The 57,671-nt window shown below is 74.3% G+C and carries 40 protein-coding genes (2 of these 40 only partly in view); 21 read left to right on the top strand and 19 right to left on the bottom strand.

The genetic code is table 11. From position 1 onward, the window contains the following. On the top strand, window positions 1-288 hold the 3' end of the coding sequence (locus BSL84_RS26665; RefSeq protein WP_030898811.1) for a precorrin-8X methylmutase. Its footprint begins 360 nt before the window's first position; 288 of the gene's 648 nt are visible here — the last part of the coding sequence; the start codon falls outside the window, past its left edge; the stop codon is at window positions 286-288. Continuing rightward, entirely contained in the window at window positions 285-1,787 is a 1,503-nt protein-coding gene (locus tag BSL84_RS26670; RefSeq protein ID WP_030032343.1) for a precorrin-2 C(20)-methyltransferase, read from the top strand. The genes BSL84_RS26665 and BSL84_RS26670 overlap by 4 nt, the downstream gene beginning before the upstream one ends. Before the next feature lie 57 nt (window positions 1,788-1,844). Here BSL84_RS26670 and BSL84_RS26675 read toward each other — a convergent pair whose 3' ends face one another. The 4 genes from BSL84_RS26675 to BSL84_RS26690 all read right to left on the bottom strand — a co-directional run bounded on the left by BSL84_RS26675 (window position 1,845) and on the right by BSL84_RS26690 (window position 5,840). Then, window positions 1,845-2,618 carry a cobalt-precorrin-6A reductase gene (locus tag BSL84_RS26675; RefSeq protein WP_045323367.1) on the bottom strand — a complete coding sequence of 258 codons (774 nt, stop codon included), beginning with the start codon at window positions 2,616-2,618 and terminating at the stop codon, window positions 1,845-1,847. Beyond that, entirely contained in the window at window positions 2,608-3,357 is a 750-nt protein-coding gene (gene cobM, locus BSL84_RS26680) for a precorrin-4 C(11)-methyltransferase (protein ID WP_075971293.1), read from the bottom strand. The genes BSL84_RS26675 and cobM overlap by 11 nt, the downstream gene beginning before the upstream one ends. After that, complete coding sequence (gene cbiE, locus BSL84_RS26685; protein ID WP_075971294.1) at window positions 3,354-4,640, bottom strand: precorrin-6y C5,15-methyltransferase (decarboxylating) subunit CbiE; 1,287 nt, start codon at window positions 4,638-4,640, stop codon at window positions 3,354-3,356. Before cbiE ends, cobM begins: the two co-directional genes overlap by 4 nt. Before the next feature lie 243 nt (window positions 4,641-4,883). After that, on the bottom strand, window positions 4,884-5,840 hold the full coding sequence (locus BSL84_RS26690) for a trypsin-like serine peptidase (RefSeq protein ID WP_075971295.1): 957 nt from the start codon (window positions 5,838-5,840) through the stop codon (window positions 4,884-4,886). 164 nt (window positions 5,841-6,004) lie between these two features. On the opposite strand from BSL84_RS26690, the gene BSL84_RS26695 reads away from it, so the two are divergent. From BSL84_RS26695 to BSL84_RS26715, 5 genes are all read left to right on the top strand, one after another. Beyond that, a complete protein-coding gene (locus BSL84_RS26695) occupies window positions 6,005-7,213 on the top strand; it encodes a GDSL-type esterase/lipase family protein (protein ID WP_079273302.1) in 1,209 nt (402 codons plus the stop codon). A gap of 83 nt (window positions 7,214-7,296) precedes the next feature. Next, complete coding sequence (locus BSL84_RS36225) at window positions 7,297-8,625, top strand: hypothetical protein (protein ID WP_075971296.1); 1,329 nt, start codon at window positions 7,297-7,299, stop codon at window positions 8,623-8,625. Then, a complete protein-coding gene (locus tag BSL84_RS36230; protein WP_045323372.1) occupies window positions 8,622-10,691 on the top strand; it encodes a caspase family protein in 2,070 nt (689 codons plus the stop codon). Before BSL84_RS36225 ends, BSL84_RS36230 begins: the two co-directional genes overlap by 4 nt. Window positions 10,692-10,720: 29 nt before the next feature. Then, complete coding sequence (locus tag BSL84_RS26710; RefSeq protein WP_030033445.1) at window positions 10,721-11,857, top strand: AAA family ATPase; 1,137 nt, start codon at window positions 10,721-10,723, stop codon at window positions 11,855-11,857. Then, entirely contained in the window at window positions 11,854-15,441 is a 3,588-nt protein-coding gene (locus tag BSL84_RS26715; protein WP_075971297.1) for an SAV_2336 N-terminal domain-related protein, read from the top strand. The genes BSL84_RS26710 and BSL84_RS26715 overlap by 4 nt, the downstream gene beginning before the upstream one ends. A gap of 19 nt (window positions 15,442-15,460) precedes the next feature. On the opposite strand, the gene BSL84_RS26720 is transcribed toward BSL84_RS26715, so the two are convergent. Beyond that, window positions 15,461-16,372 (bottom strand): ion transporter, encoded by a 912-nt coding sequence (locus BSL84_RS26720; RefSeq protein WP_045323373.1) that lies wholly within the window; start codon window positions 16,370-16,372, stop codon window positions 15,461-15,463. A 476-nt stretch (window positions 16,373-16,848) separates the two neighbouring features. On the opposite strand from BSL84_RS26720, the gene BSL84_RS26725 reads away from it, so the two are divergent. The 9 genes from BSL84_RS26725 to BSL84_RS26765 all read left to right on the top strand — a co-directional run bounded on the left by BSL84_RS26725 (window position 16,849) and on the right by BSL84_RS26765 (window position 26,310). Continuing rightward, window positions 16,849-17,448, top strand: coding sequence for an acyltransferase (locus BSL84_RS26725; protein ID WP_045323374.1), 600 nt, complete (start codon window positions 16,849-16,851; stop codon window positions 17,446-17,448). Between the two features lie 431 nt (window positions 17,449-17,879). Further along, on the top strand, window positions 17,880-19,049 hold the full coding sequence (locus BSL84_RS26730) for a hypothetical protein (RefSeq protein WP_045323375.1): 1,170 nt from the start codon (window positions 17,880-17,882) through the stop codon (window positions 19,047-19,049). Then, a complete protein-coding gene (locus BSL84_RS26735) occupies window positions 19,046-19,816 on the top strand; it encodes a WecB/TagA/CpsF family glycosyltransferase (protein WP_075971298.1) in 771 nt (256 codons plus the stop codon). Before BSL84_RS26730 ends, BSL84_RS26735 begins: the two co-directional genes overlap by 4 nt. Next, the gene (locus BSL84_RS26740) at window positions 19,816-21,072 is read left to right on the top strand and encodes a nucleotide sugar dehydrogenase (RefSeq protein WP_030031455.1); all 1,257 of its coding nucleotides are present in this window, start codon (window positions 19,816-19,818) and stop codon (window positions 21,070-21,072) included. The genes BSL84_RS26735 and BSL84_RS26740 overlap by 1 nt, the downstream gene beginning before the upstream one ends. 4 nt (window positions 21,073-21,076) lie before the next feature. Continuing rightward, window positions 21,077-22,207, top strand: coding sequence for a non-hydrolyzing UDP-N-acetylglucosamine 2-epimerase (wecB, locus tag BSL84_RS26745; protein ID WP_045323377.1), 1,131 nt, complete (start codon window positions 21,077-21,079; stop codon window positions 22,205-22,207). A 29-nt stretch (window positions 22,208-22,236) separates the two neighbouring features. Then, window positions 22,237-22,971, top strand: coding sequence for a hypothetical protein (locus BSL84_RS26750; RefSeq protein ID WP_052680670.1), 735 nt, complete (start codon window positions 22,237-22,239; stop codon window positions 22,969-22,971). Beyond that, the gene (locus BSL84_RS26755) at window positions 22,968-24,422 is read left to right on the top strand and encodes an oligosaccharide flippase family protein (RefSeq protein WP_075971299.1); all 1,455 of its coding nucleotides are present in this window, start codon (window positions 22,968-22,970) and stop codon (window positions 24,420-24,422) included. Before BSL84_RS26750 ends, BSL84_RS26755 begins: the two co-directional genes overlap by 4 nt. Before the next feature lie 10 nt (window positions 24,423-24,432). Further along, window positions 24,433-25,491, top strand: coding sequence for a hypothetical protein (locus BSL84_RS26760; RefSeq protein WP_051873312.1), 1,059 nt, complete (start codon window positions 24,433-24,435; stop codon window positions 25,489-25,491). Window positions 25,492-25,518: 27 nt separating this feature from the next. Further along, on the top strand, window positions 25,519-26,310 hold the full coding sequence (locus BSL84_RS26765) for a glycosyltransferase family 2 protein (RefSeq protein ID WP_030030684.1): 792 nt from the start codon (window positions 25,519-25,521) through the stop codon (window positions 26,308-26,310). Between the two features lie 21 nt (window positions 26,311-26,331). Here the strand turns inward: BSL84_RS26765 and BSL84_RS26770 are convergent, their stop codons facing one another. The 3 genes from BSL84_RS26770 to BSL84_RS26780 all read right to left on the bottom strand — a co-directional run bounded on the left by BSL84_RS26770 (window position 26,332) and on the right by BSL84_RS26780 (window position 30,274). Beyond that, window positions 26,332-27,237 carry an RNA polymerase sigma-70 factor gene (locus BSL84_RS26770; RefSeq protein WP_075971300.1) on the bottom strand — a complete coding sequence of 302 codons (906 nt, stop codon included), beginning with the start codon at window positions 27,235-27,237 and terminating at the stop codon, window positions 26,332-26,334. 89 nt (window positions 27,238-27,326) lie between these two features. Continuing rightward, a complete protein-coding gene (locus BSL84_RS26775; RefSeq protein ID WP_075971301.1) occupies window positions 27,327-28,304 on the bottom strand; it encodes a glycosyltransferase family 2 protein in 978 nt (325 codons plus the stop codon). After that, a complete protein-coding gene (locus BSL84_RS26780) occupies window positions 28,238-30,274 on the bottom strand; it encodes an O-antigen ligase family protein (RefSeq protein WP_079273486.1) in 2,037 nt (678 codons plus the stop codon). Before BSL84_RS26780 ends, BSL84_RS26775 begins: the two co-directional genes overlap by 67 nt. An 80-nt stretch (window positions 30,275-30,354) precedes the next feature. On the opposite strand from BSL84_RS26780, the gene BSL84_RS26785 reads away from it, so the two are divergent. After that, on the top strand, window positions 30,355-31,113 hold the full coding sequence (locus tag BSL84_RS26785) for a hypothetical protein (RefSeq protein WP_199816257.1): 759 nt from the start codon (window positions 30,355-30,357) through the stop codon (window positions 31,111-31,113). Here the strand turns inward: BSL84_RS26785 and BSL84_RS26790 are convergent. The 7 genes from BSL84_RS26790 to BSL84_RS26820 all read right to left on the bottom strand — a co-directional run bounded on the left by BSL84_RS26790 (window position 31,032) and on the right by BSL84_RS26820 (window position 40,690). Beyond that, entirely contained in the window at window positions 31,032-32,081 is a 1,050-nt protein-coding gene (locus BSL84_RS26790; protein WP_075971303.1) for a glycosyltransferase, read from the bottom strand. The genes BSL84_RS26785 and BSL84_RS26790 overlap by 82 nt on opposite strands. Further along, window positions 32,078-35,380, bottom strand: a complete 3,303-nt coding sequence (locus BSL84_RS26795) for a DUF4082 domain-containing protein (RefSeq protein ID WP_075971304.1) — start codon at window positions 35,378-35,380, stop codon at window positions 32,078-32,080. The genes BSL84_RS26790 and BSL84_RS26795 overlap by 4 nt, the downstream gene beginning before the upstream one ends. A 29-nt stretch (window positions 35,381-35,409) precedes the next feature. Further along, window positions 35,410-36,525: a DegT/DnrJ/EryC1/StrS family aminotransferase gene (locus tag BSL84_RS26800; RefSeq protein ID WP_075971305.1), complete on the bottom strand. Its 1,116-nt coding sequence runs from the start codon at window positions 36,523-36,525 to the stop codon at window positions 35,410-35,412. Then, the gene (locus BSL84_RS26805; RefSeq protein ID WP_234308489.1) at window positions 36,522-37,322 is read right to left on the bottom strand and encodes a NeuD/PglB/VioB family sugar acetyltransferase; all 801 of its coding nucleotides are present in this window, start codon (window positions 37,320-37,322) and stop codon (window positions 36,522-36,524) included. Before BSL84_RS26805 ends, BSL84_RS26800 begins: the two co-directional genes overlap by 4 nt. An 8-nt stretch (window positions 37,323-37,330) precedes the next feature. Next, window positions 37,331-38,497 carry a DegT/DnrJ/EryC1/StrS family aminotransferase gene (locus BSL84_RS26810; protein WP_234363523.1) on the bottom strand — a complete coding sequence of 389 codons (1,167 nt, stop codon included), beginning with the start codon at window positions 38,495-38,497 and terminating at the stop codon, window positions 37,331-37,333. Next, window positions 38,494-39,489: an NAD-dependent epimerase/dehydratase family protein gene (locus BSL84_RS26815; RefSeq protein WP_107484848.1), complete on the bottom strand. Its 996-nt coding sequence runs from the start codon at window positions 39,487-39,489 to the stop codon at window positions 38,494-38,496. Before BSL84_RS26815 ends, BSL84_RS26810 begins: the two co-directional genes overlap by 4 nt. A gap of 76 nt (window positions 39,490-39,565) precedes the next feature. Continuing rightward, window positions 39,566-40,690 (bottom strand): Gfo/Idh/MocA family protein, encoded by a 1,125-nt coding sequence (locus BSL84_RS26820; RefSeq protein ID WP_234308490.1) that lies wholly within the window; start codon window positions 40,688-40,690, stop codon window positions 39,566-39,568. Window positions 40,691-41,060: 370 nt separating this feature from the next. Between BSL84_RS26820 and BSL84_RS26825 the strand changes: the two genes are divergently transcribed. The 3 genes from BSL84_RS26825 (at window position 41,061) to BSL84_RS26835 (ending at window position 44,430) form a co-directional block, all read left to right on the top strand. Then, window positions 41,061-41,933 carry a glycosyltransferase gene (locus BSL84_RS26825; protein ID WP_075971306.1) on the top strand — a complete coding sequence of 291 codons (873 nt, stop codon included), beginning with the start codon at window positions 41,061-41,063 and terminating at the stop codon, window positions 41,931-41,933. A 113-nt stretch (window positions 41,934-42,046) separates the two neighbouring features. Beyond that, on the top strand, window positions 42,047-43,405 hold the full coding sequence (locus BSL84_RS26830) for an MFS transporter (RefSeq protein WP_075971307.1): 1,359 nt from the start codon (window positions 42,047-42,049) through the stop codon (window positions 43,403-43,405). An 8-nt stretch (window positions 43,406-43,413) separates the two neighbouring features. Further along, complete coding sequence (locus BSL84_RS26835) at window positions 43,414-44,430, top strand: TolB-like translocation protein (protein WP_075971308.1); 1,017 nt, start codon at window positions 43,414-43,416, stop codon at window positions 44,428-44,430. A 16-nt stretch (window positions 44,431-44,446) separates the two neighbouring features. Here BSL84_RS26835 and BSL84_RS26840 read toward each other — a convergent pair whose 3' ends face one another. From BSL84_RS26840 to BSL84_RS26855, 4 genes are read right to left on the bottom strand one after another with little or no spacing between them, the layout of a single operon-like run. After that, window positions 44,447-45,307, bottom strand: a complete 861-nt coding sequence (locus BSL84_RS26840; RefSeq protein WP_051873275.1) for an alpha/beta fold hydrolase — start codon at window positions 45,305-45,307, stop codon at window positions 44,447-44,449. After that, window positions 45,308-46,471, bottom strand: coding sequence for an acyl-CoA dehydrogenase family protein (locus BSL84_RS26845; RefSeq protein ID WP_075971309.1), 1,164 nt, complete (start codon window positions 46,469-46,471; stop codon window positions 45,308-45,310). A 1-nt stretch (window position 46,472) separates the two neighbouring features. Further along, window positions 46,473-52,808, bottom strand: coding sequence for a type I polyketide synthase (locus BSL84_RS26850; RefSeq protein WP_159393560.1), 6,336 nt, complete (start codon window positions 52,806-52,808; stop codon window positions 46,473-46,475). Window positions 52,809-52,855: 47 nt separating this feature from the next. After that, entirely contained in the window at window positions 52,856-54,613 is a 1,758-nt protein-coding gene (locus tag BSL84_RS26855) for a fatty acyl-AMP ligase (protein WP_075971311.1), read from the bottom strand. 1,615 nt (window positions 54,614-56,228) lie between these two features. Here BSL84_RS26855 and BSL84_RS26860 point away from each other — a divergent pair. Next, window positions 56,229-57,671, top strand: the 5' portion of a protein-coding gene (locus BSL84_RS26860; protein WP_075971312.1) for a hydrogenase maturation protein. 300 nt of this gene lie beyond the right edge of the window; only the first 1,443 of its 1,743 coding nucleotides appear in the window; its start codon is at window positions 56,229-56,231; its stop codon lies beyond the right edge, outside the window.

The raw sequence follows: 57,671 nt of genomic DNA on the forward strand, positions 1-57,671 counted from the left end.
GCCGCCGCGCTCGAAGTGTGGCGCGACCGCGGCCTGTTGGAAGGCTCCGTGGTCGCCGTCGGCAACGCGCCGACCGCACTGTTCCGGCTCCTGGAGATGATCGAGGAGGGTGCCCCGCGCCCCGCCGCCGTCATCGGCGTGCCCGTCGGCTTCATCGGCGCCGCCGAGTCCAAGGACGCCCTCGCTGCCCACCCCTCCGGCCTCGACCACCTCGTCGTACGCGGCCGCCGCGGCGGCAGCGCCATCGCCGCGGCCGCCCTCAACGCCATCGCGAGCGTGGCCGAATGAGCGACGCGACACAGCCCAAGGGCCGCCTGTACGGCGTCGGACTCGGCCCCGGCGACCCGAACCTGATGACCCTGCGGGCCGTCGAGGTGATCGGCGAGGCGGACGTCGTCGCCTACCACAGCGCCCGCCACGGCCGGTCCATCGCCCGCTCGATCGCCGCGAAGCACCTGCGCGACACCCACATCGAGGAGCCGCTGGTCTACCCGGTCACCACCGAGACCACCGACCACCCCGGCGGCTACCAGGGCGCCATGGAGGAGTTCTACGAGGCGGCCGCCGCCCGGCTGGCCGCCCACCTGGACGCCGGCCGCACCGTCGCCGTCCTCGCCGAGGGCGACCCGCTCTTCTACAGCTCCTACATGCACATGCACAAGCGGCTCGCGGACCGCTACGACACCGAGGTCGTGCCCGGAGTCACCTCGGTCAGCGCCGCCGCCGCCCGCCTGGGCACCCCGCTCGTGGAGGGCGAGGAGGTCCTGACCATCCTCCCCGGCACGCTGCCCGAGGAGGAGCTGACCGCCCGCCTCGCCGCCACCGACTCCGCGGTCGTGATGAAGCTCGGCCGGACCTTCCCCGCCGTGCTCGGCGCGATGGAGAACAGCGGCCGTCTCGCCGAGGCCCGCTATGTCGAGCGCGCCACGATGGAGGGCGAGCGCACCGGCGTACTCGCCGACACCGACCCCGGCAGCGTGCCGTACTTCGCCGTCGCCGTCGTACCCAGCCGGATCGGCAACCCGGGCAGCGTGCCGGCCGGCCCCGGCGAGGTCGTCGTGGTCGGCACCGGCCCGGCCGGCCCGCTGTGGCTCACCCCGCAGACCCGGCGCGCCCTCGCGGACGCCGAGGTGCTGGTCGGCTACACCACCTACCTGGACCGGGTGCCCGTCAAGCCGGGCCAGGTCCGGCACGGCTCCGACAACAAGGTCGAGTCGGAGCGCGCCGAGTTCGCCCTCGACCTCGCCCGCCGCGGCAAGCGGGTGGCCGTGGTCTCCGGCGGCGACCCGGGCGTGTTCGCCATGGCCACGGCGGTCCTGGAAGTCGCCGGGCAGACGGAGTACAAGGACGTGCCCGTACGGGTCCTGCCGGGGGTGACCGCGGCCAACGCGGCCGCCGCCGCCGCCGGTGCCCCGCTCGGCCACGACTACGCGACGATCTCGCTGTCCGACCGGCTCAAGCCGTGGGAGGTCATCGCGGAGCGGCTGCGCGCGGCCGCCGCGGCGGACCTGGTGCTCGCCCTCTACAACCCCGGCTCCCGCAGCCGGACCTGGCAGGTCGCCCAGGCCCGCGAGCTGCTGCTGGAGCTGCGCTCCCCGCAGACCCCGGTGGTCGTCGCCCGCGACGTGGGCGGCCCGCAGCAGTCGGTGCGGATCGTCACCCTCGCCGAACTGGAGCCGTCCGAGGTCGACATGCGCACGATCCTGCTGATCGGCTCCTCGCAGACGCGGGTCTCCGAGCGTGCCGACGGCTCGCGGATCACGTGGACGCCGCGCCGCTACCCGTGACCGGCGCGGCCTGACGGCGTCGGGCCGCCGGAGGTGAGAACCCCGGGCCCGGCGCCGTCAGGCCCGCCGCAGCCAGTCCAGGGCCGCGGCCACCGAACCCGCCTGCGCCACGCCCTGCGGCACCGGGGGTCGGCGTACGACCAGGACCGGGACGCCCGCCTCGCGGGCGGCCGTGAGCTTGGGGGCGGTGGCCGAGCCGCCGCTGTCCTTCGTCACCAGGACGTCGATCCGGTGTCGGGCGAGCAGCGCCCGCTCGCCGTCGAGGGTGAACGGGCCCCGGTCCAGCAGGACTTCAAGGCGCGGGGGCACCGGCGCGGCCGGCGGGTCCACCGAACGCACCAGGAACCAGGTGTCGGTGAGGTCCGCGAAGGTGTGCAGGCCCATCCGGCCGGTGGTCAGGAACGCACGGCTGCCGAGGCCCGGCAGCAGGGCTGCCGCCTCGGCGAGCGACTGCGCGAAGGTCCACGCGTCGCCCGGTCCGGGCGTCCAGCCGGGACGGCGCAGCGCCAGCAGCGGTACGCCCGAAAGCGCCGCCGCCGCCGCGGCGTTGAAGCTCATGCGCTCCGCGAAGGGATGGGTGGCGTCGACCACGCGGGTGACCCCGTGCGCCCCGGTCCACGCCGCCAGTCCGGCCGGCCCACCGAAGCCGCCGATGCGGGTCTCGCCCGGGGGAAGCACGGGCGAGGCGACCCGCCCCGCCAGCGAGGTGGTCACCCGGTACGAGGGGTCGTGCGCCAGCGCCTCCGCCAGGCGGCGGGCCTCCGTGGTACCGCCCAGGATCAGGACGTGCTCACCGCCGCCCGCGACCGCGGAGGCCGGTTCAGCAGACATGCCGGTCGCGCTCGGGGGAGTACAGGTGGCTGTCGCGGAACTGCTCCGCGCCCAGGGTGCGGCCCACCACGATGACGGCGGTGCGGACCAGGCCCGCCTCCTTCACCTGGCCGGCGATGTCGGCCAGGGTGCCGCGCAGGATCAGCTCGTCGGGACGGCTGGCCATCGCCACGACCGCCACCGGGCACTGCGCCCCGTAGTGCGGCAACAGCTCCGCGACCACCCGGTCCACGTAGCGGGTGGCCAGGTGCAGGACGAGCAGCGCCCCGCTGCGGCCCAGCGTGGCCAGGTCCTCGCCGGGCGGCATCGGGGTCGCCTGCTGGGCGACCCGGGTGAGGATCACGGTCTGCCCGACGGTGGGCACCGTCAGCTCCCGCTTGAGGGCGGCGGCCGCGGCGGCGAAGGCCGGCACGCCCGGCACGACCTCGTAGGGGATGCCGGCCGCGTCCAGCCGCCGCATCTGCTCGGCGACCGCGCTGAAGATCGACGGATCACCCGAGTGCAGCCGCGCCACGTCCTGGCCCGCCTCGTGGGCCCGTGCGCACTCGGCGACGATCTCGTCCAGGTTCAGCTGCGAGGTGTCGACGAGGCGGGCGTCCACCGGGCACTCGGCGAGCAGTTCGCGCGGCACGAGGCTGCCCGCGTACAGGCAGACCGGGGCGGCGGCGAGGGTCCGGGCACCGCGCACCGTGATCAGGTCGGCGGCGCCGGGGCCCGCACCGATGAAGTACACGGTCATGTTCGATCCTTCTCCTTGGTGTGCGTGTCCGCGTCCGTGTCCCTGTCCGCCGGCTTCGTCACCGACCACTGGGTGACCGGCATGGCCTGCCGCCAGCCCGTGAAACCGCCGACCGGCACGGCGTGCGCGACGGCCAGCTTCACCAGGTCGCCGCCGTGGCGCCGGTAGCGGTCGGCGAGGACCGACTCCGACTCCAGGGTGACGGTGTTGACCACCAGCCGGCCGCCGGGGGCCAGCGCGGCCCAGGCCGCGTCCAGCAGGCCCGGCGCGGTCAGCCCGCCGCCGACGAACACCGCGTCGGGGGCGGGGAGTCCGGCCAACGCCTCCGGCGCCGCCCCCACGACCACGCGCAGGCCGGGCACGCCGAGCGCCACCGCGTTACGGGTGATCCGCGCGGCCCGCTCCGGGACGCGCTCCACGGCCACCGCCCGGCACGAGGGGTGCGTACGCATCCACTCGATGCCGATGGAGCCGGAGCCGCCGCCGATGTCCCACAGCAGCTCGCCGGGGGCCGGGGCGAGCGCGCACAGGGTCGCGGCGCGGACATGGCGCTTGGTGAGCTGGCCGTCGTGCTCGTAGGCGGCGTCCGGCAGGCCCGGGGTGGCGCCCAGGCGCGGCCCGGCGTGGGCCGGGTCCCGGCGGCAGTCGACGGCCACCACGTTCAGCGGGTCGCCCGGCGCGTGGTGCCAGGCGTCGGCCGTGCCCTCGTACGCGTCCTCGTGCTCGGAGCCGAGCTGTTCCAGGACCCGCATCCGGCTCGGCCCGAAGCCGCGCTCACACAGCAGAGCGGCGATCTCGCCCGGGGATGCGGCGCCCGCGCTGAGCACGAGGACCCGCCGCCCGTCGTGCAGTGCGGCGGCGAGCCGGGCGACCGGGCGGCCCACCACGGTGACCACCTCGGTGTCCTCCACCGGCCAGCCCAGGCGGGCGCAGGCGTAGGAGACGGACGAGGGGTGCGGGCGGACCAGCAGGGACCGCGGCCCGAGCTCCTCGGCGAGAGCGCGGCCGATCCCGTAGAACATCGGGTCGCCGCTGGCGAGGACCGCGATCCGGCGTCCGGCGTGCTCGGCCATCAGCTTCGGCACGGCCGGCCGCAGCGGGCTCGGCCACGCCACCCGCTGCCCGGGGCACTCGGCGGCGGGCAGCAGGTCCAGCTGGCGCGGCCCGCCGATCAGCACCTCGGCGCAGGAGAGCGAGGACCGCGCGGCGGCGGTGAGCCCGGCCCACCCGTCGGCGCCGAGGCCGACGACCGTCACGGGTATGGGGGGCGGTGCGGGGCTCACTGCGCTGTACCTCGGGGCGGGAAGGGGAAAGAGGACGGACCCGCAGCCTACTGGCCTGCGGCTGCGGCGCACCGCCCGCCCTCGGGAACCCGGCGGGGACCCTTCGGGCCCGCCCTCGGCGACGTCGATCCGGGGCGCGCACCGGCGCCGGGCGGGTCGGCGGACCGGCACCGGGCGGGGTCGGCCGACCGGTCGGCGGACCGGTCGGGACAGCCGCCGTGTCCGTCCGGCGCGGACGCCGGGTCAGGCGCGGGTGGCGCGCTCGTAGAGGGCGCGGACGCCGTCGCCGAAGTAGACGCTGTAGGAGGTCTTCTCGTCGCCGCCGCCGTCGCGGCCGCCGATCACACCGATGAGGGTGTGCCCGTCGGTGAGCACGGGTCCGCCGCTGGTGCCGTTGGGCACGTCCGCGCAGTCCAGCCGCACCTGTGTCGGTCCGGCCGGCTGTGCGGTGGTCCGGCAGTCCAGGGGCTGCTCGGAGGAGTTCGGATAGCCCACCAGCCGTGCGGGAGCGGGCAGATCGCGTCCGAAGGCGATGGTTCCGGCCCCCGTGACGTCCTCCAGCCGCTGACCCGGGTATCCGGGCCGGCGCAGCCTGAGGAACGCGACGTCGTGGTCGGGGTCCTGGTCCCCGGTCCAGCGCGGGTCCACGTCGATCCGGGTGGGCACCCAGACGCCGTACGGGGCGATCCCGTCCCGGTAGCCGGGCGCGAAGGCGAGGTTGGTGCGGAAGCCTCCGGCGTACACGCAGTGGGCGGCCGTGGCGACGAGGTCGCCGGCGGGGGAGTGGACCACGACGGCCGAGCAGTGGTGGTCGGGGTCGCCGTCGTTGCCGGGGGAGAAGAGCGCGCCGATCGCCGGTTCGGCGGCGGCGGGCGCCGCCACCAGCGGATCGGACGCGGCCCATCCGCCCGAGCGCCAGTTCACCGCGTCTGCGCCGGCGAAGGCCTTGCCGTCCTTCGGCGGGTCCGGGTCCTCGCGGACGATCCCGAGCACGGCGGACGCCGTCCGGTCGGCACGCTCGGGGTCCTGCTGGTAGACGCCCTGGGCGGGATCGCCGTCCGCGCGGGTGGCGGCGATGCCGCGCAACTCCCAGGCCACGTACCCGGCCCCGGCGAGGACCAGGGTGCCCAGGAGGCCGACGGCCGCGGAGCCCCGCACCGCGGCCCGTCCCCGCTGCCGTCCCCGCACGCTGCCGGACATGTGGCCCCTCCCGCCCCGTACGCGTCCCACTCTCGGTTCGATGGAAGGAGGACGGCGCCGGTTCCGCCGCCGGGACGTGTCCGTTCTCACAGCCGGAACAGCCCTCGGGGCGCCGCACCCCGAAACCGGATGCGCGAACCGTGCCCGGTTGAAAGGGTGACGCAATGGACGACCCCGAACCCCACACGGACCACGACGCGGCCCACGCACCGGCCCACGACACCGCGCCCGGCTGGACCACCACCCCCGTCGGCCCCGAACTCCTGCGCGGCGCACTGGAAGTGGAGCACACCGCCCGAGGCGTCCTGCCCCACCGGCTGCCCGCCCGGGCCCGCCTCCAGGCCCCCGCCGAGGTCGCGGAGGTCGAGGCCCAGCCCGCCGGCGTGCGGCTGGCCTTCCGCACCCGCGCCACCACCGTCGAACTGGACGTCCTCGCCACGACGACCGTCTACCGGGGCGCGCCGGCGCCCCCGGACGCCGTGTACGACCTCCTGGTCGACGGCCTCCCGGCCGGCCGGGCCACCGCCGGCGGCGGGAACGTCCGTACCGTCGACACCGCCACCTGGGCCGCGGTCCTCACCCCGGGCCCACCCGGCACCGTCCGGTTCGCCGGACTGCCCGAAGGGACCAAGGACGTCGAGATCTGGCTGCCGTACCGGGGCGTCCACGAACTCATCGCCCTGCGCACCGACGCGCCCGTGCAGCCGGCGCCCGACCGCGGCCGGCGCGTCTGGCTGCACCACGGCAGTTCGATCAGCCACGGCTCGAACGCCGACGGCCCGACCGGGACCTGGCCCGCGCTCGCGGCCGCCCGCGCCGGCGTGGAACTGGTCAACCTCGGCTTCAGCGGCAACGCCCTGCTCGACCCCTTCACCGCACGGACCATGCGCGACACCCCCGCCGACCTGATCAGCCTCAAGGTCGGCATCAACCTCGTCAACCACGACCTGATGCGCCTGCGCGCCTTCACCGCCGCGGTCCACGGCTTCCTCGACACCCTCCGCGACGGCCACCCCACCACACCCCTCCTGGTCGTCTCCCCCCTCCACTGCCCGATCCACGAGGACACCCCGGGCCCGGCCGCGGCCGACCTCAGCGACGGCCGGCTGCGCTTCCGCGCCCTCGGCGACCCGGCGGAGGCCGCCCAGGGGCGGCTGACCCTGCGCGTCGTCCGCGACGAACTCGCCCGCATCACCGCGGCACGCGCCACCGACGACCCCCACCTGCACCACCTCGACGGCCGCGCCCTCTACGGGCAGGCCGACTTCGACGAGTTCCCGCTGCCCGACGACCTGCACCCGGACGCCGCCGGCCACCGCCGCATCGCCGACCGCTTCGCCGGGCACGCCTTCGGCTCCGCCTGGGCGCGGTGACGCCGAACCGGGCGTTCCCCACACCCCGCCGAGCGCCCGGCGCTATCGTGCCCAGGGGCGACAGCACGAGGGGGCGGGGCGCGGTGCGATTTCTCTTTGTCCACGGCACGGGAGTACGGCGCGAGCGGCACGACCGGCTCTTCGCCCTGGTCCGCGAGCGGCTGACGGCCAGATTCCCCGAAGCCCGCGTCGAGTCCTGCTACTGGGGCGACCGGTTCGGCGCGACCCTGGGCGCCGACGGCCGGTCCGTGCCCGGCCTGCGGCCCGCGTCCGCACCCGGGCCGGTCGACCCCGCCGAAGCGGAGACGGCCGAGTGGACCCTGCTCCTCGCCGACCCGCTGTGCGAACTCCGGGTCCTCGCCGAGGCCGGCTGGGCGGACGGCGGGCAGGCCCCGGACGGACCACGGGGCGAGGACACCGACCCGTACGCCGACCCCTACGCCACCCCGTACGCCGACGCCCACGACGCCGACACGGCCGACCCCTTCGCGATGCCCGGCGTACACGCCGCCGGCGTCCGCGTGCTCACGCTGCTCGCCGGCTTACCCCCCGCACCGCCCCACCCCGGGGACGAACTCGGCGCGCTCCTGCACGGCACCGGCCTCGCCGCCGCCTTCCCCGCCGCCCTGGCCGCCGCCGCCGACTCCGCCGAAGCTGCCCGCGCCGCCGAGCGCGCCACCGGTGAACCCCAGGCGAGGGAGCTGGCCACCGCCCTCGCCCGGGCCGTGACCGCCGGCGCACTCGCCGCCGCCGGAGCCGACGCCGACTGCACCGGCGCCGAACGGGACCGCCTCGTCGAACTGCTCACCACCCGTCTCGGCGGCGACGCCCGCGTACCCGGCGCCCGCGCGGCCGCCGTCCTCGGCCGGCTCGCCATGAGGGTCACCACCCAGCCGCTGCTCAACGCCTGGCGCGGCTCCCTCACCGTCGGCGCCACCCCCGCGCTCGGCGACATCCTGCGCTACCAGGCCCGCGGCCACGACCTGCGGGAATTCCTGCACGCGCGGATCGCCGGCGACCCCGCGCCGACCGTACTGATCGGCCACAGCCTCGGCGGGATCGCCCTCGTGGACCTCCTCGCCCTCGCCGCCGCCCGCGGCGAGGCCGTCCCCGGCGCGGAACTGCTCGTCACCGTCGGCTCCCAGGCCCCCTTCCTCCACGAGCTCGGCGCCCTGACCGCGCTCGAACCGGGAGCGAAGCTGCCGTACGGCTTCCCGCGCTGGCTCAACGTCTACGACCGCCACGACGTGCTGTCCTACCTCGCCGGACCCGTCTTCCCCGGCGACCCCCGCATCACCGACCACGAGATCGCCAGCCGCCAGCCCTTCCCCGCCTGCCACAGCGCCTACTGGAAACAGGACGCCCTCTACGAACGCATCGAACAGGCGGTGGCCGAAGCGGAGATCGGGTGACCCCCACCGACTTCCTGCCCCCGGCCCTCGGCCCGCAGCGCACCTTCGCGCTCGTCGCCGGCGTCGAGCGCTACGACATCAGCCACCGCTGGAACCTGCGCGGCCCGGCCCGCGACGCCCTGCGCTTCGCACACTGGCTGACCGGCCCCGCCCAGGTCCCGCCCGGCAACCTCAGGCTGCTGCTGTCCCCGCTCGACGAACCCGAAGCGCTGCCCTGGCCGGACTCGCCGGCCATGGCCGCCCTGCGCACCGCGTACCGGCCGGCGACCGAGGAGAACGTGAAGGCCGCGCTGCTCGACGAACTCCCGCAGTGCGACGGCGACCTGCTGTGGATCTTCTGGGCCGGACACGGCTACCTCGGACCCCGCCACGAGCTCATGCTGCCCTGCGCCGACGCCCGCCCCAGCCAGATCCGCCACCTCAACCTCGACTCGGCACTCCGCTGGTGGCGCACCGACCTGGTCAAACACCGCAGCTTCCCGCTCCAGGCGGCACTCGTCGACGCCTGCCGCGTCGACGCGCCCCGCGACACGCGCTGGAACTTCGGCAGCACCGACTACGGCGGCGGCAGCTCGGTGCCGGGACGCCGCCAGTTCCGCCTCTACGCCTCCCGCGAGGGCGAAGCCGCGCAGAACGACGCAGAACGCGGCGCAGGCCGCTTCACCGAAGCCCTCCTGGCGGAACTCGGCGGTGCCTCCGTACGCGAGAGCGTCAGCGGACTCCCCGTCGCCGCCCGCAGCATCCACCGCACCTTCCGGGAACTGCGCGAACGCGGCGAGGGCTGGCAGCTCCCGCAGTTCCTCGTGGACCGCGACTGGGACGCCTGCTCCTTCCTCGACGACGACCTGGCCGCGGCCGCACCGCCCCCGGCCGCCCGCCTCGACCAGCAGGCCTGGGACGGCCTCGGCACCCTCTTCGACGGCCGCGAACTGCCGCGCTGCGCCCACGAGGCCTACGCCTGGGCGTTCAGGACGGCCGGCTGCACCACCCCGGTCGGCGGCGGACTGCCGGGCGACAACCTCCTGGACGTCGTCCAGGACCTCGACGAACGCCAGGGCGGACGCGCCGGGATGCCGCTCGCCGTGCCCTTCGTACGGTTCCTCGCCGACCGGGCCGCCACCGCGGGCGACACGGCGTGGGCGGGGCGGCTGAAGGACTGGGTGGACACCACCCGCGAGCGGCTCGCCCTGCCGGTGCTGCCCCCGCCGCCGCCCCCCGCGCGCACGACCGTCGTCCACGTCGGGCTGGAGCCGCCGCCGGACGGAGGGCCGGGCTTCCGGGCACGCATGTGGCTGCGCGGCGAACGCACCGAGCACATATGGGAATCACGGGGCGCGCCCGTCCGGCTGGACACCGTACGGGAGGAACTCCTGCGGCAGCTCGCCCTCGTCGGGGCGGCGGACGGCGGCGGAGCCGGACCACAGGCCCCGGACGGCGTCGACCGCATCGAGTTCCACGTGCCGTACGAACTGCTCGACACCGACTTCGACCAGTGGCCGGTGCCCCGCGGCCCGGCCGGCCGGCACCGCGCCCTCGGCCTGCTCCACCAGGTCGTCGTGCGCTGCCCGCAGGAGCGCGCGGACACCCGCGCCGAGTGGCGCACCAGCTGGCGCTGGCTGTGCGGCCGGGGCGGCCGGCACGCCGAAGCCGTCCGTGTGATCGAGGACGCCGAGGTCACCGACATGCTGGGGATGGAACTGGCCGAGCGGCCGGCGCCCGCGTGCGTCCTCGCGCACACCGAATCCGCACCGCACGCCGGACTGCTCGAAGCCGTACTCGAAGGCGGTGTGCCGGTCGCGGTCTGGCGCCGCGGCGGCACAGCGACCGCGCCCCCGCTCCTCGACCTGCTCGCACCCGCCGGCCCCGACGGCCGCCCGGACCCCGGCGCACTGGACGTACTGGCCCTGCCCGCGCGCGTGCGGGAGGTGCGCCGGGCGGCCGCCGGCGCCGCCGCGGGAGCCGCGCGCGCCGCACCGGGGGGCGGCCGACTTCCCGCAGGGGAAGACCAGTTGGTGCTCCTGTGGGACGATCCCGACGACATACCGGACTCCCGGTCCCTGGCCTGACCCCGACCACTGACAGAGGCAGAGCGACGATGGAGGCAGAGGCAGTGGTGAAGGACTGGTGGCTGTACCACGGGACCGGCGAGGGCACAGAGCGGCGCGCCCGCCTGGAAACCGGATCCCCGCCGCCCTGGCGGGACTTCACCGGCAGCCCCGACCCTGGGTACGAGCCCCCCGGCTGCGAGGGGCCCGCCTGGGAGCGCACCCGCCGGCGGGGCGAGGGCTACGTCCCCGACGAGCAGGAGAAGGACGTCGTCAACACGGCCCTGCACCTGCGCAGGCCGCTGCTGATCACCGGGAAGCCCGGCGTCGGCAAGTCCACCCTGGCCTACAGCATCGCCTCGGACCTGGGCCTGGGACCCGTACTGCACTGGCCCATCACCAGCCGGACGGTACTGCGCGACGGGCTCTACCTGTACGACGCCATCGGCCGGCTCCAGGAGGCCGGGCTGGAGCAACTGCGCAGGCCGGCCGTCCCTGTGGGGCCCGCGGCGACCGCCGCGCCCCCTGGCACACTGCCCACGCCCCGCCCCGGCCCCGCAGCCGGCCCCGAACCCGATCCCGACCCCGCCCACGCGCCGTCGATCTCGCGCTACCTGCGCCTCGGGCCGCTCGGCACCGCCCTGCTGCCGCAGGACCGCCCCCGCGTCCTGCTCGTCGACGAGATCGACAAGAGCGACATCGACCTCCCCGGCGACCTCCTCACCGTCTTCGAGGACGGCGGCTTCACCATCCCCGAACTCGCCCGCCTCGCCCAGGAGGACCCCACCGTCGCCATCGGCACGGACGACGACCCCCACGCCCGCGTCCGCCTCACCCAAGGCCGCGTGCAGTGCCACTACTTCCCCGTCGTCGTCCTCACCAGCAACGGCGAACGCGACTTCCCGCCCGCCTTCCTGCGCCGCTGCGTCCGCCTGCACCTGGAGCCGCCCGGCCCGGAGAAGCTGGCCCTCATCGTGCGCCGCCGGCTCGGCGTCGACGTCGAGGCGGGCGGGGAGTACCAGGAGCTCGTACGGGACTTCATCGACCGCGCCGGAGACGGCGACCTCGCCACCGACCAGCTCCTCAACGCCATCCAGCTCCGCCTCGCCGGAGCCTGGTCCGCGCCCGGTGACCGCGACCGCTTCCTCAGGACCGTCATGCAGCACCTGACCGGGCCCACGGCGTGATCACGCGACTCCTCGCCGCCCTCGCCGACGGCGCCGGGGGCGGCGAGGACACAGGACCGCGCCCCGGCGTCGGAGCGGAGGAGATCGCCGACATCCTGTGGCTGGCCGCCCGCGTGGACCCCGCCGGGTCCCGCCCGCCGCCGCCGGCGTCCGGCGGCGCCGACGCCGGGCGGCCACCGGCCGACGACCCGCAGGCGCCCGGCACCGGCGCCGTCCACGGGGGCCGGGCCGACGGGCAGCCCGCCGCCAAGCTCTTCCCCGCCCCCGTGCCCGGCCCCGCCGGGAAACCGGCCGACGACGGCGCCGGCCGGCGGGGCGCAGCCGTGCGGCTGCCCCGGGCCGCCTCCCTCGACGATCCGCTGGCGCTGATGAGAGCCCTGCGCCCGGTCGGGCGGCGCTCCATCGGCGGCCCCGGCGAGGAACTGGACGAACAGCTGACGGTCGAGCGCAGCATCGAGCGGATGGTGCCGACGCCCGTCCTGAGGCCAGCCGAGAGCCGCTGGCTGGACCTGGCACTGGTCGTCGACACGCACCACTCGATGCTGCTCTGGGCGGACCTCGTGGACGAGCTGCGCCGGGTGCTGACGCGCAGCGGCGTCTTCCGCGACGTACGCACCTGGCAGCTGACCGGCACCGGCTCCGGCGGCACCCCGATGCTCACCCGCGGCCGGTATGGCGCGCCCCGCAACCCGCTGGAACTGGCCGACCCCGCCGGCCGCAGGCTGATCCTCGTACTCTCCGACACCGTGGCGGGAGGCTGGCGCGAGGCCTCCGTGCAGGGAGTGCTCCGGCACTGGGGCGCGCACAACGCCGTGGCCGTGCTGAACGTCCTGCCCGAACGGCTGTGGACGCGCGGTGCCGTCCGGCCCGTCCCCTTCGCCGTCCGCGCCGACCGGCCGGCCGCCGCCACCCGCTCCTGGCAGCGTGCGGCGACCGCCCGCCGCTCCCGCCCCCGCGCCGGCCGCCCGCGTACCGCCGACGTCGTCCCCGTCGTCGGTGTCGCCCCGGGCAGCCTGGCCCGGCTGGCGCGGCTGGTCTCCGGCGACGGCCGCTGGCGGCGCCTGGCCTGCCTGCGGCTGGACGCGGAGCCGGGCGACCCGCCCGCCCGGGAAGCCCCGGCGGGCCCGGTCCGCGGCGCGCTGGAGGTGGTGGAGCGCTTCCGCGCGAACGCCTCCCCGACCGCCCAGCAGCTCGCCGCCCACCTGGCCGCCGTACCGCTGACCCTGCCCGTGATGAACCTGGTGCGGCGCTCCCTGCTGAAGGACTCCGAGCACGGGCACCTCGCGGAGGTCGCCCTCGGCGGGCTCTTCGAGCCCTGGGGTCACGAACGGGACCCCGCGCAGGTGGAGTTCGCGTTCCGGCCCGGCGTACGGGAGGCGCTGCTCGGCTCGCAGCTGCGCGGGGACGTGGCCGCCGTACGGGAGCTGGTCCGCCGGCGGGTGTGGGAGTACATGTCCCGCAACCGCGGCACCGGGCCGGACTTCTCCGCGACCCGGGTCACCGACGGCCGGGAGGGCCGCCGCCGGGTGGCCGAGGAGGCCCTGCCGTTCGCGACGCAGCCGCCCCGGGACCCGGGCCTCGCGGACCGTGTCGTACGGGTCCGCTACCACGGACTGCCGGAGCCGCTGGAGGTCGGCACCCTCCTGACACCCCGCCTGGTGCTCACGGTCGGGGACGTGGCGCCGGGGGCGATCGGCTGGGTGCGCGCCGGGGAACGGGAGATCTCCTGCCAGGCGGTGTGGTGGGACGACGCGCTGCCCCGGGTGTTCCTGCTCCTGGCCGACGAGGACCTGGCCGGCCCACAGCCCGGACCCGAACCCCAGCCGTGGCTGACGGCGGACCCGCCGCCGGGCCGCGTCAGGATCGACGGCCGCACCGACCAGGGCGACGCCGTCGCGCTGACGGGCGAGGTGGTCCCCTACGAGGGCGCCCGCAACGGCGAGCTGGTACGCCTCTCCGCGGAGCCGGAGGCCTGGACCCATTACCGCGGCGGCCCGGTCTCCCGCGACGGCGCGCTGATCGGCGTCGTCCACGGTGTCTGGCCGGACCGCATGGTGTTCCTGTCGGGCCGCGCCCTGCTCGAACAACCCGGATTCCGGGCGGCGATGGCGGAGCACGGGCCGACGGTCCCGCCCCAGGAGGGCGGACCCTGGGCGGTGTGCCTGGCCCTGCGGTCCGCCGCCGACGTCGCGCACCCGGCCGGGAGGCTGCTCCACGCGGAGGCGGTGGAACTGCTGATGCGGGTCATCGCGGACACGGGGCTCACCGAGCGGCCGGCCGGCAGCGAGCCGGGAGCGCCCCTGTTCATGCTCCTGGACGAGCCGGGAGCCCTGGCCAGGGCAGGCAGGCTGCTGACCGGACTCCACACGGCCCTGGCCGCGAGCCGGCCGACGGACGCCGGGCCCCTCTCGCTCGACGTGGCCGTGGCCGCGGGACACCTGGCAGTCCCGTCGGGCGGCGACCCGACCGGGCTGCCCACGTCCGAGGCCGCCCGGCTCCTGCGGCACCCTGAGATGGCGCAGGGGCGCCGGCTGCGCCCGGGGCCCCTCGCCGCGGCCGTGTCGCGCACCGTGTACGAGGCGCTCGGCGAGAAGGTCGGCCCCACCGCGACGCGTACGCTCACCCCACTCGGCGGCGGAGGCTGGCTGTCCGCCGACCCCGGGGAACTGGGCGCGGCCCTGACGGACGCCGACGGGCCGCAGGACACCGGCGCCGGGTGGCCGGTGTGCGGCCGCCCTGCGGTGGACGATGTCCGCGCCGCCTGCACCGGGGTCCGGCTGCCGGGCCACGACGTGTGCCTCGCCCATCTCGAACCCCATGAGGAGCACGTGTACCTGGGGACCCTCGGGCCCGGCTCCCGGGTGGACTTCCGGGGCACCACCTTCCGGGAAGGACTGCTCCAGCGGCTCCTCGACGCCCTGCGGGAGTCACGCGGACGGCCCGTCACGCTGGGCGAGGCCGCCTTCGACCGCGCCACCTTCGTCGACGACTGGAACGAGGGCGGCATCGAGTTCCTGGCCGGTGCCTCCTTCACGCGTGCCGTCTTCGCCGGGCGGGCCAGGCTCGGGAACTCCGCCTTCGCCGGACGGGTCTCCTTCGACCGCGCCGTGTTCCTGGGCGTCGGCGACTTCGACCGCAGCCGGTTCCACGCGGGAGCCGATTTCCGCCGCGCCCAGTTCCACGGTCTGGCGGGCTTCTCGGACAGCGTCTTCCAGGACGAGGTGAGCTTCGCCCGGGCGGTACTGGACGCCTCGGCGGACCTGAACGGGATACGGGTGGCCGGAGCGGCGGACTTCTCGCGCGCGCTGTTCCGCGGCCTGACCGGGCTGAGCGGGGCCTCCTTCGCCGGACCGGTCTCCTTCGCCTCCACCACCTGGGAAACGGGACTGGTGTCCACCGGCGCCGTCTTCGAGGAACCGGTGGACTTCGGCGGAGCCGTGTTCCAGGGCCGGGTCCGGCTGGAGCAGCTGCGCCTGCCGGGGGCGCCCGGGCCGGCCTTCGAGGACCGGACCGGCCGCTGGGGTGTCCACCGGCGCCCGGACGACACCTGGGACATCCACCTCCTGGCCACCGGGTCGCGGTGACCGGGGACGCCGGGCCCGGTCAGGACCCGCTGGGGGAGGTCTCCAGGCGGCGCGCGGGCCGTCCGTCGGGTGCGGGCAGGCTCGCTTCGAGCTCGTCCAGGGCGCGGCGGGCCGCCGCGATGCGGTCGCGGACGTCGGCGTCGGGTCCGCCCGCGCCCGGCGGCGGCCCCGGCTGCTTGCGTTCGCGGTCGGCCGCGTCCTCGATCTCGCGTGCCTCGTCGAGGGAGTTGAGCACCACCCCGATGAGGACGTTGACCAGGACGAAGGAGGCGAGCAGCGCGTAGGAGGCGTAGTAGACGATGCTGAGGCGGGAGATCTCCAGGCCCGCGCGGACGGCGTCGGTCAGGCCGTCCAGGGTGGTCAGCAGGAACAGCGTGAGCATCGCACGGCCGACGGAGCCGTAGTGCCCCGGGTCGGACTCGGCGAAGCAGACCCAGCCGACCATGGCGTACACGTACAGCACCAGTCCGCCGACGAAGAGGAAGCTGGCGGTCCCGGGCAGGCTGCGGCCGACCGCGATCAGCAGGATGCGCAGGTGCGGCAGGAAGCGGGCCGTACGCAGCACCCGGGCCAGCCGCAGCAGCCGCAGCAGGGTGGTGTTCTCGCGGACGAACGGGACGAAGGCGGAGGCGACCACCGCGAGGTCGAAGAGGTTCCACGGGTCGCGGAAGAATGCTTTCGGCCGGTCCGCGAAGGCGCCGGCGCGCAGCACCATCTCCACGGTGAACAGGGCCAGGCAGCAGTGCTCGGCGGTCCACAGCAGCCGCTGGTGCTCCGCGGCGAGCCCGCTGTAGGTCTCGACACCCATCAGCGCGGCGTTGAGCAGGATGACGCAGAAGACGACCACGCCGAAGGCGGGTGCCTCGGTGGCCACGCGGCAGCGTGCCGCCAGCTTCATCCGGCCGCGTCCGGCGGGCCTGGGGTCTGTCATCGCGCTCCTCGAACTCTCGTGCACCACGGCCGAACGGCGGCCCGCCCTCCCTAACGCCCCAAACCCGATCGGGTTTCACCACCCCGCGTGCCCCAACGCGCCGAGGCGTGCGCCCCCACCGTCCGAACGGCGGTGGGGACGGGCCGCCCCCGCGCCGGTGGGCGTCGCACCAGGTCGTCGGCGCCCCGGCGGCGTGCCGAGGGGAGGCGGGCGGACCAGGAGCCCGGCGGCCGGAACCCGCACGCCTCCCGGGGAGTCGGCCGATCCGCGGGTGGAGCGGACCGTGGCCGCATATGCTCGGCGCGTTCTCTCCGTACGCATGAACACCGGAACGTCTGAGCACGGGAACGTCTGATCGCCGGCACGCCTTTTCGCCGGGCACGTCTGTTCGTCGGGCATGTCTGTTCGCTCGTCGGCGTCCGTGCGATCGCGTGCCCGTGCGCAGCCCGTCTCACGAACCGTTAGGGGACCGCGCCGTGAGTGTCCGTATCCAACCCACCTCGCAGGTCGACGAGAGCGCCCGGCTCGGCGAGGGGACCACGATCTGGGATCTGGCGCAGATACGCGAGAAGGCCACGCTCGGCCGCGGGTGCGTCGTCGGGCGCGGCGCGTACGTCGGGCCCGGCGTACGGATCGGCGACCACGTCAAGCTCCAGAACCACGCGCTCGTCTACGAGCCGGCCGTGCTCGGCGACGGGGTGTTCATCGGCCCGGCCGCGGTCCTCACCAACGACTTCTACCCCCGCGCGGTGGACCCCGACGGCACCCTCAAGCGTGCCGGCGACTGGGAGGCCTCCGGAGTCGTCGTCGCCGAGGGCGCCTCACTGGGGGCCCGGTCGGTGTGTGTGGCCGGCGTGCGCGTCGGGCGCTGGGCCCTTGTCGCGGCCGGGGCGGTGGTCTCCAGGGACGTCCCGGACTTCGCCCTGGTGGCCGGGGTGCCGGCCCGCCGGATCGGCTGGGTGGGCCGCGCCGGGGTCCGTCTGGTGGAGCGCGACGGCGAGCCGGGCACCTGGGAGTGCCCGCGCACCGGGGCGCTGCACGACGAGCGGAACGGCACGCTCAGCGAAAGAAACTGACGGAATGTCGGCAATTTAGGCCACCGGCATTTCCGCAAAACCACAATCAATGAACATCCGTGGGCATAACGTGTCCCTGCACACGGGATCTGAGCAGGCAACAGGCCTTGCTCAGTGGGGGGTTGTGTACGACGAGGCACCGCGGGCAGCGCCTGGCGGAGCGCGGCTCCACCGCGTCCGCGGACACTGCCGTGCGCGCGTGTCCCGGTCCGAGGGCATCGCTGGGGGGATCCAGACGGCAGCCTTCGGACGGCTCGTGCCCGCGGCGCCGGACGCCGCGGCCACGGGCGCCGTCACGCGCAGTCCCCCTCCGCGGAATGACGACCGCCAGGTCCGTCCGAGGAGCGATCAGAGGGGGTAGGTGTGTTGGAGCCGAAGAGCTCGGACATGCGGGGTGCCGGCGGCACCCGGGGAGTCGGGGCGGGGACCCGATGACCACCACACGATTAGCGGCACTGGCCGCAGAGGACCCCGAGCTGCACGCGCTGGCGCAGCGGCTGCTCGCACTGGCCGAGGCGGGCCTGCCCGCCATGTACCTTCCGGAGGCCGAGACCTTCGCCTTCACCAGGGCCGGAGCCGTCTCCGCCGACGGCACCCGCCGCCTCGAACTGCGGGGGACCAGCACCCGGTACGCGGCCATCACCGCACTGGGCGCCCGCTACCTGCCCGAAGACCGCCAGCGCGCCCTGTTCGGCGGGCGCTCCGCCCAGGAGTTCACCGGACTGCTGGTGGAACGGCTGCCCGGGGTCGTCAACCTCGGTGACGCCGCGCTCGTCGCCTGGGCCGCGGCCGAGACCGGACACCCGAAACTGTCCGACGCACTCGACCGGCTCGCCGCCCTGGACCTGCCCGACCGGCCCCGGTACACGGTCGAGGCGGCCTGGGTGCTCTCCGCCCTCGCCGCCGCGCGACCCGCGGCGGACGTGGAGGACCGCATCGGGGCCGCCCGCGACCGCCTGCTCGCCGCCAGGACCGGCAGCGGCCCGCTGTTCGCGCACGCCACCGGCCCGGGACCGGTCGCCGGCTACCGCGCTCACGTGGCCTGCTTCGCCGACCAGACCTATCCGCTGCAGGCGCTGGCCCGGCTGCACGCCGGCGGAGACGACCCGCAGGCCCTCGCCGCCGCCGACGCCTGCGCCGCCCGCATCGCCGACCTCCAGGGCGACGGCGGACAGTGGTGGTGGCACTACGACGCCCGCGAGGGCCGCGTCATCGAGGGCTACCCCGTCTACAGCGTCCACCAGCACGCCATGGCCCCGACCGCCCTGTTCGACCTGGCCGAAGCGGGCGGCACGGACCACGGCGCCGCGATCCGCCGAGGCCTGCGCTGGATGACCGCCGTCCCCGAACTCGCCGGGCCCGCCGGCACCCCGCGCGAGCCGATGATCCGCGAGGACCTCGGCGTCACCTGGCGCAAGGTCCACCGCGGCGACCCGAAGAAGGCCGTCCGCGCCGTCCGCGGACTCACCACCCGCCTCGCCCCGCACGCCCGCCTCACACCCCTGGACGCGCTCTTCCGCCCCCGGCGGGTGGACCGGGAGTGCCGCCCGTACGAGTTCGGCTGGATGCTGTTCGCCTGGCTCGGGGGGCCGCAGAGATGACCCGACCCACCCTCTTCGGGGTCGCCCTCGACCCCCTGACCATGGACGAGACCGTGCAGCGCTGCCTCGACGCCGTACGGCGCGGGGAGCAGATCGAGATCGGCATGCTCAACGCCGCCAAGCTCGTCAACATGCGCCGCGACCCGGCCCTGGCCGCAGCGGTCGCCGGCTGCGACCTCGTCCTGGCCGACGGCCAGGCAGTGGTCTGGGCCGGCCGCGTCCTGGGCGTCCGACTCCCCGAACGCGTCGCCGGCATCGACCTGTTCATGCGCCTGCTCGCCGCCGCCGAGGTCGCGGACATCCCCGTCTACCTCCTCGGCGCCCGCCAGGAGGTCCTGGAGATGATGCTCGGACAGATCTCCGAACGCTTCCCGGAACTGCGCGTCGCGGGCAGCCGCAACGGCTACTTCGACGACTCCGAACAGCAGGAAGTCGCCGACGCCGTCGCCGGCAGCGGCGCCCGGCTGCTCTTCCTCGGCATGACCTCACCCAAGAAGGAGATCTTCACCGCCGGCTACGGCAAGCGCACCGGCGCCCACGTCGTACACGGCGTCGGAGGCTCCTTCGACATCCTCGCCGGCATCACCAGACGAGCCCCCCTGGCCTGGCAGCGGATGGGCCTCGAATGGTTCTACCGCACCCTCCAGGAACCGCGCCGCCTCGGCAGGCGCTACCTCACCACCAACGCCGCCTTCCTCGCCATGACGGTCCGCGAGCTCATCCACCGCACCCCGTCTGCAGCCTCCGCGAACAGGAGCCACCGCTGATGCGCGTCGTCGTCGTGGGACAGGGATACGTAGGCCTCCCCCTGGCCGTCCGGGCCGCCGAGGTCGGCCACCAGGTGATCGGATACGACGTCGACGCGCGGCGGGTCAAAAGCCTCGCCGCCGGAGAGTCGTACGTGGAGGACGTCTCCTCCGAACGCCTCGCCCGCGCCCTGGAGCGCGGCACCTACCGGCCCAGCGAACTCGCCCGCGACTGCGGCGGATTCGACGTCGCCGTCGTCACCGTCCCCACCCCCCTGCAGGACGGGGCGCCCGACCTGCGCTACATCGAGGAGTCGGCCCACACCCTGGCCCGCTTCCTGCGCCCGGGCGCCACCGTCATCCTGGAGTCCACCACCTACCCGGGCACCACCGAGGAACTGTTCGCCCCCATCCTGGAGGACGGCTCCGGCCTCACCGCCGGCGCCGACTTCCACCTCGGCTACAGCCCCGAGCGCATCGACCCCGGCAACACCGTCTGGGGCTTCCAGCAGACCCCGAAGGTCGTCTCCGGAGTCGACGCAGCCTCCCTCAAGGCCGTCGAGGCCTTCTACGGACAGCTCGTCGACACCACCGTGCCCGTGCGCTCGCCCAAGGAGGCCGAGCTGGCGAAGCTGCTGGAGAACACCTTCCGGCACGTGAACATCGCCCTCGTCAACGAGATCGCCATGTTCGCCCGCCACCTCGACATCGACGTCTGGCAGTCCATCGAGGCAGCCTCCAGCAAGCCCTTCGGCTTCATGAAGTTCACCCCCGGACCCGGCGTCGGCGGGCACTGCCTGCCCATCGACCCCTCCTACCTGAACTGGCGCGTCCAGCGCGAACTCGGCCAGAACTTCCGCTTCGTCGAACTCGCCAACGACATCAACAACCACATGCCCGAATACGTCACCCGGCGGGTGATCGACGCCCTCAACACCAGACGCCGCTCCGTCAACGGCTCCCGCGTCCTGCTGCTCGGCCTCGCGTACAAGAAGAACACCGGCGACGCCCGCGAGTCGCCCGCCGTACGCATCGCCGAACTGCTCCTCGACATGGGCGCCAAGGTCCGCGCGGTCGACCCGCACGTGGTGGAGAGCGTCAAGGCCGACGCCCGCCTCGCCCGCGTCGAGGCGACCCGCAAGGAGCTGGCGGCCGCCGACGTCGTCGTCCTGCTCACCGACCACGACTCCTTCGACTACCAGATGATCACCGAGCACGCCTCCTTCGTCCTCGACACCCGCAACCGCATGACCGGCCCGAAGGTGGAGGTGCTCTGAACCCATGGCCAGGATCGTCTGCGTCGCCGGCGCCCGCCCCAACTACATGAAGATCAAACCGGTGATGGACGCACTGGAGCGCCGCGGCGCCGACGTGGTCCTCGTCCACACCGGACAGCACTACGACCAGTCCATGAACGACGTCTTCTTCCGCGACCTCGGCATCCGGCCGCCCGACCGGTACCTGGGCGCCGGCTCCGGCAGCCACGCCCGGCAGACCGGCCGGGTGATGGCCGCCTTCGAGCCGCTCGTCGAGGAACTGGCCCCCGACGCCGTGGTCGTCGTCGGGGACGTCAACTCCACCCTCGCCTGCGCCCTGGTCACCGCGAAGGCCGGCCCCCTGCTGGCCCACGTGGAGGCCGGCCTGCGCAGCCGCGACTGGACCATGCCCGAGGAGGTCAACCGGGTCGCCACCGACCGCGTCAGCGACCACCTGCTGGCCCCCTCGCCCGACGCGGCCGCGAACCTGCGCGCGGAGGGCTACCGCGAGGACCAGATCCACGTCGTCGGCAACGTCATGATCGACACGCTCCTCGCCAACCTGGAACGGGCCCGGCGGTCCGACGTCCTGGACCGCCACGGGCTCACCCGCGGCGGGTACGGCCTGGTCACCCTGCACCGGCCCGCCAACGTGGACGACCCCGGGGCGCTGCGCGGCCTGCTCAAGGCCCTCGGCGAGATCGCCGGCCGCTGCCCCCTGCTGCTGCCCGTGCACCCGCGGGCCGCCGACCGGCTCGCCGAAGCCGGCGTGCCCGACGGCATCCGGCTCGTACCGGCCGCCGGATACCTCGACTTCATCGCCCTGCAGGACTCCGCCCGCCTGGTCCTCACCGACTCCGGGGGCGTCCAGGAGGAGACCACCGCGCTGGGCGTGCCCTGCGTGACCCTGCGGGACAACACCGAGCGCCCCGTCACCATCGAGGAGGGCACCAACGTCCTGGCCGGCACGGACCCGGACCGGATCGTCGCCACCGCCGAGCAGGTGCTGGACGCCCCGCCCGAGCCGCGCTGCCCCGCACTGTGGGACGGCCGCGCCGGCGAGCGCATCGCCGCCGTCCTCCTCGACGGCGGCACCGCCCGCACCCGGCCCAGACCCACCGACCTCGTACCGGCCGCCGGGCCCGGGCCGCAGTAACCGGAACATCCGCGACAAGGGGGAAGACCATGGACCTCGCCGAGACAGTGCGGGTCATGCGCAGGCGCTGGTACGTGCTGCTGCCCGGCCTGCTGCTGACAGCGGCGCTCGCCGCCGCCGTGCACCTGCTGATCCCGGTGGAGTACCAGTCGCAGAGCACCGTGACGCTGCTCAACTCGTCGAAGGCCACCGAGGCCTTCGACGGCAACCCCTTCCTCAGCACGCAGACCTCGCTGACCGGAATGGCCGACGGCCTCGCCCGCAACCTCAACTCGGACGGGGCCAAGGCCGACCTCAAGGCCCTCGGCGTCACCGGCAGGCACGAGGTGAAGATCGCCGACAACGCCCAAGGCCCCTTCATGTGGCTGACCGTGACCGGCACCGACCCGGCCGCCGTCCTCAAGTCCGACCAACTCCTCGCCGCCTACGCCGACAAGCGGCTCAAGGAGTTCCAGACCCAGCAGTCCGTCGCCCCCGAGGCCATGATCCGGATGGCGACCATCGTCCCCCCGCAGAAGCCCCAGGCGCAGACCAAGACCCGGCTCCAGTACATCGTGATGGCGGGTGCGCTCGGCTTCGTCCTCAGCCTCGTCGCCACCTTCTACGCGGAGGCCCGGCGGCGCACCCCGCGCGGCGGGTCCCACCCGGCTCCGGGCGGTACGCCCGCCGAGCCCGCCGCGACACCGGCCACGGTGGCAGCCGCCACGGCCGACGAGACCATGGCACTGCGTACGGCCGGCACCGGCGGGGCGGGCTCGCCGTGACCGACACCGGCACCGGCACCGGCACGCAGACCACCCCGGCGGCGCCCTCCCTGGGACGCCAGGTCGGCTCCGCCGCCAAGTGGAGCCTGGTCAACACGGTCGTCATGCGCCTCGGCAACTTCGCGACCGGCATCGTCCTCGCCCGCTACTTCCTCGGGCCCGAGGCCTGGGGCGTGTACGGCATCGCCCAGACCGTCCTGCTCGTCCTGCTCTCCGCGAACGAACTCGGCGTCTCCCTCGCCATCGTCCGCTGGGAGGGCGACCCGCGCCGCTTCGCCCCCACCGTCCTCACCCTCAGCGCCGCCTCCAGCTTCCTGCTGTACGCCCTACTCTTCGCCACCGCTCCGGCCGTCGCCGACGTACTCGGCTCGCCCGAGGCCTCCGGCGTCCTGCGGGTCATGTGCCTGTGCGTTGTCCTCGACGGACTGTCCCAGGTCCCCGCCGGCTTCCTCACCCGGGAGTTCGCACAGGGCCGGCGGATGGCCGTCGACGCGCTCAACTTCGTCCTCAGCACCGCCGTCACCCTGCTGCTCGCCGTCCAGGGCTGGGGCGCGATGAGCTTCGCCTGGGGATCCGTCGTGGGCAACGTCGCCGCCCTCATCGGCTGCTGCCTCGCCGCGCCCGGCACCCTGAAGTTCGGCTGGGACCCCCGGCAGGCCCGCGCCCTGCTGAAGTTCGGCCTCCCCCTCGCCGGAGCCAGCATGCTCGCCCTCGGCGTGGTCAACGTGGACACCATGGTGGTCGGCTCCACCCTGGACCCCCTCGCCCTCGGCTTCTACGTACTCGCCTTCAACATCTCCGGCTGGCCCGTCCGCATCATCTCCGAAGCCGCCCGCCGCGTCTCCTTCGCCGGCTTCTCCCGGCTGGCCGACTCACCACAGGCACTGGCCACCGGCTTCGCCCGCGCCCTCGGCGTGGTGACGGCGGCCACCGTCCCCCTCTGCGCCCTGCTCGCCGCCCTCGCCGCACCCGTCATCCAGCTCGTCTACGGCGAACGCTGGCTGCCCGCCGCCGGCGCCCTGCCCTGGCTGATGGCACTGGGCCTGGTCCGCATCGGCTGCGAACTCGCCTACGACTGCCTGGTGGCCATCGGCCGGCGCAGCTCCCTCATCGCCGTCCAGGGCCTCTGGCTGCTCCTCCTGATCCCCGCCCTCGTGATCGGCGCCCGCGGCGGCGGGATCGTCGGTGTGGCACAGGGACACGTCGTCATCGCCGCCGCGATCGTCGTCCCGGTCTTCCTCCTCGCCCTGCACCGCGGCGGCATCCCCCTGGGCACGATCGCCCGGACCTGCGCCTGGCCGCTGCTCGGCGGAGCCGTGATGACCGCGGTGCTCCTCCTGCTGGAGCGGTACCTCGGCGACTCCGTGCCCGCGCTCCTGGCGACCGCGGCCGCCGGCACCCTGGCCTACGCCCTCTGCCTCCTGCCCGCCCGAAAAACGCTCCGAGGATAGGCGGCCGGCCATGTCACGCAACCGAAGGCGCCTCACGGCGTGGCTGCTCGCCGGAGTGGTCCTGGCCGTCACCCTCACCCTGTACGACGCCGACCGCACCGGAGTGGGCGACCCGAAGGCCGCGCCCTCCACGACCCCCTCGGCGGCACCCCCCGTACCGGCGACACCCGCACCCACCACCACGCCCGGCCCCTCCGCCACCCCCTCCCCACCCGCCCCACCAGGCACCGGCGAACCCTCGCCCGGTGCCTCCGCCTGCACCTCACCCGGCGCCTGCGGATACCCCGACGCGGACAGCACCGGCCCCCGGATCGCCCTGGAACGCCACGACACCGGCAACATGTCCATCAGGAAGAACGGCACGGTCATCAAGGGCTGGGACATCCGCGGCTCACTCGACGTCTACGCCGACGACGTCACGATCATCGACAGCCGGATCACCTCCACCAACTGGTGGGGGATCAACCTCCGCCCCGGCCACAGCGGCCTGAAGGTCCTGCACACCACCATCACCGCCGTCCCCGGCAAGGGCCCCGACAACGGCGGCGTCAACTACGCCGTCTCCAACATGGGCGGCAGCTCCGTCGAGGTCGGCTGGTGCGACATCTCCGTCTTCGGCAACGCCCTGTCCATGGGCCAGGGCGACCTGCACGACAACTACGTCCACGACCTCGTCGCCTTCCGCAACCAGGGCGGCGAATGGCAGCACACCGACGCCGTCATCAGCGGCGGCGGCAACAAGGGCCGGCTGACCGTCCGCCACAACACCCTGCTCAACGCCACCCCCGTGGACAAGGGCGCCACCGCCGCCATCGGCCTCTTCGCCGACACCGGAGTCGTCTCCTCCGTCGTCGTCGAGGACAACTGGCTGGCCGGCGGAGCGTACACGCTCTACGGCGGCGGCCCGGGCGCCACCGGCATCCGCGTCACCGGCAACGTCTTCTCCACCCAGTACCACCCGGCCGCCGGCGCCTACGGCCCCGTCACCGCCTGGAACGCGGGCGGCGCCGGCAACGTGTGGAAGGACAACCGCATGTCCGACGGCCGCCCGGTGGAACCCGCCCCCTGACCACCGCCCCACCACGGAGGCAACGACATGCGCCGTACCGCCCGAGCCCCCTGGGAACTGCTCAAACGCACCTTCGGCTGGCTGGTGCTCTTCGAAGCCCGCAACAAACTCCTGCTCCTGCCCTCCGCCGTCCGGCTGAGACGCTTCGAGGACACCGAGACCACTCGCCTCGCCGCCGTCCTCGGCACGCCCCCCGCCGCCCGGGTCGCCACCGTGATCGCCACCCACCGGCGCCCCGACGCACTGCGCGCAGCCGTCCGCTCCGCCCTGGCGCAGACCGTCACCGACCAGGTGGTCATCGTCGTCGACGACGGCGCCGGCCTGCCTCAACTCCCCGCGGATCCACGCCTGTTCGCGGTGTCCCTCGCCCGCAACACCGCGACCGCCGCAGTCGTGCGCAACGTCGGCATCCGCCTCACCCGCTCCCGGTACGTGGCCTTCCTCGACGACGACAACCTGTGGGAGCCCGACCACCTGGAGCAGGCCCTGAGCGCACTGGACGCCCCCGGCGGACCCGACGCCGTCTACACCGCGCTGCGCAGGATGCTGCCCGACGGCACCGAACGCGACGTCCTGTCGGTCCCCTTCGACCGCCACCGCGCCGCCCACGAGGCCTTCCTGGACACCAACGCCTTCGTGGCCCGCCGCAGCCGCGCCCTCCACTTCAGCCGGCTGCGCCGCACCCCCGAGGTACTGCCCCGCGAGGACTGGGAACTCATCCGCCGCTACGCCCGCCGCCACGAGGTGCGCCACCTGCCCCGCCCCACCGTCCGCTACCTGGTCAACCCCGACAGCTTCTACACCGCCTGGGAGGGATAGACACAGGCCCGGCGACGGCGGTCAGCGCAGGGCCAGCGGCGTCCGGGACGCCAGGTGCGACAGCTTCTCCGGGTTGCGGACGTAGTAGAGGCCCGCGATGCGGGAGTCCTCGACCCGGACCGCCAGGATCCCGTCGAGCTCGCCCCCCAGGTGGACAAGGAGCGCCGGACTGCCGTTGACCACGGTCGGCTCCAGCACCATCGGCAGGTCCTTCCTGGTGTTCTTGCCGACACCGCCCACCATGAAGCGCGCCACCTTCTCCGCGCCTGCGATCGGCCGCAGCGCCGCCTGCTTGATGCCGCCGCCGTCGGCCACCAGCACCACGTCAGGGGCGAGCACCGCGAGGAGGTCCTGCGGGTTGCCGCTCTCCAACGCCGCCCGGAAGGAGTCCAGCGCCGCCCGTGTCTGCGCGGCGGACACCGCCTGCCGGGGACGGCGGGCGTCGACGTGCCGGCGGGCCCGGTGGGCGATCTGCCGGACCGCCGCCGGGCTCTTGCCGACCGCCTCCGCGATCTCGTCGTAGCCGACGTCGAAGACCTCGCGCAGCACGAACACGGCGCGCTCGGTCGGCGCCAGCGTCTCCAGGACAAGCATCAGCGCCATCGACACGCTCTCCGCGAGCATCGCGTCCTCGGCCACGTCCGGCGCCGTGAGCAGCGGCTCGGGCAGCCACGAGCCGACGTACGCCTCCCTGCGGCGGCTCGTCGTCCGCAGCCGGTTCAACGCCTGCCGGGTCGTGATCCGCACCAGGTACGCACGCCGGTCGCGCACCTGCTCCAGATCGACCTCGACCCAGCGCAGCCAGGTCTCCTGCAGCACGTCCTCCGCGTCGGCCGCCGAACCGAGCATCTCGTAGGCGACGGTGAACAGCAGGTTGCGGTGCGCGACGAAGGTGTCGGTCGCCGTGCCGGCGCCGTCCTCGCTCATGGTGTCTCCGTTCGTCTCGGTGGTACGGACACAGGACACCGGCCGACCGCTGCCTGTGACAACACCTTCCGGTCAGGCCGGGGCAGCCCTTACGGGGCGCCGTGCCGCGCCGACGGGCCGGCCAGGGCACGGGCCGCCGCCAGGCTCGCCGGACGGCCGAGGGCCGCGCGGGAGGACTCCCGCAGCAGCACCGCCGCCCGGAAGGCGGTACCGGCCGCGAAGCCGTGACGGCGCCGGTAGAGCCGCACCCGGTTGAGGGTCAGCAGCGTCCACAGCCGCGGCGACACCTGCGAGTCCCCACCGAGATGGGTGGCCGAGGCCGAGGGCTCCAGACGGGTCACGAAGCCGAGGTCCCGAGCCCGCAGACAGTACTCCGTCTCCTCCGAGTACAGGAAGAACGACTCGTCCCAGGGACCGCACACCGCCAGGCACTCCCCGGACAGGGCCATCAGCGCCCCCGTCGCCCAGTCCGCCACCGTGTTCCCCTCGTAAGCCGCCGGGTCGGTGACCAGCTCGCTCCAGCGCGGGAAGCGCCCCGCCCGGCGGTTGCCGATCACCGCCTCGCCCAGCGCCCGGGTCACGCTGGACTCGCGGCGCAGCGAGTGCAGCAGCGTCCGCCCGTCCTCCTCGTACAGCAGCGGAACACTGATCCCGACCCGCCGGCCGCCGGACTGCGCGGCGCCGAGCGCGTCCACGAGCACCTTGGCGCAGCCACGCCGCATCCGGACGTCCGGATTGCACACCACGGCGGTCCCGAAGCCGCCCTCCCACCCGGCGGCGGCCGCCAGCGCCGCGTTCACCCCCGCCGCGTACCCGGCGTTGCGCCCGGTCCGGACGACCGTCGCCTCCGGAGCCAGGGAGCGCACCACCTCCACCGTGTCGTCGGCGGAGTCGTTGTCCGCGACGACGAGACGCCAGTCGAGCCCGGCCATCCCCTCCGGCAGGGAGGCGAGGAAACCCGGCAGGACCGCCGCACTGTTCCAGGTGACGACGACCACCGCTACCGGACCGGAGCCGGGGCCGGCGCCGGGGGACTCGGGAGATGCTGCTGACCGGCGGGAAGACATGGGAACTCCACGGATCGGGGCTTCGGCGCCGCGCGCCGGATGAAGCCGAGGTAACTGGCTCCCGCGGCGATCGTCAGGAAGAACATCCCGGCGAACATGGGGAAGCTGAGTGCGTCGAACGTGGCGCTGACGACCAGGGCGACGAGGGCCGACGCGAAGAACGCCTGCCCCAGTTCCCGGTCGGACTCGCCGACCGCCAGCCGGCGGATCGCCCCGCCCTGGTGGATCCCGGTGAGGAAGAGGAACACCAGCGCGAGCAGCCCCAGGAGCCCCGTCTCGGCGAGGGTCAGCATGTACTGGTTGTCGGTGAAGAAGTACAGCTCGGGAATGAACGTGCCCAGACCCCGCCCGAATAGCGGCCGCTCCTCCAGGTACGGGAGGATCGCGCTGTACTTGACCGTGCGGGCCTGGGTGCTGCTGTCGGAGTTAGTCAGGAAGGACGCGAACAGCGCGGTGATGGTGCCGAGAAGCCCCGGGACGATCACCTTGAAGCAGGCGACCGCGCCCACCAGCACACCGATCGCGGTCCACCGCCGCTGCGGCTTCCAGCGCGGCACCATCACCAGGACCACGATCAGCGCCCCGATGATCGAGGTGCGCGACACCGTCAGCGGCAGCGCCCCGCCCATCAGCGCGACCGGCCCCCAGCGGCGCCAGGCGCGCAGGTGCCTCCGTACCGGATCGAAGGCCTGCTGGACCGCGAAGGGCAGCAGCAGCGCCAGCATCCCGCCGAACTCCAGCGGCTGCGCCGTCGTGGCCCGCGGCCGGGTGAACGCCCCGCGGTCCAGGGTCGTGATCTGCGGGACGCCCGACGTCAGCCCCGGGATGCTGATGCTGTCGGCGATGTTGGTCGCGGTGAAGAAGTCGTAGAACCCGACCGCCGCGACGACCGTCCCCATCACCACCGCCCGGCGCATCAGTACGTCCAGGCGCGCCCGGTCCTGGATCCCCGCGGAGACCAGCACCACCAGCGACACCCACACCAGCAGGGCGATCAGGCCGCGGTCCGCGCCCAGCAGCTCCTTGCGCACGCTCCCGCGGCCCGCGTTGGCGATGTAGGACGCCAGCACCGACACGGCCAGCACCCACAGTGCCACCCGCGGCAGCCGGGTCCCGGACGCCGGCCGGATCCGGCCCGACACCCAGGTCGCCAGATACCAGAACAGGGCCAGCAGGGCGAACACGTTGGCCGGGGTCCCCACCCCGCCCAGGCCCGGCAGCGTCAGGTTCGACGGGATGAAGAAGGCCAGCGCCAGATACCCGGTGAGCAGCGCGACGGCGTCCACCCGCCGGCCCCGCGCCCTGCGGCGGGCGGCCCGGCCCGGACGGCCCGGGTCCGCGGCGGAACGCCCCCGCCTGCGCCGCCGGGCGGCAGCCGACGCGTCCACCACGAAGGACAGGACGAACCCGCCGGCGACACCGAGGATGAGGACCCCCAGCACCTGCTGGTAACGGCTCTTGAGCTGCGGCACCGGGGTCTGCGGCAGCACCACCGGCGCGGTCTGCACCATGTGCGCGGGCTGCACCTCGGCCGCCGCCTGGAGCGCGTCGAGCTGCTCCCCGGCGAAGCCCGTCAGGATGTTGGTCTCCTCAAGGACCCGCTCCCGGTCGGTGCCCGTGACGGTCAGCGTCAGCAGCGGCCCCGAGGTGTTCGCGGCGAAGCCGACCGTATAGGGATCGGTGACGCCCAGACTGTGCAGCTCACGGGCGGCGTCCGCCCCCGACAGCGTCCTGATCAGCACGTCCGCGGTCACGACGAGGGCGCCGCCCGCGTTGGAGATGGGATTGCCGAAGGCCGGCGGCAGCTTGGCCGCCGCCGAGGAGTCCAGCAGCGCCACCGAGCTCTGCGACTGGTACGCCACCGGCACCGACCGGTACAGGTGCAGCGCCGCCAGCAGGCTCAGCACGAGCGCCGGCCCGATCACGTACCACCGCCGGCGCAGCACCGCGACGATTTCCCGAATGCTCACGAACACCCCTGCCGGGAACCGGATTTGATGGCGGACCTACCCGGGCCCTGCAAAGATCGGACAGGAAGGAGGGGATCCCCGTGTCGCCTGGTGAGTTGGTCCGAGCGCTGCGCCGGCGCTGGTACGTCCTGGTCGTCGCGGCGCTGCTCGCGGCCGCCGGAGCCGCGGCGGTCCTGCGGCCCCAGCCGGTCCACCTCAGCTCCGCGATCGTGGTGCTCAAGCCGCCGGTGACCAGCCGGCAGCCCAACCAGCTCGCGAACCTCCAGCCGCCGCTCGCCGCCGTCTCCTACGCGGTGGTGCAGCAGCTGGACTCGCCCGAGGGGGCGGCCGAGCTCAAGGCGGCGGGAGTCGCGGGCACGTACCGGATGACACCGCGCAACAGCGGTACCAGCGTCACCCCCCGCCACCTGATCCCCTCGTTGCAGATCCAGGCCGAGCACACGGACCCCGACGTGGCCGACGCCTCCGTACGGAAGATCATCGAGGTCTACGCGCGGCACCTGGCCGACCTCCAGACGCAGCAGGGCATCCCGGACGAGGCACGGATGAGCGTGGACCTGCTGGTGCAGCCGCACGCCGTCGCACGGACCGGAGACCGGACCCGGGCCCTGGCCGGAATCGCCCTGTTGGCCGCGGTCGGCGCTGCGGCAGCGGCCCTGTGGACCGACCGGCTCCTGACGCGCCGGAACCGGCGCCGGCGCGAGAGCGCCGACGCCGGTCCGCAGGACCCGCCGGGGGAAGCAGTGGAGACGGGCCATCAGATCCCTCGGCGCTTCCACGACCGCCACCACAGCCACTCGCGCCCCCGGTCGGCGACGGCCGACAGCACCAGCGGCTGAAGGTAGGGCATCACCCGCGGGCCGATCCGCCGGCGCCGCTCCAGCGCGCGGTACTCGGCCAGCGACGTGTAGCCGTCGGGCAGGCACTCGGCCGCGAACTCCACCAGCTCCTCGACCGGCACCACAGCGGTCCGCCCCCGGTCGTAGGCCCGGTAGGCGCGCCGCAGGGCGTACCGGGCGAGCCGGGTGCGCGCGGAGGCCGCCAGCCGGTCGGCGCCCGGCAGCAGGTCGCCGCACTTGACGAGCACCGAGTCGAAGGCGGCCAGGCGCTGGCGCAGGTCGTCGAGCTGCCCGCCGAAGTCCGTCGTGGACATGTTGTCGCCGTGGACGCGGTAGAAGGCCTGGTCGGCACCCTGGACGTAGCCGACGTCGGCATGCGCGGCGAGCCGCATCCACATCTCGATGTCCCCGGCGTGCGGCAGCTCCGGATCGTAGCCGCCGACCTTGCGCTGGAGGCTCGTACGGACGACCACCTCGGGCGAGGTGATGCAGCCGGTGCCTTCCCGGAACCGCCGCTCCAGCCACCACCGCCCGGGGTAGACCACCGATCCGGTGGACCGGGTACGGGCCGCCGGGAGCGGGCCGCCGTGCCGGAACCGCAGCGGCCTGCCGTACGCGAAACCCGCCTCCGGGTGGGCGTCGAGCAGGGTCGCGGCACGCACCAGGGCCCCCGGGACCAGCCGGTCGTCGGCCGAGAGCAGGGCGACGTAGTCCCCGTCGGCCCACTCCAGCAGGCCCTCGTTGTACGTCGCGATGTGCCCCTGGTTGCGCTCGTGGACCCGTACCTCGATCCGCGGGTCGGCCGCCGCCAGCGCGCGCGCCACCTCCGCGGAGTCGTCGGGCGAGGCGTCGTCGATGATCAGCACCCGGACGTCGACGCCTTCCTGCTCGTCCAGGACGCTCTTGACGCAGTCGGCCAGGAAGTGGCCGTACTTGTAGCAGGGGATCACCACACTGACCGTGCTCACGGGCCGGACACCTCCGCGGAGCCGTCCGTGGACAGGGGGGTGTCCGGCAGGGTCGTGGTGAAGATCGGGCCGACCCAGTAGTTCACCGAACCGTAGGTGTTCGACGGGAAGGCCGTCGCGGAGCCGTACTTGTAGAGCCCGTTGCCGCTGCCCGGCGCGTCGGCCGGGGCCACCAGCGGGTAGGAGCGGTGGGCGCCGGCGAAGTAGCCGCCGTCGACCGAGTAGTTGCCGTTCGGCGCGTGGTAGGACGCCACGTACGTGGTGCCCGCGGTGACCGGCACCGGCGCGGCGAACTGCAGCTGCTGCCAGCCGGTCAGGGTCTCGCTGCCGAAGGTGCCGGTGGCCAGCAGGGCGCCGGAGGCGGACCACAGGCTGCCCGTGTGGGTGCCGGTGTTGCCCGGGCCCTTGTAGAAGGTGACACCGGTGATGTAGCCGTTCACCGCCGACTGGAAGCGGGTGCCCAGCTCCACCGAGTTGGCGTCGTCGCCCACGTTCGCGGTGCTCGGGGTGGTGGCGGCGTTCCACAGGGTGCACGGGCAGTTCACCGCCGGGGGGCTCGCGCTGGTCGTGAAGTTCCAGGTGACCGGCGCGGCCATGGCGTTGCCCCACAGGTCGGACACCTGCACGGATGCCGTGTAGGTGGTGTTCAGGGCCAGTTCGGAGGACGGGGTGAAGGTGGCGCTGTTCGACGCGCCGAGCACCTTGGTGCCGGGGACGGTGGCGCCGCCCGCGTCCTTCACGGTGAAGGTCAGCGTCTCCGCGTCGACGGCCGTGCTGAAGGTGGCCGTCACCGCCGCCGTGATCTGGGTGCCGGTCGCGGCCGACTGCGGGGTGGTTCCGGTGACGGTGGGCGGGGTCGTACTGGCGCCGGAGGTGTCCAGCACCGCGTCCACCCAGTAGTTGCTGCCGGACGAGGCCTTGTTCGGGAACCCGCCCGTGCCGCTGTAGCGGTAGACGCCGTTGCCGCCGTCGGTTCCGCTCTTCAGGGCGGTCAGCGGGGCCAGGCCCGCGTCGGCCGAGGCGAAGGTGTTGTCGAAGGAGTAACCGCCGTTGGGGGCGAAGTAGGAGGCGATGTACGTCGTGTCGGGCTTGACCGGCACCGGGCTGGAGAAGTTCAGCTGCTGCCAGCCGGACGCCGTCTCGTTGGTGAAGGTACCGGTGGCCAGGCGCTGGCCGGTGCTGCTCCACAGGCTGCCGGTGTGGGTGCCGGTGTTGGCGGGGGACTTGTAGAAGCGGACGCCGGTGATGGAGCCGGGCGCCGAGGAGCGGATCTTCACGCCGAGTTCGACGGCGCTGCCGTCACCGGCGTTGACGGTTCCCGGGACGGCCGCGGCCGGCCACACGGTGCAGGGGCACTGCTGCGGTCCGACGGTCAGCGGGACCGAGGTGGTCGCTCCGATGTTCACGCTGTCGTCGACCGCGCGCACCTTGATCTGTACGGCGCCCGGGGCGGTCGGTGTCCACGTGTGGCTCCAGCTCGCCAGGCCGGTGGCGGCCTTCCAGGTGGTGCCGCCGTCGGTGGACACCTCCACCCGGGCCACCACGCCGCCGCCGGTGTCGGTCGCCGTCCCGGTGACGGTCACCGGCCTCAGGGCCGGCACGGTGGCGTTCGCCGCCGGGCTGGTCACGGTGACGCCGGGGCCGACGGTGTCCGTGGAGGCGGTCGCGGCGACCAGGTCGCCCTGCAGGGACTTGGGCTGGACGCCCATGTCGGCGAACACGTTCACCGTGGCCTGCTGCATCCGCTTGTCGGCCGTGACCACGGTGTCGTCCGGATTGGAGGTGGGCATGTTCGTCAGGCCCCAGGACCACTGCACCGTGCCCGCCCCGAACACCAGCGCGTGCGAGATGGGGTCGCGGAAGGCCACCAGGCTGTGCGTCGCGGTGCCGTTGCCGTAGGTGTTGCCGTAGTCCTTCAGCAGCTTGCCGTCGTCGATGTCGACCGTCGTGGACGACATCCGGATCTGCCCGGCCGGACGGCTGGCGTTCTCCACGTCGCTGTCCCACTCGTAGCCGAGCGTGCCCTGCGGGAAGGTGGCGGTCTGCGAGGGAGTGAGGTTCGCGACGGAGGTGTGGCGCCACAGGCGCTGCCCGGCGAAGGTACCGGGCACGGTGATCGCGTCGCTGCGGTAGCCGTTGACGCTGAACATCGAGCCGGTCAGCTGGTTCTGCGGCTGGAAGGGCCGCCCGTTCGTCGCGCTGGCCGGGTCCATGAAGGTGCCCGTCCAGATCCCGCTCGGGTCCGGGATGCCGTTCGGCTGCGGGAAGGACAGCTTGGTCTCCTTGTACGACACCAGCGTCCGGTTGGCGGTGTTCGTCCCGTCGATGCTCGGGGCGAGCCGGGTCTTCCAGAAGATCTCGTTGCCGGCGAAGTACGTCTGGTGCTGCCCGGCGCGGCGCGCTTCGAGGGCGTTGGTGAACTGCTCCTGGGTCCAGTACTCGTCGTGCCCGGAGGACATGAAGACCTTGTGGTTGGGCATCAGGGACGCGCCGCGCACCGACATGTCGATGCCGGAGATGTAGCTCACGTCGTATCCGTTGCGCTCCAGCCACGCCACCATCTGGAACTCGGAGCCGTAGATCCCGTTGTCCCCGCCGATGTCCATGGGCCGGTTGTAGCTGACCTCGTAGGCCCGCCCGTCGGGCGCCGGGCCGCCGCCGTCGTAGAGGTCCTGGCCGCCGTAGTTGTTGTACGCCTGCCAGGTCTGGTCGCTGGTCTGCACGACGATGTCGGAGTGGCTGGAGTCCTTGCGGACGACGAACGGGTACGGCATCACGCCGTTGCCGTCCGCCTGGTCGAAGTTGGCGACGTAGAGACCGGAGACGGCGTCGGCCGGCACGGTCCACGTCGCGGTGACGGGCCAGTTCCCGCAGTCGACCAGGCCGGTGGAGGCCTTGGCGGCGCAGGAGGCCGCGCTCCCGCCGGGAGCGAAGTTCGCCGGGTACGTCTGGGCGGCCTGCGCCGGGGTCGACATCAGCCGGGCCCCGGCGCCGCCGTAGTGGCCGAGGCGGTACACCGAGACCTTGTACGGCGTCGGCGACTGGACCTTGAACTGCAGGGTCTCGCCGGCCTGCACGCTCTCCCGGGCCGGGAAGCCCTTGATGTCGCCGTACGCGCTCGGCGCGAACCACTCCTCCATCGGGGTGCCCGGCTTGGAGTTCTCGCAGACGATCGCGTTCGTCGCGGGACCGCAGGGATCGGCGGCCGCGGCCACCGGGGCCGGGGGCAGGACGGTGGCCGTCAGCGCCGCCACCACGGTGAAGAGACCGTAACGGAGCAACCGTGTCCGTTTGTTCATCTGGACCTCATTGTCTACGTCGACGCGGGTCAGCGCAGGGCGTCGGAGAGCGCGTCCACGACCCGCTGCTGCTGGTCGGCGGTGATCTGCGGGAAGAGGGGCAGGGAGAGCATCAGGTCCGCGGCCCGCTCCGCGTGCGGGAAGGCCCCGCGCCCGTGGCCGAGGTGGGCGAAGGCCGGCGTGAGGTGGACCGGGGCCGGGTAGTGCACGCCCGCGCCGATGCCCTCGGCGTTGAGCTTGCCGACCACGGTGTCGCGGTCGGCTCCGGCGATCCGTACGACGTACAGGTGCCAGACGTGGACGTTGCCCTCCGCCGTGACCGGCAGGGTGACCCGGCCGGCCGCGGCGAGCCCGTCCAGCAGCGCGTCGTAGCGGGCGGCGGCGGCCCGGCGGGCCGCGTTCCCCTCCGCCAGCCGGGCCAGCTTGGCCCGCAGGACCACGGCCTGGAGACCGTCCAGCCGGCTGTTGAACCCGGCCACGTCGTGCCGGTACTTGGCGACGCCGCCGTGGTTGGCGAGCGCCCGCACCAGGCCGGCGCTCTCCTCGTCGTCGGTCACCACCGCGCCCGCGTCCCCGTACGCCCCGAGGTTCTTGCCCGGGTAGAAGCTGGTCGCGGCGATGCCCCCGCTGCCGGGGGAGCGGCCCGCACGCGTCGCGCCCTGGCTCTGCGCCGCGTCCTCCACGACCCGCACGTGCGCGGGAAGCCGGCCCGCCAGCTCGGCCGCGTCCGCGCACTGCCCGTACAGGTGGACGGGCACCACCGCGCGCGTGGCCGGCCCGACCGCTTCCAGCGCGGCCTGCGGGTCCATCAGCAGGGTGTCGGGCAGGCAGTCGACCAGCACCGGCCGGGCGCCGATCCGCGCGACGGCGCCCGCGGTGGCGATGAAGGTGTTGGCGGGCAGCACCACCTCGTCGCCCACGCCCACCCCGCTCGCGCGCAGCGCCAGTTCGAGGGCGTCGGTGCCGTTGGCGACCCCCACGCAGTGCCGGACCCCGGCGAACTCGGCGTACTCGCTCTCGAAGGCGCGGACCTCGGCGCCGCCGATGAAGGCGGTGCCGGCGAGCACCCGGTCGAAGCCGGCCCGTAACTCCTCGGCGACCTCGGCGTGCGCGGCCTTCAGGTCGACGAGCGGTATCTGGTTCATGCGACGGGACTCTCCATCCGTGTCTGGGGGCGCGGGCCGTCCGGGCCGGTGCCGTCTGCTGTGCGCTCTGCCGTGCCCTCTGTCGAGCCGTCCGCCGCCGTGCGGGCCAGCTCGGCGAGGGCCGCGGCCCCCGCCGGCCGCAGGAGGCGGGCCGGGCTGCCGGCCCACACCTCCCCGGCGGGAACGTCCGCGAGGACCGTGCTGCCCATGCCGGTCAGCGACCAGGCGCCGATCGCGGCGTACTCCCGGACCACCGCCCCCGCCCCCACGTACGCGCCGCGCCCCACCCGCACCCCGCCGCCCAGGCGGACGCCCGAGGCGAGCGTGGCGAAGTCCCCGACCGTGTCGTCATGCGTGAGGACCGCCTGCGGCATCACCGCCGCATGGGACCCGACCCGGACGGACGCCGTCAGCACGCAGTGCGCGAGCAGCACCGACCCCGCGCCGAGCACCGAGGACGCCGACACCGCCGCCGTGGGGTGCACCACCGTCGCGTACCGCTCCGCCGGCAGCCCCAGGCGCCGCACCAGGCGGGCCCGTACCGCGTAGTCGCGCGGACTGCCCACACACACCACCACCCGGGCGGCCGGCAGCCCGTGCACCAGCCCGCAGCCGCCCAGCACCGGCACCCCGTCGACCTCCCCGCCGTGCAGAGCCGGATCGTCGTCGAGGTGCCCGGCGAGCCGCCACCGGGGCGGGCGGCCCCGCGCCACGTCGGCCGCGGCCACGTCCCGCACGGCCTGCGCGGTCTCCCGCGCGAACCCGCCCGCGCCGACGATCAGCAGGTCCTCGGTCACCGGAGCCCTCATCCGCCCGCCTGCTCCCGCAGCACCGCCACCACCCGCTCCTGCTGGCCCGCGGTCATGGTGTGGAACAGCGGCAGGATCAGCGAGTCCCGGCTGATCCGCTCCGTCACCGGCAGCGGGGCCGCGCCGTGGCCCTCGTACGCCGGCTCCAGGTGCGAGGCCATGATCCCGCGCCGGGCCGAGATCCCGGCCTCGGCGAGCACCGCGAGCAGCTGGTCCCGGCCCACGGGGAAGTCCCCCGCCAGCAGCACCCAGTACGACTGGAAGTTGCCCTGCCCGTGGGCGGGATCACGGACCGGCCGCACCCCCGGGACCTCGCGCAGCAGCTCCGCGTACCGGGCGGCGAGCGCCCGCCGCCGGGCCACGATCTCGTCCAGCCGGCCGAGCTGCACCAGGCCGACCGCGGCCTGGATGTCGGTCATCCGGTAGTTGTAGCCGACCTCCAGATAGCTCTCGACGATCGGCCTGCCGCTCGCGTGGCGCTGCGCGGCCGACACGTTCATACCGTGCTCGCGCAGCCGGCGCAGCCGCTGCGCCCACTGCGCGTCGTCCGTCGTCACCATGCCGCCCTCACCGGTGGTGATCACCTTGCGGGGGTGGAAGGACCAGGCGGCCAGCAGTGCGCCGTGGCCGACGGACTTCCCGCCGACCGTCGCGCCGATGCCGCAGGCGGCGTCCTCCACCAGCGCGAGGTCCCACTCGGCGCACGCCGCGCGCAGCGCGTGCACGTCCGCGGGCACCCCGCCCTGGTGGACGGCGAGCACCGCCTTCGTACGGGGAGTGCGCACGGCGTCCACGGTGGCCGGGGTCAGGTTGCCGGTCGCCTCCTCGACGTCGGCGAACACCGGCCGTGCGCCCGTGTGCCGGACGGCGTTGGCGGTGGCGATGAACGACAGGGACGGCACGACCACCTCGTCGCCCGGTCCGAGGTCCAGCGCCACGAGGGCCAGATGGAGGGCGGTGGTGCAGGAGCTGACGGCGATGCCGTGCTCGGCGCCCACCCGCTCCGCGAACGCCCGCTCGAACTCGGCCACGCGGGGGCCCTGGGCGACCCAGCCGGACAGCACCGCGTCGGCCGCCGCGCTCGCCTCCTCCTCGCCCAGCCAGGGCACCATCACGGGGATCCGGTCCTGCGCGGCGGCCGGGGCCGTCTCCGGGGCGGTCACCGGCCCGCCTCCGCCGCCGCGTCGGCGGCGCGCTCGGCCCGCCACCAGTCCACCAGGTCCCGCAGCCCGGTGCGCAGGTCGATCCCCGCCGTGAAGCCGAGCCGCTCGGCGGCCCGCGCGGTGTCCGCGAGACGGCGGGTCACGCCGTTCACGGCGCGGGCCGGGCCGTGCTCCGGCACCAGGCCGTCGGCGCCCATCGCCTCCAGCAGGCCGTTCGCCAGCTCCAGCAGACTGGTCTCGGTCCCGCTCGCGACGTTGAACACCTCGTCGGTCAGGTCCGACTCGGCGGCCAGCAGGTTGGCGCGCGCGATGTCCCGCACGTCGACGAAGTCCATGGTCTGCAGGCCGTCGCCGAGGATCAGCGGCGGCTCGCCCGAGGCTATGCGCTCCATCCAGCGGATCAGGACCTCGGTGTAGAGGCCGTGGATGTCCATCCGCGGCCCGTACACGTTGAAGTAGCGCAGGGCGACGTAGTCCAGCCCGTACATGGAGTGGAAGCTGCGCAGCATCCCCTCGTTGAAGGCCTTCGCCGCGCCGTAGAAGGTGTCGTTGTTGTACGGATGGTGCCGCTCGGTGGTCGGGAACCGCTCCGCCAGCCCGTAGACCGAGGCCGACGACGAGGCGATCACCTTGCCCACCCCGGCGGCGGCCGCCGCCTCCAGCACGTTGAAGGTGCCGTCCACCATCACCTCGTTCGCCAGCCGGGGCTCCTCCGCGCACTGGGTGATCCGGATGGCGGCCAGGTGGAAGACCAGGTCGGCGCCCTCCGTCGCCTTGCGCACCATCGCCACGTCGCGGATGTCGCCGTCGACGACCTCGACGACGCCGCTCGGCAGGGCGCGGGCCAGGTTGGCGGTCCGCCCCCGCACGAAGTTGTCGAGCACCACGATCTCGCGTGCCCCGTTGTCCACCAGCCGGTCCACCACGTGCGAGCCGATGGTGCCCGCTCCGCCGGTGACCAGAATCCTCTTGCCTCGTACGCTGCTGCTCAACGCCTGCTCCCACCGAATCGGTCGTGGTCCTGCGTGTGACGGAATGCCAGGGGTCCGGACGGGGACCGCGGGCGGGTCAGCGCCCGGTGCGCAGTCCGACGACCGCGCCCCGGAACTCCAGGCTCCGGGAGGCCGCTTCGAGGATGTCCAGCACCTTCAGGCCCGCCCGGCCGTCGGTCAGCGGCCGCCGGCCCGCCCGGATGGCGTCGCCGAACTCGTCGACCACGCTGCGCAGGGCCTCCTTCTCGCCGATCGCGGGCGCCACCATGTCGCCGCTCCGGTACGAGACGAGCATGTCGCGGCGCTCGTCGGCGCCGATCTCCTGCGGTGTGCTCAGCTCCACACCCCGGTCGAACACCGAGACGCGCTGCGTCGGGTTGAGGTCGTCCCAGACCAGGGTGCGCTTGGACCCGCCGACCATGGTGGTGCGCACCTTGGTGGGGGAGAGCCAGTTGACGTGCACGTGCGCGATGGCGCCGGTGCTCAGCTGGAGGGTCAGGTAGGCCACGCAGGACTGGCCGGCCCCGATCGGGTCGGCGCCGGTCGCGGCGACGGCCACCGGCTGCACGTGGTCGGGGAGGATGAAGTCGAGGACCGACAGGTCGTGGGGCGCCAGGTCCCACAGGACGTCGACGTCCTTCTGGACGAGCCCGAGGTTGATCCGTACCGAGTCGACGAAGTGGATGTCGCCCATCTCGCCGGAGCGGACCATCTCGCGGATCCGGCGCACCGCCGGGGTGTAGCAGTAGGTGTGGTCGCACATCAGGGTCAGGCCGCGCTTGTCGGCCTCCGCCACCAGCCGTTTGCCGTCCTCGTAGGTGGCGGCGAGCGGCTTCTCCACGAGGACGTGCTTGCCGGCGCGCAGCGCGGCGAGCGCCACGTCCAGGTGGGTTCCGGCCGGGGTGGCCACGGCGACCGCCTGGACCGACGGATCGGCCAGGACCGCCGCGTAGTCCGCGGTCGGCTGCACCGTGGAGTACCTGCCGAGCGCCTTCCGGGCCCGGTCGATGTCCAGGTCGCACAGCCACCGCAGCCTGAACTGCGGGCTGGCCTGGAAGTTGCGGACGAGGTTGGGGCCCCAGTAGCCCGCACCGACCACCGCGATGCCTAACGGTGCCGCGGACGCCCGGCCGGCGATCCCGGCATTCTGTCCGACGGTCCGGTCGGCGGCCTGCGCGCCGTCCTTCGAGGTGTCCTTCACAGCGTTCCCCTTCCTTCCGCGCACGCCGACCGGCGTGACGACAACCCGTGGCCGGGGCGCGTGCGGTGGACGGGAACGCCTCGCCGAGGGCACGCCGGACGCCTGCGCGTCCCGTGCGTGCCCTGATCGACGGTGATGGCCCCCCACAACCGTTGTTCCGCGTGAATCGCGTATGCCGCCCCCCGGCCCGGCGGCCTGTTCCCCACAAGCAGCCGAACCCGTACCACCCTTGCCGGTGCCGGATCTTCCCCGGCCGCGCCGAAGCGCGCCGAATCCGGTCGGCGCCGCTCAATCTAGTCCACCGGGCTTACCCCCGGGCAGAGTTGGCGGAATCGCCGGGAGCGGGTGTTCGGCCGTGCATACTGCCCGGGTGACCAGCATCGTGATACCGGCCCACAACGAGGGCCGGGTCATCGGCCGGCTCCTCGGCGCGCTCCTGGCCGACACCTCGCCGTCCGGACCCGACATCGTCGTGGTGTGCAACGGCTGTACCGACGACACCGCGCAGGTGGCGGCCGCGCACGGCGACCGGGTGCGCGTCGTGGAGATCCCGACACCCTCCAAGCACACGGCACTCCGGGTCGGCGACGAGCATGCCCTCGGCTTCCCCCGGCTCTACGTGGACGCCGACGTCGTCATCGGCGCCGCCGGCGTACGGGCCCTCACGGGCGCGCTCGCCCAGGATCCGGACCTGCTCGCCGCCGCCCCCGGCCGGGACGTCCCGCTGGCCGGCTGCGCCTGGCCGGTCCGCGCCTACTACCGGGTGTGGCAGCTCCTCCCGGCCGTCCGCGAGGGCCTGTTCGGCCGGGGCGTCATCGCCGTAACCGAGGAGGGCCACCGGCGGATCGCGGCGCTGCCGCCGCTGATGGCCGACGACCTGGCCGCGTCCCTCGCCTTCGGCCCGGGGGAGCGGCGCGTGGTCGAGACGGCCCGGGTCGTCGTACGCCCGCCCCGCACCTGGGCCGACCTGATCCGCCGCAAGGTCCGCGCGGCGACCTCCTCCGCCGAGTTCGAGCGCTTCCAGGCGGCGCGGGGGGCGGGGGAGGCGGTGGCCGGCGCCGCGCCGTCCGCCCGCACCGGCACGGGGGACCTGCGCGCCCTGCTGCGCGCCCGGCCGACGCTGGTGCCCGAGGTGGCGGTCTTCGGGACCGCCGCGCTCGCCGCCCGCCGGGGCGCCCGCAGGGCCATCCGGGACCAGGACTTCTCCACCTGGCTGCGGGACGAGAGCAGCCGGCGGGGGTGACCCGGGTCGTACGGCCGAATCCCGTCGTACGCACCGCAGTTGGCCCGTACAAGCACTAGGGTGCGACTCGCACGTTCGAGTGACTCGGACCGTATCCACGGGAGCTCCAGAGCATGTATCTCGCGGACCGCTCCGCGCCGGCGGGCGCGAAGACCGCGCCGGGCGGGGGATCCGGCAGGGCGCCGGCGGTCGCCTCGACCGTCCTCGCCCTGGGCACGGTCAGCATGATCACCGACATCTCCTCCGAGATGGTCACCGCCGTCCTGCCCCTCTACCTGATCGCGGGGCTCGGCCTGAGCCCGCTCGGCTTCGGCGCGCTCGACGGCGTCTACAACGGCGTCAGCGCCCTGGTCCAGCTCACCGGCGGCCACCTCGCCGACCGGGTCCGCAACCACAAGCTGGTCGCGGGCATCGGCTACGGCCTGTCCGCCCTGTGCAAACCGCTGCTGCTGCTCGCCCACAGCCTCGGCCCGATCAGCGTCGTCCTCGCGCTGGAACGCACCGGCAAGGGGCTGCGCACCGCCCCGCGCGACGCGCTGATCTCCCTCTCCACCCCGGACGCGTTACAGGGCCGGGCCTTCGGCGTGCACCGGGCCATGGACACCACCGGGGCGCTGCTCGGCCCGCTCGCCGCCTTCCTCATCCTCGGCGTGGCCGTCGACGGCTACGACGCCGTCTTCGGAGTCAGCGCCTGCCTCGCCGTCCTCGGCGTCGTCGTACTCGTGCTGTTCGTCCCCTCGGGCGCGCACGCCCCCCTGCCCCGCCCCCGGCCGGCCGCCGCGCCGGCCGCGCCGCCCGCCCCCGCACGCCCCGACCCCGTACGGCTGCGCGACGCCGCGGCGCTGCTGCGCCTGCCGCGGCTGCGTGCCCTGGCGCTCTGCGCGGTCCTGCTCGGCCTCACCACCGTCAGCGACGCCTTCGTCTACCTGCTGCTGCAGCGCCGGACCGGCATCGACGACCGGTGGTTCCCGCTGCTGCCGCTGGGCACCGCCGCCGTGTTCCTGCTGCTGGCCGTCCCGGCCGGCGCCCTCGCCGACCGGATCGGGCGTCGCACCGTCTTCCTGACCGGCCACGCCCTCCTCCTCGCCGCGTACGGACTGCTGCTGTGGGCTCCCGACTGGCCGGCGCTGCCGTACCTGGTCCTCGCCCTGCACGGCCTGTTCTACGCCGCCACCGACGGGGTGCTGCCCGCCGCCGTCGCCGCCACCGTCCCCGGGCGGCTGCGCGCCACCGGCCTGGCCCTGGTCGGCACCGGGCAGGCGCTGGCCCGCTTCGGCTGCTCGCTGGCCTTCGGCGCCGCGTGGGCCCTGTGGGGCACCGGTCCGGCCCTCGCCGCCGCGGCGGCCGGCCTGCTGTGCTGCGCGGCCGTCGCCGGATACGTGCTGCGGCCGGCCCCGCCGGCGCCCCCCGCACCGCTCGCTCCCCCCGCACCGCCCCTACCCGTACCGCCCGACCCGGCCCGAAGCCCGTGAGGAACCCGATGACACGCTCTCGCCGCCTGTTCGTCCTCGCGGTGGCGGTGCTGCTGCTCGGCGGCGTCGGCGCCGTCCTGGTGCAGCGCGCCGCCTCCCGCGCCGACCAGCCCCGTACGGGCGGCCCCGAGACAGTCGCGGGGCCCGTCACGCTGACAACCGGACAGGGCGCGCTGGCCTTCCTGGACAGCGGGCAGGGCCCGCACCGCGGAGCCCTCGCCTCCGTCCCCGCCGACGCGCCCGACGGCCCCCGCACCGTCTCCGACCTGACCTGCCGGCGCTTCCACGCCGCCGCCGGGACCGGCGTCTGCCTGCGCTCCAGCCCGGGCGCGCTCGCCCAGGACAACAGGGCGGTCATCCTCGACGCCGAGCTGCGCCAGACACGCAGCTTCCCCCTGGCGGGCACACCCAGCCGGGCCCGGGTCTCGCCCAGCGGCCGCCTCGCCGCATGGACGGTGTTCGTCTCCGGCGAGTCCTACGGCTCCGCGTTCTTCTCCACCCGCACCGCCATCCTGGACACCAGGACCGGGAAGCTGGACGCCAGCCTGGAGGAGTACGCCATCACCATGGACGGGCGGGACCACCGCGCCCCCGACGTGAACTTCTGGGGCGTCACCTTCGCCCGCGACGACGACACCTTCTACGCCACCCTCTCCACGGCGGGCGAGACCCACCTGGTCAGGGGTTCCGTCTCGCGGCGCTCCGTCACCACCCTCGCCAAGAACGTCGAATGCCCGTCCCTGTCCCCGGACGAGACGCGCATCGCGTACAAGAAGCGGGTGCGGGCCGGGGCCGCGCTGTGGCGCGAGCACGTGATGGACCTGGGGTCGCTGCGCGACCACGCGCTCGCGGAGAAGCGCAGCGTCGACGACCAGGCCGCCTGGCTCGACGACCGGACCCTGGCCTACGCCCTGCCCGCCGACGGCGCCGCCGACCGCACGGACCTGTGGACCGTGCCCGCCGACGGCTCCGGCAGCCCCGAGCCGCTGATCCCGGGGGCCGCCTCCCCGGCCCGTCTGGGCTGACGGGCCGGGCAGGTCCTCAGGCCTCGTCCACGAAGCTGCGTACCCGCTCGACCAGCGCGGCGCTGTCCCGGATCCACGCGTAGTGCCGGCTGCCCGGGGCGCCGTCGCCGAGCGCCAGCTCCCAGTACGTCACGCGGGCGCTCGTCAGCTTGTCGGCGAGCCCGCGCACGCCGCCGGGCGGTGCCATCGCGTCGCCCTTGACGGCGACCGCCAGGACCGGCAGCTCCACCTTCGCCAGCGCCTGCTCGAAGTCCACCCCGGAGGACGGCACCTGGTAGCGGCCCGTCCTGACCTGGGTGGCCATGTCCCGCAGGACCTGCGCGGAGTCGTTGCCCAGGACCCCGATACGGCGGCCGGGGAAGTACCCGTACACCGAGGCGAACGCGGCCGCGCACTGGAAGGCGGCGAGCATCCCCAGGCTCTGCGGGAAGGGCCAGCCGCGGTAGTGGCAGGAGGGTGCGCCGACCAGGACCGCGCCGGAGGCCATGTGCGGCTCCTGGCTGAGGTAGAGGGCGCCGAGCTGCCCCCCGAGGCTGTGCCCCAGGAGGTGGCGCGGAGCCGCCGGGAAGGCCGCCTCGACCGTGCGGAAGAGCGCCGGGTAGTCGTACGCCACCATCTCGTGATAGCCGTAGCGCACCCCCCGCCCCACGCGCACGGAACTCGTGCCCTGGCCGCGCAGTTCGCCGACGGCCACCTGGAATCCGGCTTCGGCGAGGGCGTCCGCCAGCGGGGTGTAGGCGGCGGCCCTGGTGCCCATGGCGGGCATGCACACCAGGACCGGTGCCGACGGATCACCGGGCCTGCGGTGCAGCCGGACCTGTGCCGTGGCGCCGTCCTCGGCGCGCACGGTCTCGGTGGTCACTTCGACGGACGGCAATCAGAGACCTCCCTCGCTCGTGGCCATCCTGCGCATTTCACGGAACACGTTCAACAGCTGGATCTCGCTGGAACCCTCGAAGATGGTCAGGGCGCGTGCGTCCCGCCAGCGCTTCTCCACGCCGTGGTCGGCGGCGATGCCGCGCCACCCGTACAACTGGAGGATCTCGTTCGAGGCGCGTACGGCGAGTTCGGTGGCGTGGTACTTCGCCATGGAGCTCTCCTTGCCGAAGGGCAGCCCCTGATCGGCCAGCGCCGTCGCCTCGTCCAGCAGCTTGCGGGAGGCGCACAGCTCGACGTACAGCCGGCCCAGCGTCAACTGGACGTGGCTGAGGGTGTCCATGCGGTCGTCGGGGTAGACGCGGCGCTCGCCGACCCAGGTGAGCGCGTCCTTCAGCATGGCGGCGACGATGCCCGTGCCGCAGGCGGCACCGCCGATGCGGATGGTCGCGAGGAGTTCGTTCAGCAGCATCTCCCCGTCGCCGGGCCGTCCGATCAGGCTGATCGGCTCCAGGGCGACGTCCCGGAAGGTGACCGAGGGCGTGGGCAGGCAGCGGAAGGCCGCCTTCTCGATGTCCTCGCTCACGGTCACGCCCGGCGCGTCGCGCGGTACGGCGAAGAACGACAGGCCGCGTTTGCGGTTGTCCATCACCGTGTTGGCCAGGACGACGAACACGTCGGCGACGGTCCCGTTCCCGGACATGCACTTGCCGCCGTTGAGCAGCCAGCCCGAATCCGTGCGCACGGCGCGGGTGGTGGCCGCCAGCAGGTTCGAGCCGTTCTTGGGCTCGGTGAGCCCGAGCGCCGCGTAGCCGTTGTCCTTCAGGAGCCGGGTGACGAACAGCTCCTTCTGCTCGGGGGTGCCGGCGGCGACCACGGGGTGCAGTGCGCCGCGGTTGAACACCAGCGTCCACGTCATCCCCGGGCAGACCGCCGACAGTTCACCGATGACCTGCCCGAACTCCGTGTAGGACAGCCCGGCGCCGCCGAGCTCCTCGGGGAAGGCCGCGTTGAGGATGCCCTCGGCGGCGGCCCGCTCGTGGATCGCGACGGGGAAGGCGCGCTCCTCGTCGTAGCGGCGTACGTGCGGGGCCATCACCTCATCCGCGAAAGTGCGGAACTTCTGCTTCCACTCTGATCGACTGCGAGATTCTTCCACGACCATCCTAAGAAACGGTGATGACGAACTTGCCGATGTTGACCCGGTTGCGGAGCTGCGTGATCGCCTCCGGGACGTCCTCGAAGGCGAAGACACCGCCCACCGAGGGACGGAGCACACCCGCCTCGATCAGCTCGACGAGGCGGTCCATCAACGGCCGCAGCCGCGACGGATCACGCGCCAGCGCACCGACGTTGACGGTGCAGAAGGAGCGGCTGCTCATGAACAGCTCCCGGCCGTCCACGGCCAGGTCGAGCACCCCCGCCGCCCCGATCTCGATGAACCGGCCCCCGGCCCGCAGCAGCCCCAGGCCGCGGCCCACCGCGTCGCCGGACAGCGAGTCCACGACGAGGTCGAGCCCCCGGTCGGGGGAGAGCGCCCGCACGGCGTCGGCGAAGTCCGCCTCCGCGTAGTTGACCGGGTACTGGACCCCCAGGGCCCGCAGGTGCTCCAGCTTCGCCTCCGTGCTCGCCGTACCGAACACCGTGGCGCCGTGGTGTAGCGCCAGCTGCACACAGGCCGTACCGGTCGCGCCGGCCGCGGCCTGGACCAGCACCCGGTCGCCCGGGAACACGCGCGCCTCCCGTTCCAGGCACGCGATGGCCGTCAGGCCGCTGATCAGCACGGAGACCGCGTCGACGGGGCTCACGCCCGCGGGCAGCGGAGCCACCGTGTACGCGGCCGTGGTCACCCGGGCCGCGTAACCGCCGTCCGGGGTCAGCGCGATGACCGCGTCACCGGGCCGCACGTGCTCGACGCCGTCGCCCACCGCGTGGACGACGCCGGCCACCTCGTGACCGGGGACGAACGGCGGCGCCGACAGGAACGGGTGGAAACCGGTGGTCGCCAGGACGTCGATGAAGTTGACGCCGACGGCCTGCACGTCGATGACCACCTCGCCCGGCCCGGCCGTGCGCACCGGAACCTCCCCCAGCCGCAGGTCGAGCCCGGACGGGCCCGCGGCCACCGTGTAGCCGGGGACGGTGCTGTGCAGCTCCGCCCCGTCCAGCGTGACCTCCTGCGCGCCCGGCGCGGGCAGCACCTCCGCCGGAGCGTCCGGGCCATCGGGCTCCGCCGGCCCCAGCAGCCCCTCCAGGTGCAGCCCCACGGCGTCCACCGTCCGGTGGTTGAACATGAACGTCGCCGGCAGCTCCAGCCCGAAGTGGGCGCCGATCCGCCGGGTGAGGGACACCGCCAGCAGCGAGTCCACCCCCAGGCGGTCGAAGCGCGCCGAGGTGTCGATCTCGGCGGGGGAGCGGCGCAGCGCCCGGGCCAGCTCCGCCCGGACGAACTCCGCCACCGAGCCCGCCGCACCCTGCGCCCCCTCCGCACGCACCGCGCGCTGCCGCGGCGCCGCCGCCCCGGCCTGCCCGTGCGCGCCGTTGAACCGGCCCACCAAACCGTCGGCGACCTCGTCGCCCACGTCCAGGACCGCCAGCTGCAGGTGGGAGCTTCCCAGCGTCCGCAGGAACGCCGCGGCGCCCGCCTCCGGCGACATCGGGTGCAGCCCCGACTCCAGCAGCCGCGCCTGGTACCTCGGGTCGGCGACCATCCCCAGCTCCGCCCAGGGCCCCCAGTTGACCGTCCGCACCGGCGTGCGCCGGCTGCGCACCGTACCGGTCAGCGCGTCGAGCGCGGCGTTGCCGGCGGCGTACGCGCCCTGGCCGGGCGTCACGAACAGGCTGGCCATGGACGAGAACAGCACGATGAAGTCCAGGTCCTCCGACGCCACCGCGTCGATGAGGATCCGGGCGCCCAGCTCCTTCGGCCCGACGATCGTGTTCATGCGCTCGGCCGACGTCGACTCCACCAGCGCGTCGTCGAGGATGCCCGCGGTGTGGATCACGCCGTGCAGCGCCCCGAAGCGGCGCAGCGTCTCGTCCAGGGCGCGCCGTACCGCGGCCGCGTCGGTCACGTCCGCCTGGAGGTACAGCAGCCGCCCGCCGGCCGCGTCGACCGCCTCCTCCAGCCGCGGGTCGACCTCCGCGCGGCGCCCGGTGAGCACCACGCGTGCGCCCGCCTCGCGGGCCAGCGTGACCGCGAGCGTGGAACCGAGTCCGCCCTGGCCGCCCGTGATCCAGTAGACCCCGCCGGGCCGCAGGTCCGCCTCGCCGGAGGCCGGCTCGACCGGGGTCAGGGACGGGACGGTGCGCTCCCCCTGCCGGTAGCGCACACAGAACGCCGTGGGCGCCGTCGCGAGCTCCGCGGCGATGTCCCGGGCGAGTTCCCGCGTCGCCAGCTCCTGCGCCTCGACCCGGACGGCCCGCCCGGTCCAGCCGACGGTCTCCTGCTCCAGGGCGCGCAGCAGCGGCGGCAGCGCCACGTCGCCCGTCACCAGCGCCAGCTCGCGGCGCGTGGCGGACGCGCTGCCCGCGGCGGCCCGCAGGAACGCGAGGAACGCCTCCCGCTCCGGCTCCACGACGAGCAGGCGAGCCCGTTCCGGCAGCGACTCCAGGAACGCCGCCGCGGCCTCCTCCCCCGGCAGCGGGGCGACCGAGCAGCCGGCGCCGCCCCGGCCCAGCTCCTCCACCAGAGCCGCACACCGGGCCGCGTCGTCGGTGAGCAGGACCACAGGAGCGGCGGCTGCCGCGTCGGTCCCGGCGGGCCGCGGCTGCGGCCTCGCGTCCACGGCGAAGAAGCGCAGGGAGTGCCGGGCGCCCATCCGCTTGAGCGACACGCCCGTGAACCGTACGAGGACCCGCCCGTCGGGATCGAGCACGTCCACGTCGCAGTCGAAGGTGTCGGCGTCGGCGTCGAGTTCACCACGCAGCCGTACATGGGCGAAGACCGGACCCGACCAGGGCGCGAAGACGTCGACGCGTCCGTAGCCGAACCCCACGAACGTGCCGGCGGCGCCGCCGTCGAGGGACAGCCCGGCGATGGACTGCATGGCACCGTCCGCGACGTCCGCCGGCAGCGGCCGGCCCGCGGTCCCCGGTGACGGCGGAGCGAGCCGTGCCAGCGCCTCCTTCTCGCCCAGCCGCATCCCGGTCACCATCCGCATGGTGTCCCCGTACGAGAGCCCCGACGCCGCCAGGTGCTCGTACAGGGCGTCAGGCTCGACGCGCCGCGGGCACCGCAGGCGGATCGCGGACAGGTCGACCGGGTCCGGGGCGGGCGGGGACTCGGACCACGTCGCGGAGACGTGCTCCTCCCACGCGGAGCCGCGCTCGCCGGCCGCCCGGCTCTCCACCGACAGGAAGGGTTCGTTCCCCGCGCGGACCCGCCGGGAGACCCGCACGTGCCGGGCCTCTCCTCCGGCGACCGCCAAGGGGTTCGTGACCAGCACGTCGCGCAGCCCGTACCGGCCGACCCCCTCGGGGTCGAGTTCCTTCAGCGCCGTGTCGAGCATCCACGCGGCCGGCGCGATCGGACGTTCCCGCACCCGGTGGTCCCGGACGACCGGCAGCGCCCCGGTGACCAGCGTGCCCTCCGCGCGCGGGCCCGCGGGCTCGACCCAGTGCTCCTGCCGCTGCCACGGGTACGCGGGCAGCCGGGTGCCCGCCCGGGGCCGGCCGCCGAAGAAGGCGGCCCAGTCGACCTCGCATCCGGCCTCGAACAGCGCGGCGACCGCCTCGTAGGGTGCCCGGTCGTCCGAGCGCCGCATCGCCGGCACGGCGGCCGCGGAACGGCCGTCGTCCTCCAGGCACTCGGTCACCGACACCGACAGCAGCGGATGCGGGCTCATCTCCAGGAACACCCGGTGCCCCGCGGCCCCGGCCGTGCGGACCGCGTCCGCGAACAGCACCGGCTCGCGCAGGTTGCGCCACCAGTAGCCCGCGTCCAGCGCGTCCGTGTCGAGGCGCTCCCCGGCCAGGGAGGAGTAGAAGGCGGCGGTCGCGGCGCGCGGCGACAGACCGGACAGCTCGGCGGTCAGATCCTCGCGCAGGTCCTCCAGCAGCGCGCAGTGCGAGGCCACGTCAACCTTGACCCGCCGGCAGAAGACGCCCTCGGCGTCCATGGCGGTCACGAACTCCTCGACCGCCGCGGTCTCCCCGGACACCACCGTCGTGCCAGGCCCGTTGTGGGCGGCCAGCGAGAGCCAGTCCCCGAAGGGCTCCAGCGCCTTGCGCACGTCCGCCACGGGGAGCGAGACCAGCGCCATGGCGCCCTGACCGCGGTGACGCATCATCAGGGCGCTGCGCCGGCAGATGATCCGCGCCGCGTCCTCCAGCCGCAGTGCGCCCGCGACATGGGCCGCCGCCACCTCGCCCATGCTGTGCCCGACGACACCGGCGGGCCGCACGCCCCAGGACCGGAAGACCGCGGCGAGCGCTACCTGCATCGCGAAGAGGGCCGGCTGGACGACGTCGATGCGCTCCAGCAGCGGCGCGGACTCCTCGCCGGTCAGGACCTCGCGCAGCGACCAGTCGACGTGCGGGGCGAAGGCCTGCTCGCAGCGCGAGACGGCCAGGTCGAAGGCCGGCTCCGACTCCAGCAGGGCCCGGCCCATGCCGAGCCACTGCGCGCCCTGTCCGGGGAAGACGAAGACGACGCCGGCCTCGTCCGGTACGGCCCGCGCGGCCGTGAACGGCTCGCGCAGCCGGCGGAGCAGCTCCTCCTTGCCGGTGAAGGCGAAGGCGGCGTGGTACTCGCGCCCCCGGGGCCCGCCGCGTCCCCGCAGCAGCGTCGCCGCGGCCGTGTCCCGGCCCAGCTCCCGCTCGTCCACCCCGCAGGCCCACGCCGCGTGGGCGGCGGCCTGCGCCTGCAGGGCCGCCTCCCCGGCGGCCGACAGGGCCAGGAGCCGTACGGGACGCCCGTCCCCGGCGGCCGGCTCCGGGCCGGCGGCGGGGGCGGGGGCGAGCACCGCGTGGGCGTTCGTGCCGCCGAAACCGAAGGAGCTCACGCCGGCCAGGCCGACCTCTTCGGGGGACTCCCAGCGGCGCAGCGAGGTCTGCACGCGCAGTCCGAGCCCGTCGAAGTCGATGTCCGGGTTCGGCTCGGCGCAGTGCAGGGACGGCGGGAGGGCGCCGTGCTCGAAGGAGAGCGCCAGTTTGATCAGGCCCGCGATGCCCGCGGCCGCCTCCAGGTGCCCGAGGTTGGTCTTCACCGAGCCGATCGCGCACGGGCGGTCCCCCGCGCGGCCCTCGTTCAGCACGGTGCCCAGCGCGGCGGCCTCGATCTGGTCGCCGATCGCCGTGCCCGTTCCGTGGGCCTCGACGTAGCCGACCTCCGACGGCCGGGCGCCCGCGCCCGCGAGCGCCAGGCGCACCACGTCCTCCTGCGCCCGCCGGCTGGGCGCCAGCAGGCCGTTGGTCCGCCCGTCCGAGGTCACCGCGGACCCGCGGATCACCGCCGAGACGCGGTCCCCGTCGCGCAGCGCCTCGCTCAGCGGCTTGAGGACGACCGCACCGGCACCCTCGCTGCGCACGTAGCCGTCGGCCCGCGCCGAGAAGGCCTTGCAGCGGCCGTCGGGTGCCATGACACCCGAGTTGTCGAACGCCTCGGTGATCGCCGGAGTGAGGATGACGTTGACCCCGCCGACGACGGCGAGACCGCACTCGCCGCGCCGGATCGCCTCGCACGCGAGATGGACGGCGACGAGGGACGAGGAACAGGCCGTGTCGACGGACAGGCTCGGGCCGCGCAGGTCCAGTACGTAGGAGAGCCGGTTGGCGGCCACGCTGGAGGCCCCGCCGAGCAGCGAGTAGGCGTCCGCCGAGGGCGAGTTCGCCAGGACGTCGCGGTAGTCGGAGCTGGAGATGCCCACGAAGACGCCGGTGGCCGAGCCGGCCAGGCCGTACGGGTCGATGCCCGCGTCCTCGACGGCCTCCCAGGCGACTTCCAGCATGAGCCGCTGCTGCGGGTCGATCTTGGAGGCCTCGTGCTCGCTGATGCCGAAGAAGTCGAGGTCCAGTCCGCCGACACCGCCGAGGAAGCCTCCGACGCCGGCGCGGTCGGTGCCGCCGTCGCCGCGGCCCCAGCGGGCGAACCTGTCGTCGGGCACCCGGCCGACGGCGTCCACGCCCTGTTCGAGCAGCGTCCAGAAGGCCTCGGGGCCGTCGGCCCCGGGGAAGCGGCACCCCATGCCGATGATCGCGATCGGCTCGTCGTGGGCCGCGGCGGTGGCGGCGCGGCGCGGTGCGGCGGGGCCGCCCCGGGCGGCCGGCCTGCCCTGGAGGTGGTCCAGGATCTCCTTGAGGGTGGGAAACTCGTACGCGACCGTCGGCGAGACCTTCCGGCCCAGCAGGGCGCCGAGTTCACCGGCCAGGGCCACGGCGTCGATCGAGGACAGGCCGTAGGCGGCCAGCGGCTCGTGGACCGATATCTCGTCTGCCGAACTCATGCGGGCCAGCTCGGCGACGCGCCGGCGCAGCCAGGTTTCCAGCTCGGTGTCCTTCATGTGCTCCCCCTGTGTGGTGCTGTTCCGCTGTTCCGAGGTATTGCGGGTCAGTGCTGCGCGGTCCACGGCGATCGGCCGGCCAGGTACTCCTTCCGGGTCTCGCGGCGCTGGAGCTTTCCGCTCGACGTCTTGGGGAGCGTCCCGGCGGGCAGGAGGACGACCTCGCGGACGGTCAGCCGGTGCTCCTGCGACACCGCGCGCAGCACGGCGTTCACGACACCCTCCTGGGCCTCCCGGTCCGAGCCGTCGCCGGCCTCGCGGCGCAGCTCGGCCGCGACCACCACCTGCTCCGCGCCGTCCGCGTCCACACCGAAGGCGGCGACGCAGCCGGGGCGGATCGCGGGGTGCGCGCTCTCGGCGGTGCGCTCGATGTCGTGGGGGTAGTGGTTGCGCCCGCCCACGATGATGACGTCCTTGATGCGCCCGCAGACGAACAGGCCGTCCTCCGTCTGGAAGCCGAGGTCGCCCGTGCGCATGTACGGGCCCCGGTCCTCCTCGCCGGCGAGGGTTGCCTCGAAGGACTCGCGGGTGAGGTCGGGCCGCTGCCAGTACCCGACCGCGACGCTGTCGCCCGCGACCCAGATCTCCCCGACCTGCCCGGGCCGGCGCCGCGTGCGCGCCTGCGGGTCGACGACGGCCACGTCCAGGGTGCGGCTGACGCCGCAGCTCACCAGGACGCGCGCGCCAGGGCTGTCGTCGGGCACGACCACCGCGGTCCCGCGTTCGAGTTCGCCGTCGTCGAAGGACCGGAACACCCAGGGCCGTTCGACCGGGGCCCCGCTCACCAGCAGCGTGCTCTCGGCGAGCCCGTAGACCGGGACGATGGTTTCCGGACGGAACCCGGTGGAGGCGAACGCCTCGGCGAACCGCTTCATCGACTCGGCCCGAACGGGCTCGGCGCCGTTCGTCGCGACCGCCCAGGACGACAGGTCCAGGGTCGCGCGCTCCTCCTCCGTCACCTTGCGCGTGCACAGGTCGAACGCGAAGTTGGGGGCCGCGGAGAGCGTTCCCCGGTACGTCGACATCGCCCGCAGCCAGCGCACCGGACTCTGCAGGAACGCCACGGTCGGCATGGAGACGGAATGGATCCCCATCATCGCCGGAACGATGATCATCGAGATCAGTCCCATGTCGTGATAGGGCGGCAGCCACCCCACGACGACCGTGGACTCGTCCATTCCGAGAGAGGTGCGGATGAGATCGGTGTTGTGGGTGAGGTTGCCGTGGGTGACCATCACCCCCTTCGGCCGGCCGGTCGAGCCGGAGGTGTACTGGAGGAAGGCGACGGACTTCGGCTCCGGCGACGGCGCGGACCAGCCCGCCCCCGCCCCGTCCGCGATCGTGTCGACCGCCAGCCACGCCGTCTCCTGCACCTCGGGGATCGTGCGCGCCGTCGTCTCGATGGCCGCCTGGATCCCTGCGGTGGTCAGCACGGCCGCGGGCTGCGCGTCCTCGGCGATGCCGGCCAGTCGCAGCAGCCCGCGGGCACGCTGCGCGGGGTGCGGCAGGTACGCGGGCACGGCGACGACCCCCGCGTACAGGCAGCCGAAGAACGCCACGACGAAGTCCTGGCCGGGCTGGAACAGCAGCAGCGCACGGGAGCCGGGCTCCACGTGCGCGGTGTGCAGACTCGCGGCGACGGCCCGCGCCTTGGCGTCGAGCGCCGCGAAGGTGAGCGAGGGCTCGGCCTCCTCGCCGTCGGGGAGGAAGGTGAACAGCGGGTGGTCCGGTATGCGCGCGGCATGCGCGCGCAGCGCGTCGACCACCGTCTCGTGGTGGATCTGGTCGATGGCAGCGTCAAGCATTCTCAGCCTCATTCAGTGCCGGATCGGGTGTTCGCACCGGGTGCGGGCCGGCAGCGGCGCCGGGAGGACCGCCGCGCGCGATTCCCCTCTGCGGGGGCGCCGGAGCTCCGGAATGCGCGGAACTCGCCGGGGCAGTCGGCCCGCAGGCATCGGCCTTGATTCATTCCCCTGCGATTGGCGGAGTGGAGCGGGAACAGGAGTACCGGCCAGTACTGGTCCAAACCTTAGGTTGGCCTTTGCTGCGCGGTCAACTCGCTTTGAATGGCTGGAAGTTGGCTGCGACTACGACTGTTGCGAAGGGTTTCGGCCATCCTCGCCGGGTCGGCCGCGGGTGCGGCGGTGCCGCGAGCGGGGCGGATGGGGTGGGGGTCGGATGACCGTGTTTGAAACTTCCTGAGCGAAAATGATCGCTCGGCCTGAAGTCATCCTGCCAATCTGGCGCAATACCTTCTCGGCGGTGCGGTCCGGGGTATGGCGGCCGAGATCCGGCTGCCCGCCGGGTGGCTGCTGGGGCTCCGCCCCAGACCCCGCGCCGTTCCGCTCCCGCGGGGGTGGAGTGTGCGGGCCGGTGGTGCTGGGGCGCTGCCCCAGGCCCCGCGCCGTTCCGCTCCCGCGGGGCTGGAGTGTGCGGGTCGGTGGTGCTGGGGCGCTGCCCCAGGCCCCGCGCCGTTCCGCTCCCGCGGGGGTGGAGTGTGCGGGCCGGTGGTGCTGGGGCGCTGCCCCAGACCCCGCGCCTCAATCGCCGGCGGGGCTGGAGTAGCGGGTCGGTGGTGCTGGGGCTCTGCCCCAGGCCCCGCGCCTCAATCGCCGGCGGGGCTTGGGTGGTGTGGGGTGGTGCCCCGCCGGAATGTCTCCTCGGCTCGCGCGGTGCCCAGGATTGCGGAGGTGGGTCGGTGGTGCGCGCTCGTCCTGCGGGGACACTCCGCCGTGTCCCCACCCCACGGCAGTGCATTCGCCCGTACCCGGCAGCAGCCGAGGGGGCTTTGGGGACACCCCCTCGTCGCGGTTGGAGCGGGGACGGGCAGGGGTGTCCCCGCAGGACGAGGCGTCACCACCGAGCACCGTGGTGATCGCTTGCGCTCGCCGAGCCGAGGAGACACCCCTGCCCGGCCCCGCGACCGCCCGCACCACTCCAGCCCCGCCGGCGCTTGAGGCGCGGGGCCTGGGGCAGAGCCCCAGCACCACCGGCCCGGGGGCCACCCCGAAACCGCCACCCCCGCGGGAGCGGAAGGGCAGAGCCCCAGCACCACCGGCCCGGGGGCCACCCCGAAACCGCCCCCCCGCGGGAGCGGAAGGGCAGAGCCCCAGCACCACCGGCCCGGGGGCCACCCCGAAACCGCCACCCCCGCGCGGGAGCGAAAGCGCGCGGGGCCTGGGGCAGAGCCCCAGCACACCGGCCCGGGCCGGCGCCCGAACCGCCACCCGCCGCGGGAGCGGAAGGGTTGCGCCGAGCGGCCCCACCCCACCCGCCTTCGGGTGACACCGCCGCCCCGCCTGGCCCGCCCCCACCCCGCCGTGCCCGAGCATCGCAGGCGGCCGGTCGCTCCGGTCACCAGCCGCCGACCAGGCCCGGCACCGCGACCGCGGCGGCTCCGGGCCGCCGCCGGGAGACCACGTGTACGTCCTGCTCGTCGCGAGCGCGTTCAACAGCCTCACCCAGCGAGTCCACGCCGAACTGCGCGACCACGGCCACCGGGTGGCGGTCGAACTGGCCGCGCCCGGCGACCCGCTGGCCGACTCCGTACGCCGGCACCACCCCGACCTCGTCATCGCTCCGATGCTGCGCACCGCCATCCCCGAGGAGGTGTGGGCCGCCTACACCTGCCTCGTCGTCCACCCGGGACCCGTCGGCGACCGCGGCCCCTCCTCCCTCGACCGCGCCGTCCAGGACGGCGAGACCCGATGGGGCGTCACGGTCCTCCAGGCCAACGCCGAGATGGACGCCGGGGACGTGTGGGCCACCGCCGACTGCCCGGTGCCGCCCGTCGGCAAGAGCGACCTCTACCGCGGCGAGATCGCCGACGCCGCACTGGAGGCCGTCCTGCTCGCCGTGGAGCGCTTCGCGTCCGGCGCGTACGTTCCGCGCCCCCAGGAGGGCGGCCTGGCCCGGCCGGTCATGCGGCAGGACGAGCGCAGCATCGACTGGGAGGCGGACACCACCGAGCGCGTCCTGCGGGTCCTGCGTGCCGCCGACTCGCAGCCCGGCGTACGCGACCGCCTGCTCGGCGGCGACTGGTACCTGCACGGCGGACACCGCGAGGACGGCCTGCGCGGCCGCCCCGGCGAACTGCTCGCCACCCGGGCCGGCGCCGTCTGCCGGGCCACGGCCGACGGGGCCGTCTGGATCCCGGAGCTGCGCGCCCCGCGCAGGCCGGACGCGCCACCCACCCCCCGGCTCCCCGCCACGCTGGCCCTCGGGGACCGGCTGCCCGCGCTCCCCGAACTGCCCGCCCCGCCGGACGGCGGCCCGTACCGCACCACGTGGTCCGACATCGGCTACCACGAGGAGGGCCAGACCGGCTTCCTGACGTTCTCCTTCCCCGGCGGGGCGATGAGCACGTCGCACTGCCGCCGCCTGCTGGAGGCGTACCGGGCCGCCTGCGCCCGCCCCACCACCGTCCTGGTCCTGGGCGGCGGCCGCGACTTCTTCTCCAACGGCATCCACCTGGGCGTCATCGAGGCCTGCGACGACCCCGCCGAGGAGTCCTGGGCCAACATCAACGCCATGGACGACCTGGTCGAGGCGGTGATCACCACCACCGACCGGCTCGTGGTCAGCGCCCTCGGCGGCAACGCCGCCGCCGGCGGCGCCATGCTCGCCCTCGCCGCCGACGAGGTCTGGTGCCGTTCCGGCGTCGTCCTCAACCCGCACTACCGCCTGATGGGGCTGTACGGATCCGAGTACTGGACCTACACCCTGCCGTGCCGCGTCGGATCCAGCCTCGCGGTGCGCCTCACCTCCGAGGCGCTGCCGCTGGGCGCCGACGCCGCGCACCGGCTGGGACTGGTCGACCGTACGGTCTCCTGCGCACCCGGGGACTTCGCGGGCGAGACGCGG

The organism is Streptomyces sp. TN58 (assembly GCF_001941845.1).
Classification (GTDB): Bacteria; Actinomycetota; Actinomycetes; order Streptomycetales; family Streptomycetaceae; genus Streptomyces.

What these genes read in the sequence shown, in the direction of transcription:
- BSL84_RS26795 (WP_075971304.1), bottom strand. Translation starts at nt 35,380, where the DNA reads ATGAACAAACGGACACGGTTGCTCCGTTACGGTCTCTTCACCGTGGTG.
- BSL84_RS26765 (WP_030030684.1), top strand. Translation starts at nt 25,519, where the DNA reads ATGCGCCGTACCGCCCGAGCCCCCTGGGAACTGCTCAAACGCACCTTC.
- BSL84_RS26770 (WP_075971300.1), bottom strand. Translation starts at nt 27,237, where the DNA reads ATGAGCGAGGACGGCGCCGGCACGGCGACCGACACCTTCGTCGCGCAC.
- BSL84_RS26735 (WP_075971298.1), top strand. Translation starts at nt 19,046, where the DNA reads ATGACCCGACCCACCCTCTTCGGGGTCGCCCTCGACCCCCTGACCATG.
- BSL84_RS26695 (WP_079273302.1), top strand. Translation starts at nt 6,005, where the DNA reads ATGGACGACCCCGAACCCCACACGGACCACGACGCGGCCCACGCACCG.
- BSL84_RS26740 (WP_030031455.1), top strand. Translation starts at nt 19,816, where the DNA reads ATGCGCGTCGTCGTCGTGGGACAGGGATACGTAGGCCTCCCCCTGGCC.
- BSL84_RS26775 (WP_075971301.1), bottom strand. Translation starts at nt 28,304, where the DNA reads ATGTCTTCCCGCCGGTCAGCAGCATCTCCCGAGTCCCCCGGCGCCGGC.
- BSL84_RS26760 (WP_051873312.1), top strand. Translation starts at nt 24,433, where the DNA reads ATGTCACGCAACCGAAGGCGCCTCACGGCGTGGCTGCTCGCCGGAGTG.
- BSL84_RS26850 (WP_159393560.1), bottom strand. Translation starts at nt 52,808, where the DNA reads ATGAAGGACACCGAGCTGGAAACCTGGCTGCGCCGGCGCGTCGCCGAG.
- BSL84_RS26670 (WP_030032343.1), top strand. Translation starts at nt 285, where the DNA reads ATGAGCGACGCGACACAGCCCAAGGGCCGCCTGTACGGCGTCGGACTC.
- BSL84_RS26710 (WP_030033445.1), top strand. Translation starts at nt 10,721, where the DNA reads ATGGAGGCAGAGGCAGTGGTGAAGGACTGGTGGCTGTACCACGGGACC.
- BSL84_RS26675 (WP_045323367.1), bottom strand. Translation starts at nt 2,618, where the DNA reads ATGTCTGCTGAACCGGCCTCCGCGGTCGCGGGCGGCGGTGAGCACGTC.
- BSL84_RS26690 (WP_075971295.1), bottom strand. Translation starts at nt 5,840, where the DNA reads ATGTCCGGCAGCGTGCGGGGACGGCAGCGGGGACGGGCCGCGGTGCGG.
- BSL84_RS26720 (WP_045323373.1), bottom strand. Translation starts at nt 16,372, where the DNA reads ATGACAGACCCCAGGCCCGCCGGACGCGGCCGGATGAAGCTGGCGGCA.
- BSL84_RS26835 (WP_075971308.1), top strand. Translation starts at nt 43,414, where the DNA reads ATGACACGCTCTCGCCGCCTGTTCGTCCTCGCGGTGGCGGTGCTGCTG.
- BSL84_RS26855 (WP_075971311.1), bottom strand. Translation starts at nt 54,613, where the DNA reads ATGCTTGACGCTGCCATCGACCAGATCCACCACGAGACGGTGGTCGAC.
- cobM (WP_075971293.1), bottom strand. Translation starts at nt 3,357, where the DNA reads ATGACCGTGTACTTCATCGGTGCGGGCCCCGGCGCCGCCGACCTGATC.
- BSL84_RS26750 (WP_052680670.1), top strand. Translation starts at nt 22,237, where the DNA reads ATGGACCTCGCCGAGACAGTGCGGGTCATGCGCAGGCGCTGGTACGTG.
- BSL84_RS26800 (WP_075971305.1), bottom strand. Translation starts at nt 36,525, where the DNA reads ATGAACCAGATACCGCTCGTCGACCTGAAGGCCGCGCACGCCGAGGTC.
- wecB (WP_045323377.1), top strand. Translation starts at nt 21,077, where the DNA reads ATGGCCAGGATCGTCTGCGTCGCCGGCGCCCGCCCCAACTACATGAAG.
- BSL84_RS26730 (WP_045323375.1), top strand. Translation starts at nt 17,880, where the DNA reads ATGACCACCACACGATTAGCGGCACTGGCCGCAGAGGACCCCGAGCTG.
- BSL84_RS26830 (WP_075971307.1), top strand. Translation starts at nt 42,047, where the DNA reads ATGTATCTCGCGGACCGCTCCGCGCCGGCGGGCGCGAAGACCGCGCCG.
- BSL84_RS26845 (WP_075971309.1), bottom strand. Translation starts at nt 46,471, where the DNA reads ATGGTCGTGGAAGAATCTCGCAGTCGATCAGAGTGGAAGCAGAAGTTC.